The organism is Flavobacterium amniphilum (assembly GCF_023634845.1).
GTDB classification, from domain to species: Bacteria; Bacteroidota; Bacteroidia; order Flavobacteriales; family Flavobacteriaceae; genus Flavobacterium; species Flavobacterium amniphilum.
Genome location: NZ_JAMLJL010000023.1, coordinates 1 through 47,980, shown reverse-complemented (window position 1 = coordinate 47,980; position 47,980 = coordinate 1). Strand labels below are relative to the sequence as shown.

Below are 47,980 nucleotides of genomic sequence, written 5' to 3'. Positions count from 1 at the left end.
TCTCCCTCTTCGAACTCTCGTAATGGTTTTTCCAAAAAGAAAATAAAAACCTCTTTTGGAGAATCAGAAATTCAGATTCCAAGAGACAGAGAAGCTTCTTTCAATCCCATGATAATCCCCAAAAGGCAAAGTATGGCTGATGGATTGGAAAATGTCATCATATCGCTTTATGCCAAAGGGATGAGTGTTAGCGATATTGAAGAACAGATAAGAGAAGTCTATAATTTTGATGTATCTACCTCTACTATATCCAGGATTACAGAATCAGTATCCAATGACATTGTTGCTTGGCAAAACCGTCCACTGGAACCTGTTTACTTAATCGTTTGGATGGATGGTATCGTGTTTAAAGTCCGTGAAAGCTCTAAGGTCATCAATAAGACCATTTATCTGGCTGTAGGCCTAAACAGAGACGGTAAAAAGGAAGTTCTTGGGATGTGGCTGGGCAAGAATGAAAGTGCCAGCTTCTGGTTGGGCGTATTGACGGATTTAAAAGCCAGAGGTGTGGAAGATATTCTCATTACTGCTACCGACAACTTAAATGGTTTTACCCAAACCATTAAAAACGTCTTCCCCGAATCGCAGACACAAATCTGTGTGGTACATCAAATCCGTAACTCAGCCCGTTATGTAGTTTGGAAAGATAAAAAGGAATTCTCTAAAGACATGAAGCAGATTTATGATGCGCCAACCAAACAAGCTGCAAAAGGAGCTTTGGAAGATTTTGCCAACAAATGGAATCATAAATACCCTTATGCCGTAAAATCCTGGGAAGAAAACTGGGAGGAACTTACCGTCTTTTTTGACTTCCCCATTGAAATCAGAAAAATCATTTATACGACAAATTTAATTGAAAACCTTAATGGAAAAATCCGAAAATACACCAAAAACAAATTGTCTTTCCCTACCGATGAAGCCGTTTTAAAATCCGTATATTTGGCTTTAAGGGAAGCAACCAAAAAATGGTCGATGCCAATCCGAAATTGGGGATTAATCCTCAATCAGTTCTTAACTATATTTGAAAAAAGGGTTCAACTTTAAGTAAAAAGTCAAACCCCGTTATTTTTAAACTTACACACTTTTTGGGATAGTGTCGTGTTTAATGAAATGCTTAACAGATTAAGGCTTTATTTGTCTATTTTCACCTTTAACTATCCTTTATTTATTAGTCTTTTGTCACATATTTGTTACAATAAAAATCAAACAATTTTACAGCATGAATAAATACAATGCTTAACAACTTTTCATTATATTCTATATTGTAAATAGATTATCCGATTGTTCGATTGTTAGACTTCTTGAAATTATAGTATTAACCCTGTTAGAGTTTAAAGCTTTGACAGGGTTTGTTGTTTGAAAAATACATAGAACTCAAAGGAACTTAAATTAATACGAATTATAATATATTTGAGAAACTTACCCCGTATTTACATACATACCATAATTTTTATTACAGATAAGCATTACAAAATCATAGATATTTACAGGTTGGCAGCAATATAAACGCACTCGACTACCTTCACTACAGAAAGAATTAATTAACTCATAATAAATCACTTAAAACCAATGACGGGTAAATGACGGGTAAAATACATACTGATTTATCTAAAAAAAATAACATATTAACTTAATATTGTCCAAAGATTTTAAAATAACAATGAAACAGCCGGAATTAGGAAGAAAAATTTTCGATTTAAGAACTGAAAAAGGATTAACACAAGAAGAACTCGTCGAAAAGTGTAATATAAGTGTCAGAACAATTCAACGTATAGAGAACGGTGAAGTTAGTCCGAGAAGCTACACTATTAAATCAATTTTAGTGGCTTTGGATTATGACTTAAACAAGTTAACTAATGAAGAACCGAGTTCTATTGATTCATTAGTTTCCTGGTTTAAACATTTTATGCTAATTGATATAGATGCCGAAAAGCCATCCGATTTCCTTGTTAAACAACTCAACATTGCCTGGATGTTTGGTCTATTATATTTCAGCACCGGAATTTTTGAAAGTGCCTCTGAATATTTTCTTTTCACGGAAGATAAACTAATATTCAGTAAAGGAGTTTTTATCGCCATTAAAGTTGTGGCACTAATTTCATTTGTTTTTTTTCAACGTGGTTTTATTTTGATAGGCGGATTATTTAGAAATTATTTACTGAAAATCATTTCATCTATAATGATTGTTGCTCTAATACCGCTGTATGTATATGATATTATTTTACTGTTTAATGATTCCACTGATCGAGTATTTATTGCTGCAGCTACTTCACTAACTTTTGGATTTACCGGAATTATTTTTGGGATTTCATTGATAAAATTAAAAGGTTCAGTAGGCGAAATTTCAAAATACGCCGGGTTTTCAGAAATAATTGGTGGTTGCTTTTTATTAACAATAGTTTTGGCTTTTGTTGGACTTATCCTATATATTCCAGCAGAACTTTTAGAGATAATACTAATTTTCAAGGTCATTGAAATTATAAAAAACAAGCAAACAGAACATATCACTACATACTAATAAAAATCGCAATTTCCTCAATCAAGTACTTTAAAATCGTAATTATGAAAAGAATCTTCAAATACCTCTTTGCATTTGTTTTACTATCCGTTTTTTGGTGTGTTATTGTGTTTTTTGGAACATTAAATGGTTGGTGGCACAAGCCATTCATAAAAAGTAACGACCCGGAATTATTCAAAGTTGCAGTTAACCGGAAAATTGAAAACGAATTTGTAGGGAACTTTGCAATGTCCATTATTAAAGGTGGAGTTGTTCAAAAAAAGTTGTTTTATTCTAAAAACAAGAAAGTGGATCAAAACACCATTTTTCAAGTATCTTCTCTTTCAAAATTTGTATCGGCAGTTGGTGTAATGAAATTAGTTGAAATGGGTAAAATTAACTTGGACACACCCGTAAGCCACTATCTGAAAAGATGGAAACTGCCACCAAGTGCATTTGATAACGAACTGGTAACAGTAAGGAGATTATTAAGCCATACGGCAGGTTTAACAGACGGACTTGGTTATAGTGGCTTTGAAAACCGGGATTCCATCCAAACAATTGAATCCTCACTTAACAAGGCAAAGGATGCAGATACCGGAATAAGTGGAGAGGTAAAAGTGGGAATTGAGCCCAATTCTGAATGGAAATACTCAGGTGGAGGTTTTACCTTGTTACAATTGTTAGTTGAGGAAACAAGCGGTCAGTCTTTCAATGATTTTATGGTAACGAATGTGTTTAAACCATTGAAAATGAACAGCAGTACATACATTTTAAATGATTCATTAAACAATAGACTTTGTGAATTTTACGATTCCGATAATACCTCGGCACCGCATCTTTATTACACTTCTTTAGCAGCCACTTCATTATATACTTCATTGTCCGATTTGGAGCTGTTTTTTCAACTTTTTCTAAAAGGCAAAAACGGAGAACCTATCGGAAGAGGTCAAATAAGTCCTGAATCTTTACGATTAATGCGAAATCCACATGGAGAAGTGATGGGCGAAAATATTTATGGATTAGGTGCAATGCTTTACATCGATGTTGAAAACAATGAACATATTTTTGGACACGACGGAAAAAGTAATCCACCAATTAATACGGCAATAAGAATAAATCCAAACACAGGCGACGGAATAATTATTTTAGAAACAGGCAGTCCTAATTTAGCTACAAGGTTAGCAAGTGATTGGGTGTTTTTAGAGACAGGAAAAACAGATACATTGCTTTTCCCTATGCTTCTTGGAAAAATGACCAAAATTATACTAATTGGATTACTTGTAATTAGCATTTTAATTATCGGAATAGGAATATGCCGTAAGAAAAGAAAAACTGCTGCTAATAGCGGTTCCATGAAATTGGGGTTATAGTCAAACTTTAAACCCAATTTTCTATATTTGGTTCCAATCCAGACAGAATCAAATTAACATCTTTAATGAAAACCAAAGTAAAGAACAGAATCTTAGCAATATCACCCGAAACGGGATTGGAAAACGATGAAATTTTTTTAATCAGGGTTGAATTTGATTTTGATCGATTTGGTTCAAGCGAATCAACAAAAATAGTCGTTTATAAAAACTTCGAATTTGTGTCCCGTGTAGAATTTGGAAGCCTTTCCGTTTATTATTCCGGAACACTTTCTTTAAACCTGATAAAATACCTGAAGGATATCCAAGCTGATCCTGATTTCTTTGAAGGAATAAGCAGTACCGAATTTCAAAGGCCCGGATATTACGGTGGCCTATTTGATTTGCAGTTTCAATATCCGGACAGCAACTATTATCCTTATATCAATTTTGGTCATCTTTCAAAGTCACTCCTACAACCAAAATTGAAAGCATCAAAGGTTGGTGATGCCAATTTTGACATTTGGCTTAAGGAATTTTATAGTTGTTTATGGGAATGGTTAGAATCAATCAAAGAAAGCCATCGGGGTTTATTTCAAAAAGGACTCAATGGTATAGAAATAGAATATCCAGGGTAAGCCACCCCGATCGAAACGATTTGCTACGTTCGGTTGGAATTGTGTTATCAGGTATATCTTTGCGAATTTTTGGATTGGGAAGTAACTTCATTATCGAAAACAACTACATCTTCGCATAAAATGCAGATTTACTGTGGGATTCAATGGTAGTTTTATGTCGCTTTGCATTCCTTTGTGGAAGATTTTTACATATTATTCGTGAAACGAATATCTCAATTTGATATAAACCCTTGTTTCTTTTAATTTATATAGAATAAGATGTAGTTTCTTTCGTATTTAAAAACTAAATTTGAGTTATTAAACATATACAAATTAGTAATAATGTCCGAAGACGAGAAAAAAGACTTTGTAAAATATGCTTTACAAAAAGTCCATTTTTATATTGAATCCAATTTTTGGTCTAAACTCGATAATGACTCTCTAAATAAATGGTTAAACAATTTTAAAACTGATAATGAAAAATATTGTGCTGCAAAATTACTTGACAGATTTGTTTATTACTCCGAAAGTGATATATTGAGATTACTTGAGTATGGTTTTAATGAACTTATCTTTAAAAGATATGCCTCTAAAGCTGAAATAGATTCAAATTTTACAATACAAAATAATGATATTATCAAACTAAAGGATGATTTTCTATCTAAATGCGCAATTTTGCCATTAGCAACTATGAATAATCCCAGTGAAAGTTCATTTGCGATAACTCGGTATATGACAAATGATTTAGGTTTTTCAGAAACTAAAATATTAAATTTAAACAATTTAAACAGTCAATACTTACAGAGTATAGAAAACTTAGTAATTATTGATGATTTTATTGGGACAGGTAATCAAATTTTAGATTTTTGGAATTATGGTCAAGTAAATGTGGATGGTAAGCCTATGTATGTTAATAGATTGAAAGATAACTTTCAAAATCTTGAAATTGAATATTTGTGCTTGGTATGTACAGAAGAGGGATATAATAATTTTCATGCTGAAAATATCATGGCTGGGTTACGAATTACGTACTGTGAAAAATTAACTACTAAATTTAAAGTGTTTGGCAGTTCATCAATTTATTTTGAAAAACATGAAGTAGATTTATGCAAAGAAACTTTAGAGAAGCTTTGTGCTAAAAATAACATTGATTTTTTAGGTTACCAAGGATTTGATTATGCTATTGCATTCCATCATTCAATACCAGATACTTCATTACCATTATTTTTCAAACAAGAAGCAAATTGGCACCCACTTTTTAAAAATAAAAAAACAGTAGACAATGTCATCATTTAATAATCCCTTTTCTATAGATAGAGCCGAACAACTTGGCGATAATCTTTTCGAATTCTATGCTAATCATAAGAATTTTGAAGGATTACTAAAAAGTAAATCATTAATTATTCAGGGAGGAAGAGGATCTGGAAAAACTATGTATTTTCTCTATCATTCCTATTTCAATAAAAAGAAAGAATCTATAAGTAAAGGAATTAAATTTATTGATTTTTTAAATGAGGAAAAAGTTATAGGATTATATTTTAGGGCGGATTCAAATTTTGTTCCTGCATTTCAACATAAGGGAATAAATGAAGAAGAATGGATTCAATTATTTGGGCACTATCTCAATATAACCCTTACTAAAAGATTAATCGAAATAATCATTGATATTGAGAAATCATATAACTTAGAATCACTTTCAGTAAATTTTGACATTCCAGAAGAATTACATTTTTTTTTCCCTGATAAAGATTATTCTAATTACTGTGATTTATTAAAGATTATAGCTCATGAAGAAATTCATTTAATAAGTTATATTAACAATCTTCAATCCATTACTAGACCAAACGTTATAGCAAATGGTTTTCTGTTAAACTCAATTGCTAATAGTATATTAAAAACTTTAGAATTGAAAGATAAAGCCATCCATGTATTCATTGATGAATATGAAAACATGCTTGAGTATCAACAAAAAATTGTAAATACTTTGGTAAAACATCCTAGTCCCGTAATTTTTAATATTGGGATGAGAAACAAAGGTTTAAAAACATCCTCAACTCTTGCTGAGAGTGAAATTATTAGTTCTCCTCATGATTTTAATCATTTTAACTTCGAAGAATTTAATGAACAAGAATATGAAGAATTTATAGTTGATATTTGTAAAAAAAGACTACAGAAAGTTGAAGAATTGAAGGGGGCTGATGAAAAATTTTTTGATATCAAATATTATCTGGGCGTATATGATATTAATTATGAACTCTCTAATATAAATGGTAATATCACAAATGTTATACAATCTAAATTAAAAGCACGAATTGGAGCTAGTGACGAAGCCCAAATTTTACTTGACAGTAATGATCCACTTCTACTAAGATTACATATTGTCCTTCTAGATAGAAATAATAACATCGAGATTCTTGTCGATGAATATAAAAAATATTTAAAAGGACAAAAGTCAAAATACAAAGACTGGATTCACAACAATAGAAATGGCCTAATTTATTTAATAGCTAAAGAATCCAGCAAAGACAAATTATATTATGGTTTCACTACATACAAATTGTTATCCTCAGGAATAATAAGATTTTTTATTGAGCTCTGTGAATCTGCTTTTAAGCAAGCTTCACGAAATGGTTTTACATTTAGTAATCCTCGAAAACTTACTGCAGAAGAACAAACTCAGGCTGCCGACCATGTTAGTCATTACAAAGTTAATGACATAGAAACCTATACTCCATATAGTAATTTTTTAAAGAGATTTGTAATATTATTAGGTAATGTATTTGAAAGATTTCATAGGGACAAAAAATTAAGTGAGCCAGAAAAAAATCATTTCAGTACAGATTACGATAAACTTACTTTAGAAAGTCAAAGCTTTTTAAAAAACGCAGAACTATATTCAGTACTACAAGTTAGAGATGAAACAAAAGATAAAAGTCATTCAATAGATAGTAATAATATTGAATATCATCTTAATCACATCTATGCACCATATTTTCAAATTTCTCCAAGGAAAATTAGGAGCCTAAAAATTGATGCAAATAACCTTGACACACTTATTAATGGTGAAAGTCAAAAAGCAAATGAGATTGCAAATGCTTTGGTTAAAAATGCTGATGATAATAATGGTCAATTTAAAATTAGTCTTTTTTAATGTTATATAGTAGATATTATAACCTCGAAACTGAACGTAGTTTTTTGGCATCTTTAAAAGAAACAGATTTGTTCTTTGTTGGCAACAGTAATGAAATAAGAGCGCAGAAAGTTTATTCACTTTTAAATACCTTTTATAAAGGTCCTATTTATTCTCTTAACTATGATATTGAATTTGAAAAATATACAATTGAACAGTCTTCTGGTAAATTTGTACACCGGAAAGAAAATATTGGCTTAATAGGGAAAGATTTAATGCAAGATTTCAAAAATGATTTGGATAAAATTGGATTAGAGGATAAAAATATTTTAATTGATATTACCTCAATCAAACATCCCATCCTTTTTTATTTTTTAGCATTATTACGAAAAGATTATAAGCCAAAATCATTAGTATTAACATATACTGAACCTGAAGAATATATCCAACAAAAAGTTGAAAATGTAACGAAAAAATTTGATTTAACTGAGAAATTCTGTTCCGTTAAGCCTTTACCTGGATTTTTGAGGGTAAATGATTATAACAAGGAAAGACTTCTTGTTGCATTAATGGGGTTTGAAGGAAACAGGTTTAGTAAAGCATTCGAAGATGTGAACCCTGCGACACGCAAAACCTATGCTGTTGTTGGGTTTCCTTCATTTCAGCCTGGCTGGCAATATTATGTTTATTCTGAAAATCAGTATGCCCTAGAACAATCTCGGGCATACGCATTAATAAAAAGAGCTACAGCAAATGAACCTTTTGGTGCTTATAATATTTTAAATGATATAAAAATAAATAATCCAGATTATGAGATTACAATTGCGCCAATTGGTACTAAACCACATTCATTAGGTGCTTGTATGTTTGCTATTGATAATGAAGATGTTCAATTGTATTATGATTTCCCATCATTTGGTGATAAAAAGCGTACTATTGGAGTTGGTAATACTTTTTTATATAATTTAACAGACTTTATTAATAAATCAATCTAATTCTTAATACTAGGTAATATTCTATAATTAACACAGAAACATGGATTTTGAACAAAAACAACTGGAGGAAAGAAGTGATTACCTTGAAAACAACTTGGTAGAAGAGTGGTATGTAGATAACGAATATTTTCAAAATATTCAGAAAAAGCTTAAAGGAACTGGGGCAAAACTTTTAGTGGGTCCAAGAGGTACTGGAAAAACTCACCAGATGTTGATAGCTCATATGTCTTGCCTTAAAAATAATGAAAAGCCAGTGTCATTGTATGTGAGTTTTAATAGATATTATCACTTGGAACCTTTGATTTCAAGAGCTCCAAATGCAATACGAATATTTCACACATGGGTTCTAGCTAAAATAGTACTTGCAATCCATGATTTTGGTTTCTCATCTAATACTAATATAGATAGCATCTTAGACAAAAATTGGTTATCTAAAGAAAGTCTCGAGACTTTTATTGGCCAAGCTGAAAAAGGAATCTTTAGGTTTCAAGATGAAAAATTGCTTCATGAGTTAAATGTTTCCTATGTTAAAACCCTTATAGAAGAATTAATCTTACTTACTGGCAGACCACGAGCAATATTATTATTAGATGACGCTGCACTTACACTTACACCTGAGTATTTAATCGAGTTTTTTGAAATTTTTATAAGTTTGAAATCTTCAAATATTTCACCTAAAGCTTCGGTTTATCCGGGAACAACAGAATATGGCACAAAATTTCATCTTGGACATGATGCAGAAAAGGTAGAATGCTGGATCAACGTAAGTGATGATATGAAGTCTTATAGCGAATTTATGGATCAGCTAATAAATAAACGATTATCATTTATTAAGAGCAATATGGATTCTGATATCATAGAGATACTAAAATATGCTTCTTTCGGTATTCCACGTGCATTTATATTTTTGGTTAGATCATACATTCAATCAACAAAACAAACTAAGCAATCAAAATTTAATGAAGTCATTGATCAACATTCTGACCTTATTAAAGCTGAATATCTTTCTTTAAAGAAAAAAGTTCCTCAATTCTCGAATATAATAGAAATTGGTTATAATTTTTTTCAGAGTATTGTTGACGAACTGACTGAATCAACGAAAAATAATGAAGAAACAAAAAATATAATCGTTGGCATAGAAACTCATTCAAATAATATGGTGGAACGTATGATTCAGTTTTTGAATGAAGCTGGTTTATTATACAAGTATAGTAGTACAGTAAGTCACGGGCATGACAGAGAATATAGTAGATATACTCCACACATAATGTTTCTTATTAGATCTAAAGCTTTTACAGCAGGTCGTGGTTTTGATACTCAAAAAATACTCGAAAAATTGCTTTCAAACGAAAAGAAGCAGCCTTTAAGAAGAAAATTTGATAGATTATTAAGTTCAGAAGATATCACAAATCTAAAGCTAGATTTACCGCCTTGTCCTAGCTGTGGGGCAATAAGAATACAGGAAAATCAGCGTTTTTGCCATGTTTGTGGCTCAGAACTGGTAATCCCTTCTGCGTTTGAAAGTTGTATGGAACTTGATGTTTCTATTATTCCATTAACTACATTGCAATCAAATGCGGTTAAACAAGCAAATTTTAAAAAAATCAAAGACTTTTATTCTGTACAAAACCCTGCATCAGAGCTCATAAAAGTAAAGAAGATTGGTGGAGTGCGTTCACAAGAAATTCTAAACCGAGTTTTTTCAATTGTTGATGAATTTTTAGCATAAATAGATATGAGTGCAAATGCAAATATTACTATCGATGCTAATAATACTTCAGGATACACTCCTCTAGATACAAGTATAATGTTTGATTTAAACTTTCAAGAAAATAACGAATCTCCTATTGATACATATTTAAACAAAATTAGATCTCTTATAGTATTAATTAATCCGGTTAATTTTAATGAGATAAATGCTAATCTTGTTATTTTAGGAAGTGTTTCAGCATTTGAAAGTTATATGAGAGAAGTTATAAGAAGAACTATTTTAATAGATAAAGCTAGCTTAAAAAATTGTGAGTCTATGCCTCTATCTTATGGTGCAGCAATTAGTCATGGTGCTAATTTATTACCAGAAGCAATTTTAGAGGATATATCTTTCGCTGGGAAAACAAATGTTAAAGAATCGATTAAAACCTTTATTGGATTAAAAGGTCACCTGCCTAATTCTTTGATATCTGCACTTGAAGAATTTAATAAAGTTTGTGAAATTAGACATTGTTTAGTACATCGCTTTGGAAAACTAGGCACCAAAAATGCCATTAAGTTAGGATTATCTGAACATTCAATTTGCATCGAAAAACCATTACTTTTAAATTATCAATTTTTACAGGAACTACAACTAGCATGCAATGTTGTTGTTAAAGAAGTTAATAATTATATATTCAACGGATTACTTCAACGACTGATTACTGATGAAAATGGGAGAAAACTCGGCTCCACAATTTGGAAATGGAATTATAATTCAGATCGTGCCGAATTTATAAAATATTATAAGACATTTGCATCAACAATTGAAGCGCCTCCTTTACATTCTAATGCAAAAGATGCTTATGATTTATATAGAAATTTTTATAATAGCTTAAGAAGATAATGATAAACTGGTCTAACTTTTATACTCCTATAGAGATTGCAAGTGAAATAGTTAATTTAATACCGAGTGACTATACACCAAATTGTATTATTGACATATGTTCAGGAAGCGGTAATTTCTTAGATGCTGCTAAAATGCGTTGGAACAGTATCCCTTCAATAGGTGTTGATATTGAGTCTAAATCAACTAAAACAGATAAAGACACTGATACCTCACTTACTTTCATAAAAGCCAATGCCTTAGATTACAGTAATTTAGATATTTTACCAATTACTAATCCTAAACTTATTTTAGCTAATCCTCCTTTTGGAAAGACGGACTATATCCCAACTCAAGTCTGTCAAAAGCATACTTTATTGCATTATGAAGCAATTAAATCTAAAAGGATTGAAACATTAATGATTGTTTCTAATATGTATCTTTTAAAAGATGATGAAATATTTGCTGCAATTTTGCCAGAAAATATTTTTTCTTCAAAAAAGTTAGAAAATTTTAAAAGTATTTTTTTATCATATTTTGACGTAAAATACTTAGGTGAACCGAAAAAATACTTTCTAGGTAGTGAAGTTAAAACTAGAATTTTTATTGGTAGATATTTAAACATATCTTCTAATAATATTACTTTGGATAAGAGAGATAATATATCATCAAATATTATAGCATATAGAGGTATTGATAATTCGAAGCTTTTAAAATCACAAGTAGGTTATGAAAAAAAAGAACTTACACAAGTTATTCATTTCAGCAACAAAGATGGAGATTTGAAACTAACTAGATATATACAAAAAGACTTATTTTCTTCCGATAGAACTGTTCAAAAAAATGACTTATTAATAGCACGAGTTGGAAGAAGTTCAGGAAGAGTATTTAAAGTTAAAAAAGATTATATTGGTAAATATGCTTCAGATTATTTCTATGTTGTAAAAAATATTTTATTGGACATAAATGAAGAGGATATTTTAAAACTAGAAGAACAATTACTCTCATTAAAAAAAGGTCTCACCGCAAAGTATTTGTGCAAAGAAGATATTCTTAAACAAATTAGTTTTTTTATAAGGTAGTATCTCACTAACTGTGTAAGTAAAAAACACCTTTTACACTCAACATCCACCCTTTTACACTCAACATCCACCCTTTTACACTCAACATCCACTCTTTTACACTCAACATCCACCCTTTTTGCCTCGACATCCACCCTTTTTACTTCGACATCCACCCTTTTTACTTCGACATCCACCCTTTTTACTTCGACATCCACCCTTTTTGCCTCAACGTCCAGCCTTTTTGCCTGGAATTCCAGCCTTTTAGATTCAAATGGATAACTTAATAGTGATTACCTCTGTTACAAATGAAGAAAACGATGGACAGGAGTTGGGACCAAAAAAAAGACCCCATTACCGGAGTCTTTTCAAGATGTAAATTACTACTACACTATTTAGTTACTGCTTCTTCTGCGGCTGGTCCTCATAAACCGCTGACTTAAATCCTCATAAATAGGTTTTGCCGTTACAATACCTTTGCTGTGTGCTTCTTTTACCTGTCCGTAGTACAATAACGAGGCCTGTAAGGCTTCACTACCGGCTAACATGATGGTATCATTCACATCAGTAGACAATTGCGTACTTAAATTGGCTATCGGACTTAAAAGACTTACGACTGCTTCGTCTTTTAAAAATTCTGTTTTGTCCATATACGCCGGTACGAACTCGGGATTGGTATCGACATACGATTTTGTTTTTTGGACTGTTGCTACTGTTTTGTTCCCCATTTTAAAAATCGTTGAGCGTTCTTCTGCGGTTAAACCTTGTAAGTAAGGCGCTAATGCTGTTTTACACTCTTGCAATTTTTCTCTTACCGTATCTACCACCTCCTGTGGAATTTCGATACTAATTTGGTTTTTTGTCCCCATGTTTTAAAGTTTTAGGTTTAAATAATTTTTTACCTACAAACAATTTGCGTACCAAAAAACACAATTTTCAAAAAAATTTATAATAAAATTCTTATAATTTTAAAAAACCAGCCTATTCATTAGACATGAGAACTAAAATAATCAATAAGCTTTTTTACTTCTTTCCCCCTCTTCTACTGCGGATTCCACTTCTAATTATTACTTAAACTTATAATTAACAAAAATTATTAATTTGATTTATAATCCATAACCAACCTAAATTTGTCTCATCAAATCACAATAACGATTTGAATAACAAATAGATAAACTAAATACATAAAGATTATGAAAACAATTAAAATTTTACCATTAGTAGTTGCATTGGTTGTAACAATGGTTGGCGGAGTACACGCACAAAGTCCGAAAGCAGAAAACGATCCGAACATCGACCCGCAAATCAGAGGGTTCTTGAAAGCATTAAATACCGGCGGCGGAAAACCCGTTGAATCGTTAAGTCCTGAAGAGGCGCGCTTGGTGCTGGTTGGCGCCCAAAAATCGGTTGAAGTGGATTACTCCGGAATTGTGGAAACCGAAAAAACCATCGTTCAGGATGGCACTTCCATCAAAATCCACATTGTAAAACCCAAAGGAGCCAAAGCCAATCTTCCGGTGTTCCTATACTTTCATGGTGGAGGCTGGGTTTTGGGCGACTACCCTACCCACCGCAGATTAGTTAGGGATTTAGTCGTAAACAGTGGTGTGGCTGCTGTATTCCCGGACTATACCCCATCACCGGATGCCCATTATCCGGTAGCCGTGAACCAAGGGTATGCTGCCACAAAATGGGTTGCAGAACATGGAAGTGAAATTGGGGTAAACGGAAAAAATTTAGCCGTAGTGGGAAATAGTGTTGGAGGCAATATGGCAGCCGTTGTAGCGCTGATGGCAAAAGATAAAAAAGGCCCTGAAATCAAATTACAGGTATTGTTATGGCCGGTTACCGATGCTGATTTTAGCAGACCATCTTATCAAGAATTCGGGGAAGGCCGGTTCTTAACCACCAACCTTATGAAATGGATGTGGGATAATTACACCACCGATGTAAACCAACGCAAAGAAAAATATGCCACACCAATCAATGCGACATTGGAAGAATTAAAAGGATTGCCACCGGCTTTGGTACAGACTGCAGAGCATGATATTTTAAGAGATGAAGGAGAAGCCTATGCCAGAAAAATGGCGGAAGCCGGAGTTCCGGTAACCCTTACACGCCACCAGGGAATGATACATGATTATGGTTTATTAAACCCGATCGCCAATGTTCCCGCAGTACAGTCGGCTTTGATACAAGCGGCTTCGGTTATCAAAAACACGCTTAAATACTAAATTCCAAAATACTAAATTCCAAGATTGAACATCGGTCATGATAGTAACCCAATAACTTTTTGAACAATTACTATTCTTATGAATAAAAAAAACGGGCTCAACACCCGTTTTTTGATTTATCCCTTAATAAACTTTTTGATTATTTCCCCGTCATCCGTTTTTATCTTGAGGAAATAAAAACCATTTGACAGCTGGGTCACATCAATTTGTTTACGATTCGTATCCCCTGCAATTTCATTCTTCATCAATTCTTTTCCGGATTGATCAAGTATACAGTAATCAGTAATAGTTAAGCCATTCACTATTTCCAATTGAAGTATGGCATTCGCCGGGTTGGGATAAATCTTCACCAAATTATCTTTCAGAACAGGATCATCAATACCTAAATTACAATCTTCTTTTTCCACAACACGGATGGGAAGACCTTGGTTATTGTCTGTCGCATTGGGACAAAAATCCGGGGCAGCTTCAACATAATAAACTCCTGAAGAAGTGATTATGTATTCGGGACTGTTTGCCCCGGGAATGGCAACTCCATCTTTGTACCATTGTATGCTGGCATTGTAAGGCATATTCAATTCTACAGGGAAGCTTCCTCCACTGCACAATAAGAACGATTCTGTATCAGGATCAAACGATACACTATCGGTAAAAGTAGTCCGTATGGTTAACGATGCCCAGGCATAGGAATCTACCTGGATGACATTCGATTCATACGTTTGTCCGTTTATTGTAGCCACAACTTTTAACAAAGACTGATCATAGGTATACCAGTCATACGTAAAGGTTGATTGGGTTGCACCGTCAATGGCTACATATTCATCTTCGGTAAACCAATACTTGGAATACCATTGATACGTATCATAAGTCGGGTTTGCTACTGTTGCTGTTCCATCTGTCCAGGGACAAAGCATAAGATCTCCTGAAATTTGCGGATTCTGACCAAAGCAGTTGCTCAATCCACTAAAGAAGAGCACAAAAAATAAGATTCTTTTCATAAGGTATGTGTATTTATTTATTTGTCAAAACTAGAAACCCAAAGCCTGATTTTACTTGTTTTATGCGTGACAAAGTGCGACAAAACGTGTGACAAAGTGTGACAAATGCACTTTTTCACATCAAAAACAGTGAGCTCAGGTTAAATACTCAGGAGGTACGCATTTAAAGGTATTTTTTCGGTCAGATCCAGGCGTTTTTCTATGCGTTCTTTCCTTTTTCTGCAGGCCACGGGAGTGATGTTAAGCATAGATGCAATTTCTTTGGTGTCCAGATTCATGTACACATACGAAATATATCGGATATCGGTAATGGTCAAATCAGGATGTCTTTCCATCAGTTTCTTGATAAAGCCCTGGTTGACGTCATCAAAATGCCTTACATAACCCTCCCAGTTTTCATCGTTTTTGATATGTTGCTTCAACGCTTCCATATAATTGGCAACCTCTTTATTTTCCTTAATCGCGGGAATTGAGGAAACCGACTTCAGCATATCTTTCAGCAAAAGGTTTCTTCCGAATTGGTTGGTTTGTTTCGATAAAATTTTCTGATTCTTTAATGCAATCTCGTTTTTCAGCCGTTCCTGTTCCAAAGCAGCAATTTTTCCTCTTTCTTCCAGCAGTGAATTATTGGCGATTTCCTTTTCAAGATTGAATTCGGTTATTCTTTGCTCACTTAAAGTAATAAGCTGCTTCCGGCGGTTTTCAATCAGCCGGTTTCTGAAAACTAAAAATATGATGACAACCCCGAAAACAATTACAATCAATATGGAATAGAAAATTTTCCGTTCATTAATAATTTTGGATTCTTTCTCTAAAACTTTCTCTTTATAATCCTGAAGCTGAAACTTGACACTGTTGCTTTCAAAAAGCTTGCTCTTTTTTACCTCATTGATCTCATTTTTTACCGCTATGACAGAGTCTTTATACCGAAAGGCCAAATCGTATGACTTCAACTTAAAGTAAATATCAGACAGCAGTTCCATCAGTTCTGCCTTGGTTTCTAAATTTGGTTTCTCATGTAAAGCGTTTAGGGTCCATTTTAATGCCTGAGGCAGATTGCTTTCCTTTAAATAGGATTTGGCAACAATCGTTTTAAGCGATATGCGGTTATCGGTGTTCTCCGGATTATTGTTTATTTTCAATAACAGGTTGTTTGCTGCTAAACGCGATTCCGCTATTTTCCCGGAAAGAAAATCATTTTGGCACAAACCAATTTTAAGGGGAATTTCCAGTTCTTTATTTTGTGTATACCGCATTGATTCATCAAAATACTGGCGTGCTTTTTCGGTTTTATTTTCATCATTTGCGACATTCCCGAGATTTAGGGCATACATCCCGATCTTCAAAGAATCTTTATTTTTTTTTGCCATGGTATAGGCTTTGTAAAAATATTCGTTTGCCTTAGTATACTTTGCTTCTTTACTGTACATAATGGCAATATTGTTGAGCACAATCATGGAATACTTATCCTCTAAATACTTTTTGGAGATTTGATAACTCTCCAGATATTGTTTTAATGCCTCGCCATAATCCAACATCAGGTAATAATTAATCGCTATATTATTTTGGGCCAGGAATAGTTGCTGGTACCAATTGTTTTTCCCGGCAATAGCTTTGGCTTCGGAGAGTAATTCGATGGACTGCAAATGTTTTTTGGCCAACATTAAATCCACTCCGTTTTTAATGATGGAATCACAATGTTTAGTTGTACTCTCCCCGGCATTAGCCAATTGGGACAAACTGAGAAAGATGAATAAATAAAAAAAGGTAATCGGAAAAAGAGTACGTTTCTTTTTGAAAACTACTCGGGTAAAAAGTGAATTAGTTTGATAATTGTGCATTTCTGTTGTGTTCGGTTTGTAGGTTTAAATGATCCAAAATCGGTTTGGCTTTTTAATAGGGATTCGTGTTTCCGGTAAAAGTTGCTTTCTCTCTATCTGTTTTTTAACAGAAAAATAGCTCTGTAATAATTTCCGCACTTACTTATATACTTTTTAAATAGTGTAAATCAGGTATTTATACGTTAGTTTAAAATTATTTTTTTAAGGAAATTTCCTATAAAATTTTTTAACCTAATTAATAAACTATTACTATGGACTTCAAACAAAAACTGAAAAAAATCGGTGATAAACCGGATTTGATTCTTATCATCACTGATGAACAAAGGGCTACACAGCATTTTCCACCAAAATGGGAAGAGCAAAATCTTAAAACCCTGACTTTTCTAAAGAAAAACGGATTTAGTTTTGACAGGGCATTTTGCAACACCTGTATGTGTTCCCCAAGCCGGACTACTTTATTCACCGGGATATATCCTGCGAAGCACGGTGTGAGCCAAACCCTTACGGAAGGTGGTTTGTTATCCCCTCAGGAACCTACACTCAGTACTTCTTTGCCCAATATCATGAATACGCTTTGGGCAGACGGATATGATGTTCAGTATAGAGGTAAATGGCATATGAGCAAGGGTGTGGCTCCCAATGGTACAAAAACCAATTATGAAAACCTTACAGCGGCTGATATTTCACTATTTGGTGCTATGGGCTGGATCGCTCCTGATGCGGGAGAAGATGTGAACCCGCTTAATTTTGGAGGTGGTTTTGCCAATCATGATGCCAGATATACTGCCGAAGCAATTGCCTATTTAAAACAAGTGAAGAAAAGAAGGGAAAACGGAGACCATCAACCTTATTTATTAGTATTGTCTCTTGTAAATCCACATGATGTTTTAGCTTATCCGAATACAGCCGGAACTTCAGGCTACTATCCTGAAAGCTGGGAAAAAAGAGAGGTTGGATTGCCTGATACGGTGGATGAAAATTTACTCCGCAACAAAAAACCAATGGTACAGGAGCAGATTTTATTGAATATGGCTGTGAGTTTAGGTGAGATTAAATCAACAGAAAATAAATTAAATTACATCAATTTTTATGCATCGCTTTTAACCAAAGTAGATCAGGAAATTGGTCATTTTATTGACGAGTTATATGCAAAAGATGCAGAAGGAAAAAGATTGGCTGATACCGCAATTGTAACCTTCACATCCGATCATGGCGAAATGGGACTGGCCCATGGAGGATTGCGTCAAAAAACGTTTGTAGCGTACGAAGAAGCATTGCGCGTACCGCTTGTTGTTTCAAACCCAATTTTATTTGATGGTGACGAGGCACAAAATTCAATGAACTTAGCGACACTGGCTGATATCATGCCGACTTTCATGGAGCTGGCCAATGTTTCCAATCCGCCTGACGGACTTGCGGGTACAAGCTTGCTTCCGGTTATTGAAGAAGGAATACCGGTACAGGACAGTATATTATTTACGTATGATGATATCAAAGCGGGATCCAACAGCAATTGGAACATTGTAAAAGCGGCCAACCGCATTCGTTGCATCAGAACTGAAAAATGGAAATATGCGTATTACTTCGATGCTTTTAATGCTTACTATCAGCAATATGAATTGTATGATTTAGTGAATGATCCATCCGAATATACGAATCTTGCTTATGATGCTGCTTATGATGAGATTAAACATGAATTAGCAAGACAATTGCACCAACTCGAAATTGAAAAATTGAGAGTCAATACACCTGTATTAAAAACGGTAGAGAGTAATTAATTTTTTATAACGCAAATAGTATAAGCTATAAAGGTATTTTGAAGATTTCAGCAATGGGGGAATTGAAATTGGAAAAAACTGCTTTACTATTTACAATAAAAAGCGTGCTTAAGGCACGCTTTTTACTTATCACTCAATTTGATTCTGTGTTAACTGTCCAGGTTCGGATAAGTAAAGTTTCAATTCTTTCATTCCGGTAAGTTACGCTGATTGGCATAAATCAAAACATTTGAATATATTTGATTCAATTCTGATAGAATCATTAGAAATAAACCCCAAATAGTAATACTTATACGCCAATTTACATGAAGCAAAAAAAACTGGTTTTCACAACATTATTTGTATTTATAATGCTCAACACCCAATATTTTTGGGAGAGTACAGTTGGTGTTTCGGCTTTCGTAGTTGAACTCTTTTTACTGTTTGTCTTTCTAATTCTGGGTATATTACTGATTAGGCAAATCATTCTCGCCATCATGGAAAAAGGCAGTGATTTGAAACGGATCATTTCCATTGTTATTTGCAGTATGCTGTTCACATTGTTTTTTCTTTATCCAAGAGGAATCATAAACTTTCGGAAATTTGCAAGCAAAGACCTATTGGTTGCCATGAACGAAGGTGCAGGAAATTGCGCGGTTATCCTTAAACTGAAAGAAAACAATGAATTTGTGGAACGGACTGTATGTTTTGGCGTCAATGAAATTAAAGGAGGATACATTTTAAGAAATGATACGATAGTATTTGAAAATACTGATTCAAATGATTATTATCAATTTGCCCTGATCAAAAATTCAGAACTTCTTTTATATAACAATTCGAAAGACACCATCCCACATAGTATCACAATAACCAAAAACGAGTTGACAAAATAATTTGACTTCAAAAAATGAAAAATAAACTCTTTATACTTTTCTTCTTTGTTTTTTCCGTTTCGTTTTCACAGAATATAACTTTTGTGAAGGTTCTAAACTTAAAGAATAAAAGCCTTTCAGAAGTAAAGAAATACCTGAAGGATGAAAATTGGGAAATTATGCACTACCACTTTTCAAAAGAACATAAGTTTGGGGATATCAGGTTTTCCTTTGACAACAAAAATCCCGACCGGCAAATCCCTCTGTTCATCACTTTTTACTATGAAGGTCAGGATTTAATGAAAAACAGGATCGAGTTTGAAATTTCAAAAAAAGAAATCTTTGATGAATACTTAGCACAATTTAAAACGTTGGATTTTAAACTGACTGGTTCTAAAACGGATAGAAACCAAACCGTAGAAACGTATAAAAATGATACAACAACGATTAATGTTAAAACAATTCCGGTTGCCAACTACTATGGAAAACAACAAACGTTTTATAAATTTTACATAACAGACAATACCTATAAGCCAACTGAATATTATAAGTTCTGAAAAATAGTATGAAGCCAGATTTGATTCATTTATTGAAAATAATTACTGTTAAAATAGCCTATTTCTACTGCTATAAAATCAATTATCCCTTGTTTTCAATGATTGCTTTTGGAGAAGGCGCAAGCAGTTTTATGTATTCGGATGCAAATGCTGTTTTTTATGCCTGTGTATTGCTTGTTCCGCCAACAATTCTTAACCTAATCAAAATCAAAACCTACCGGAATACTAATAAACCGAAATGCATCAATTACCTGATAGCCGAAGTTTTACTAATTGTTCTGACGGTACATTTTGTACAGTACAATTACTAAATCCGAACATTTAAAAACACGTATAAATACGCTTGTCTCCTATTCCTTTTTTTGCAATTATTTGTAGTTACAATATTAACTATAAACCATAGCAACATGACAACATTCAGACCTGCGGTAAAAGAAGATGACGGCTACGTCCAAAAAGTAATTAAGTATATTCCTGCTGAAATCGTAACCGGTTATACAGCTCTGGTGGGTTATCTGACCGTGGGTACCAATACTGATATTCCCGATGGTTACAAGACCTATTACATCATCCTGTTGTGCATATTAGCAGTTGCCACACCCGTTTGGACGTACTATGGTGTACTGGACAATAACGATTCGGGCAGCAATGTACCCATTAACAAAAGAGCCTTATTCCAATCTGTGATTGCTACATTTTCCTTTGCGATATGGGTGTATACTGTAGGGAATCCTATTTTAAAAAGTATTTTATGTGATTGTATCAACACCGGTTGTGCCGATTGTGATTTGTACAGTCCGGTTTTAGGTTCCATCATTTTGGTATTGTTCACGATCATGACTCCATTAATTGAAAGAATCGTCCTTGGGACTAAATTACCAACAGAATAGCGTGAGCTGACTTCAGTTTGTTTGATTTATTAATTCGCTTCTGTCTTTTTGTATTGTTTTGCAAATGGGCAGAAGCTTTTTGTTGATGGTTTTATTGTCTAATAATAAAGACAATACTGTTTTATTTTTAAGTTATTTCCTACATATTTTTTATATTTGCTGACATAAAAAGCTAGAACACTGATCCTATAAATCAGTCGGAAGCATCTAAACCAGACAGAACAAACAGCAACATCATAATGAAAAAATATTTGATCTTCGCCATAGGAATTTTAACCTACATACCCTGTTCATCCCAATTAAATAAAGACGTACTGCTCACGAAAAAATTAGACAGTGTGTTTGCGGCGGTTTTTTCAGAAAATGAACCCGGAGGAAGTGTATTCATACAACAAGGCAATAAAACTTTATATGACAAATCTTTCGGTCTGGCTGATTTAAAAACAAAAGCAAAATTTACAGACAAAACGGTATCCAATCTCGGTTCTATAAGTAAGACATTTGTAGCATATGGCATACTGATCCTGCAAAACCAAGGTAAACTTTCCGTGGAAGACAGTATAACAAAATTTTTCCCTGAATTCAAAAACAAAGAACTGGCCGGGAAAATAAAAATTAAGCATTTGTTGACACATACTTCCGGGCTTCCCGATAGCAGAAAGGTCGAAAACGACAGCATCTATTATTTAACGGCTAAGGATTATGAAAATTTCAAACCACTTTTCCAGACTGATACTTTAGAATTTGAACAAGGTTCACAATGGAACTATTCCAACCCTGCCTATAATGGATTGGCCATGATCATTGAAAAAGTCAGTAACATGAAATGGCAGGATTTTATCAAAGAACATATTTTTAATCCGTCCGGGATGAAAAACAGTAAAATCACCGACGGAGACTTTCCGCAGAAAGATGTCGCTCATGGTTACAGAAAAGTGGCGGGTAAATTTGAAGAGTATGATTACGGTGAATGTCCTACTTTTTGCGCTGCAGGCAATGGTGGCGTATGGAGTTCTGTTTCGGAATTGAAAAAATATGTATCCGCAATTAACAAATGTACATTCACTGATTGCTCAACCATTGAACTTTCCAGGAAAACCTTTAAACCGGACAATTGGAAATCGGCAATTGAACCTATACATTCTTCTGTTTGGTTTGTACATCCTGACTTTTCAATAAGACATGAAAATCAAATACTTAAATTTAAAACCATAGAACATTCCGGAAGTCAGGGAGGCTACAGAGCCCATTTGATTTTAATTCCGGAAAAGGAAATGACGATTATCTGGCTCTCAAACAATGACACATTTATTACTCCAAAAATAAGAACAACTCTTTTGGAATTGGGGTATTTGTAGGTAATATGTTTTCTGGAACTTTTGATACTTTCTTCTCTTCTCGAGTTCCTTTCTTTCACAAATCATTAAACCCTGAATTCATAAATTCAGGGTTTAATTTTATCAATTATTTCTTACAATTTTCTTTTTTTAATATGTTTGCAGACGATTTGCAAAAATGTACCTCATGAGTTCCAGAATTTTCATTTTACTATTATTAAACTTAACTTTTTCGATGGGTTTTGCTCAAAAAGAAGTTGAGAAAAAGAGTTATGATGAGTTGGAAAAGCAAATAGATAATCCTAATATCTCTTCATCAAAAAGACAATCTTATGCTAATTTTTACTATAAAAAGGCAAAAAAAGAAAATGATAATATAAAAATGGCCAATGCGATGTACCTAATCGCAACAGTCTCTGAAGTTAAATCAAACACTTTAAAATATGCAGATTCTATTATTGCGTTAACTAAAAGCAGTAATGATTTTCAGTATCCTGCTAAAGGATATATATTAAAAGGCAATTTTTATTTAACAAACACCTTTTTAAATGAAGCATTACAAAACATATTAATAGCAGAAAAGTATTCAATAAAAACAGGGAATATAGAACAAAATTTATTGGTTAAAAGATATATTGGTCTGATAAAAATTGAATTAGGAAAACCTGAAGAAGCTTTACCATTATATTTGGAAAACTACAATTTTTTTAAATCCAGAGATAACAGTTCTTTAGATTTTATATTTATCAAATGGGTTTTGTCCGATATTTATATTCGATTAAATAAAATAGATTCAGCTCTATTTTATATAGATACTTCATTAAAAGAAATAGAAAAGAGTAACCCATACTACATGTATTTTGAAATGTATAAGGGAATTTGTTATCATCTAAAAAAGGATTTTTTAAAAAGTAATCAATTAATCGATAGCTCCATAAAATCAATAAAATTCACTAATGATCCTTTGAATTTAGCAGTTTGTTATTATTTTAAAGGAGAAAATATTTTACAAGCTGAAAAAAATGATGCTAAAGCAAAAAAATATTTCGAAAAAGTAGATTCAATTTTACTCAAATCGAAAAAAAACTCACGTGATTTAAGAGATAATTATATAAGATTAATAGAGATTACAAAAAAACAAAGAGACATTAAAAATCAATTATACTATTTAAACCGATTAATCGAAATAGACAGCTTCCTTCATAAAAATAATACTGTATTATCAACTAGTATTAATAAAAATTATGACACTCCTCATTTATTGGCTGAAAAGGAAAAGATAATTACAAACATGAATCAAAATGAATATATATATATTGGATTAGGGTTACTATTAATGTTTGGATTGGGGTTTTCTAGTTATAAATGGTTAAAGTTCAAAAAAGAAAAACAACTTTATGAAGAGCGTTTTAATCAATTAATGAAAACACCAAAAATTGAAGATATTCAAATAGATGAGGATAATACAATTATTGAATCTAAAGCAAATGAGGTAAAAACTTTTGAAGTACCTAAACAAGTAGCCGAAGATATTCTAAAAAAACTTGCTCGCTTTGAAAAAAGCAATGGTTATTTAGATCCAAACATAAAACAAATTGATTTTGCTAAGACACTTGACACTAATAGTAGTTACTTATCTAAAACCATCAACCATTATAAAGGAAAAAATTTCAGCCAATATCTCAATGATTTAAGAATTAACTATACTGTAAAGAAATTGAAAGAAAGCAAAAAATTTAGAAAATACACTATAAAAGCAATTGCTGAAGAAGTAGGTTTTAATAATGCTGATTCTTTTTCTAAAGCTTTTTATAACAAAACAGGTCTTCAACCATCATATTTTATCAAAAAAATAGATGAAATCAAGGAAATACAAAATTTTTAATGTCTTAAAAATAAAAAAGTTAGCTTTTATAATAGGCTAAATTTATAAATACCGACGAAGTCTATTTTTCCAAAAAAAAGAAGCATCATAAATTAGCTCAAATTTTAAATCATAAACAAACTCATGAAAAGAAAAGTTAAAACAACGGAAAAAAAACTGACATTTGAGAAATTTACAGTAGTAGAATTGCAGAACCCAATAATGATTGTTGGTGGTGGAAATAATGATGGAACTGGCGGTGATAATAATACAGTTACTGTAACATCACCAACTGGACGTAAAGATTAATTAGTTCCTAAAACTAAAGTTACACTAAATGAATAAAATTCCTGTATTAAAATTGATAATTGTTTGGACTTTTACAATTTCATTATCAGCTCAAAATAAACTGTTAATGGAAAAACCGCTATCTGAAACATTTTTTGGAAGAACCATCAACGATAATTATCGTTATGTTGAAAATCCTAACGATACTTTGGTTCAACAATGGTTTAAACAAAGTAATGTTGAAGCAAGAGAAATATTAGATAACATTTCAGGGAGAAAAGAATTAGTTGAACAATTCATTGAATTTGAGAAAAGAAAAACATTTAGTGTAACTTTATTGACTATTACAGAAAATGATTTTTACTTCTATGTAAAAAAAACAGAAAAAGATAAATCGGGTAAGTTGTTTTATAAAAAAACAGAAAATGGAGAAGAAATTTTACTTTTTGATCCTGTTAATTATAAAAAGGAATTAGGTTATGGGTATTCCATTTCTTATCTAAAGCCTTCTTGGGATAATAAAACCATTGCTGTAAGCTTTTCTAAAAACGGTGAAGAAATTGGCGAAATTGCTTTTCTTGACATAAGTACTAAAACCTTATTACCGGAAATTATAACACATTGCTGGCCTGCTGAGTTGGGTGGGATAAGCTGGTTACCTGATAATTCGGGAATTATCTATATCCATATTCCAGAAATTGACAACAAAAAAGCAAATTATATTCTAAACACTGAATCTGTTATTTATAAATTAGGTGATAATCAAAACAATCATAAAATAATTTTATCTCAGAAAAATAACCCTGAAATAAAAATTGAACCTGCTGATTTTCCTGTTATTGACAGGTTCAGCTTAAATGACGATTATCTTCTTGGAACATTAAGCGGAGCAACAGTTTATATCGATTATTATTATGCAAAAATTGAAGAATTAAATAATGAAAAAATCAACTGGAAGCTACTTTTCAAAAAAGACGAAGGCATAATTAACCCAATAATAATTAACAATGACCTATATTGTTTGTCTTCCAAAAATGCTTCAAATTTTAAAATCATTAAAACATCTATGACTAATCCTGATTTTCAGAATGCTGAAATCTTGGTAAGAGAAGACCAAAAAGAATCCATAGATGATTATCTAGTAACTAAAGACGGGTTGTTTTACACTACAACTAAAAATGGGGTTGAAGCTAAATTATATTTTGTAAGGGATAATACTGAAAAAAGACAGATTGACTTACCAATCAAGGCCGGAAACATAAAAATTTCAACGAATGATAAATATGGTAAAAGTCTATGGATAACCATAAGTGGATGGCTAAATTCTAAAAGACGATTTAATTATAATGTACAGAAAAACCAATTTACAGAAGATAATATTTCACCAAAAGTAACCTATCCTGAATTTAATGATTTCATGGTTGAAGAGATTGAAGTGCCTTCACATGATGGAGTTTTGATTCCTGTCTCTATCATACATAAAAAAGGGATTAAAAAAAATAAGGAAAATTATATCCTAATGAGTGGGTATGGCTCCTATGGTGCATCCATGAGTCCTCGATTTCAACCTACTATTTTGTCTTGGGTAATGAATGATGGTATATATGTCGTTCCACATGTAAGAGGAGGCGGTGAAAAAGGTGACAGATGGCATAATGATGGTTTCAAAGATAAAAAACATAATACATGGAAAGATTTTATAGCTGTCGCGGAATATCTCATCAAAGAAAAAATAACAACAAATAAAAAAATTGCTACTTTAAGTGGAAGTGCCGGTGCAATTTTAGTCGGCAGAGCAATCACAGAACGTCCGGATCTTTTTAAAGTAATGTTGTGCTATGATGGTATGCTTAATCCTTTAAGAATCAATCAAGCCCCAAACGGACCAAACAACATTAAAGAACTGGGCAATCCAGACATAAAGGAGGAATTTAACATGCTTTGTGATATTGATTCATACCATCATATTAAAAAAGGCGTAAAATACCCTGCTTGTCTTATCTCAGTGGGCATGAATGATGCACGAGTTGCTCCATGGATGTCGGGTAAATTTGTCGTAAAATTAAAATCAGTAACAGTTTCAAAAAACCCAATTCTCTTTGCAGTAAATTATGATACAGGACATGGCATAGATAATTCTAATCTGCAACTTTATAATGACTATGCAGATGAATTTGCTTTTGCATTTTGGCAAATGGGACATCCTAAATTTAAACTATTGAAAAAGTAATTTCTATATTCTATTTCAACACAAAATCAAAAATCAAACAGAAGGATATGAACTCTATTAAATACATAATTCTACTATTCATAATAAACTTTAGTTTGTATTCACAAAAAACTACTGAAGAAAAAACAACTCTGAAAGACTGGTACAAAAAAGACTTGGAACAGGATAAGGTTTTAGGCATTTCGTTGAATAAATTTCACAGCTTAAAAAAAGGAAAAACACCTAAAACTAAAAAAGTCATTGTAGCTGTATTGGATACACAAATTGAGTTGAGTCATGAAGATTTAAAACCTGCAATTTGGATCAATAAAAAAGAAATTCCTAATAATCGAATCGATGATGATAAAAACGGTTACATAGATGATGTAAACGGTTGGGACTTTCTTGGAACTCAAAAAGGCGGCTATATGGTTTACGAGAATTATGAGTATGTGCGTATTATCAGGGAACAAGGCAGTAAATTTCAAAATATAAAAAGAAAAGATGTACAAAGTTCTGATCTTGAAAATTATGATGAATACCAAAGAGCTTTAAAATCATATGAAGAGAAAAATAAATTTTATAAAAACTGGAGAAAATCATTGGTGTTTGACATTAGTGTTTATAAAAAAGTAAAAGATACTTGGTGATGAGCACGATAAGGATATTGCAGCAGCAATCCGTTATGCGGTGGACAACGGAGCAAAAGTAATCAACATGTCATTTGGCAAAAACTTTTCACTTCATAAAGACTGGATTAAAGAAGCATTCAACTATGCTGAAAGCCACAATGTACTTTTGGTTCACGCAGTGGGTAATGATGGAATTAGTATTGATGAATCCCCTTTCTACCCGAATGATTATAACTATGACAACAAAGGAGAAGTATGTGGTAATTTTATCAATGTAGGTTCTATCAATAGCAACTATGGAGAAAAAATGGTTTCTTATTTTTCAAATTTTGGTAAAAAGAATGTTGATTTATTTGCACCGGGAGAAAATATTTATACGACTATTCCAGAAAACAAATACGACTTCGATTCGGGAACTTCATTAGCCGCACCAATGGTTTCAGGAGCGGCCGCATTGATTTGGTCTTATTATCCAAACCTGACCGTTCAACAGGTAAAACAAATCATATTGGAATCCGGAACGAAGATTGATTTTGACGTTATTGAACCTCAATCCATAAATAAAAAAGTTCCATTTTCAGAACTATCAAAAACAGGAAGGGTTTTAAATGTGTTTAATGCGATGAAACTTGCTGAGAAATGGAGTAAAGAAAAAAATAATTTAAAATTATAAAAAGTTTCAATAATAACGATTCATAACTTTTATCAATGGCTCTCTTTACGGGAGCCTTTTACCTTAAATATTACCATGAACAACTCTTTCAATAAATATTCCTTTCTATTATTTAGTGTTTTATTATTTAGTATAAATGCTTTGGGGCAACAAAAAAATCAACTAATTAAACAGCCGAAAGTCATTTTTAAAAATGCTCTTCCTGTTGAAGTACGGGATTGTTGGCATAATTTAGACATTGAAAAAGACACATTAGCAGGAACAAGTTTGATTAGAGCTTACAAAGAGATAATCAAAAATAAGAAAGGGAAAGAAGTTATCGTAGCAGTAATAGATACTGATATTGATATTAATCATGAAGATTTAAAATCTGCCATTTGGGTTAATAAACGTGAAATCCCAAACAATGGAATCGATGATGATAAAAACGGTTATGTTGATGATGTTAACGGATGGAACTTCCTGGGTAATAAAAACGGGGAAAGTATTTCTTATGCCAATACTGAACCAATAAGGATAATAAACAGAATGAAAAAGAAATACAATTCTTTCAACAATTTCAACGGAAATAAAAAAGACTCCCTCCTTAACATAAAAGCAAAAAGACTATATAAAGAAGATTCTTTACAACTAGAAACACAAAAAAAATATTCAAGTCTTTACATTGATGAATATAAAAGAAGTGTAAAAAAACTAGAACTATTTTTTGGCAAACGTAATTACAGTTTTCCTGAAATAGACAGTTTATATCATAAAAACAAAAAGGGAAACCCGGAATTGGTTGAAAATATATTAATACTGCGCAAATATATACGCTTAGGTATGAACGAAGCTACGTTAAAAAAAGATAGTTTAAAAGTTATTAAAAAACAAATAACTTCTTTTAATTTGAATTATAATGACCGTCATATTATCGGTGATAACGATTTAGATTTAAGTGATAGATTTTATGGAAACAATGATGTTTTTAAAAACGTAAAATTAACATATCACGGTACAATAGTAAGTGGCATACTAGGTGCAAATAGAGCAAACAAAAAAGGTATTCAAGGGTTTAGTGATAATATTAAAATTATGCCAATTTTAGCAATTCCAACAGGGGGATACGAAAATGATAAAGATGTTGCATTAGCTATAAAATATGCTGTTGACAATGGAGCAAGAATAATCAATATGAGTTTTGGCAAAACTTTCAGTGCGAATCCTGAATGGGTAAAAGAAGCATTAGAATATGCTGAAAAACATGATGTTTTAGTTATAGCTGCGGCAGGAAATGATAGTAGCAATAGTGACTTGAAACCTTTTTACCCTATCGATTATAATGAAAAAACAATGGCTGATTATTGTGATAATTTTATAAAAGTAGGAGGAATAACATATACTGGAGACTCAGACTTCCTAGCTTCTTTTACAAATTATGGAAAAAAAACAGTTGATGTTTTTGCCCCTGCATACTTTTTAAAAACAACAGATGCTAATGTAGGCTACGCCTACCGGGACGGCACTTCAATGTCAAGCCCAATTGTTTCTGGGGTTGCAGCCATAGTCCGTTCACATTATCCTAAATTATCTGCAAAAGAAGTAAAAGAAATCTTGTTGGAATCCAGCGTAAAATATGATTTAGAGGTTCAGGTTCCCGGTGAAGCAAAAGGAACCTTAAAACCATTTAAAGAACTCTCAAAAACAGGTGGCGTTATTAATGCATACAATGCTTTGTTAATAGCAAAAGAATGGAAGAAATCAAAAAAATAATTAGTGTTAATAAAATCATCCAACTTAATACTAAAAGCAACATATTTTATCGAACAAATCATCACAACCAAAAAATTCCCACACCCCTAATTTAATGACTTATATCAAATTTTAAGACTGATGAGAGTTGCACTTTTGCACTGTTATTAATTTTAAACCATTTGATTAATGAAAAAGAAACATTTTAAATACATCAACACCTTGTTTGTTGTAATCCCCATGACCTTGATTATGGCTTTTGTTGGATTGATGCGGAATTACGGTTTTGGGGAAGACTGGTTCCTGAAATTCCTGAAAGCCTGGAGTGTCATGCTTCCGGTTGCCTATGCCGCAGCTTTCATTATTATTCCCAATGCAAGAAAGCTTGCTGAAAAAGTAACAGTTGAAAGATGATAGCAAAACAATCAAATCTTCTCAGTGTATTTGGCAATAACAGCAAAGAGCGTGTTGAAAATGCCATCAGACAGCTTCAAAACGGAAAAGGAATTATATTGACAGATAACGAAGACAGGGAAAATGAAGGTGATCTTATTTTTCCGGCGCAAAGTATGACGGTTGCCGATATGGCTTTCATGATACGGGAATGCAGTGGAATAGTATGTCTTTGTCTGACTAACGATAAAGCCGATTCATTAGATTTACCCTATATGGTGAAAGAAAATACGAGCAAATACCAAACGCCATTCACCGTTTCCATAGAAGCGAAATTTGGTGTTACAACAGGAGTTTCGGCATCCGACAGAATACAAACGATAAAAACCGCCTGCAGGGAAAATGCTAAACCTACGGATTTATCCAAACCGGGACATATTTTCCCGTTACGGGCGAAAGACAACGGAGTTCTGGAACGAAACGGTCACACTGAAGGAAGTATCGACCTTATGAAACTGGCCGATTTATCCCCTCAGGCTGTTTTGTGCGAATTAATGAATATAGACGGTACTATGGCCAGACTTCCTGAAATAGTTGATTTTGCCAGACAACACGACTTAACCGTCCTGTCAATTGAAGATATTATTTATTACCGTAAATTTGTCCGGGACTACACATTGCTTTATGATAGAGAAACAGCTTTCTGGCTATATTAAAAAGATTATTGACGTTACAGATGACGAATTAGCCATTATTCTTTCCTATTTCAAACCTCTGAAACAAAAGAAAAATGATATTTTACTATCGGAAGGACAAACCAGCCAGCGGACATACTTCGTTGGCAAAGGTTGTTTGCGGATATATTTTGTGAATGAAGAAGGAAAGGATTCGACAAGATATATTGCTTTTGAAAATCAGTTCGCCACTGCATTGGTCAGCTTTATAACCGGACAACCTTCAAAGGAATTCATACAAGCCATTGAACCTTCCGATCTTTTGTATATTCGGCATAATGATTTTAAACATTTAATGAAAATTGTTCCGAAATGGAGCCAGTTTTACTGCAATTATCTTGAAAAAGCCTATGTGAACAATACCAACAGGCTGATGTCATTTACTACCGAGGATGCATTGGAAAGATACAATCGATTGCTTAAGATAAACCCAGCAGTCGTAAGCCGTTTACCCAACAAAATAGTGGCTTCGTATATCAATGTGTCACAGGAAACACTGAGTCGTTTAAAATCAAAAGTTTAATAGGTTTCCTATCCATGCATTGTCTGGTTTACCCTAATCATTATGATAAATTACATATCTTTACATAAACCATTTCCTTACTGAATAGTAACGTTTTGTGATACATTGTAAATGGTCTTAAAGAAAAGGTATTCATCATGAAGTTTGACAAATACTCCCCGATTGAGAGGTTAAAACCCTACATAAAATACCTTGCAGTATCTGAAAATGAATTGGAAGGTGAGTATAAAATTTTTCCTTCTTCCGGTTTGGTGATCGGATTTCAATACAAGGGCCAATTGTCAATTGTAAAGGATGATAGTGTACACAAACTTGATTCATCGGGAATAACCGGTATTTCAGACAGCTATAAAATCTTCAGTAATTCGGCAGATATCGGAACCATATTAGTTTTCTTTACCGAAATCGGGTTTATCCATTTCTCTTCAAATCCCACAAACGAATTGTTTAACCTCAGCCTTTCCCTTGATGATATTTTTGATAAAACCAGTGTGACTGAAGTCGAGGAAAAACTATCCATTGCCAATACAGATAAACATCGTGTAAAAATCGTTGAACAGTTTTTGATTTCGCAACTTAAAGATATTCAAACCGACAAACTGATAGTGGAAGCAATAAAGTTGATTTATCAAAGCAATGGTAATGTCCGTATAAAAGAATTAAATGACCAATTATGCATCAGCCAGCGTCCTTTTGAAAAGCGTTTTAAAAAAGTGGTTGGGGTAACGCCTAAAAAATTTGCTTCCATCATCCGCTTCAATTCAGTTTTGGAAAATCTGTCCGAAACTAAAACACTAATCGAAATATGCTACGAAAATAACTTTTTTGACCAGGCTCATTTCATAAAAGATTTCAAACAGTTTACGGGAGAAACACCGGAACATTTCAAGCGGCTTTCATAAAGACGGTTTTTTACAATCACAGGGGTTTTAGGTGTTGCAACTTTGCATTGTAATCGTAATGAAAAAGCAATGGAAAATGTAATCTTAAAATCAGCCTTCATCTTGTTCGGTATAAACATTATGATTTCGTGCAATCCAACAAACTGTTTAATTAAAAATCAAAAGAAAATGTTTACAACAGCTCAAATCAATGAAAAACTTTCACAAGTAAGAACCGGTGCCGATTTTCCCGCTTTGGCAGAAAACCTTAAAAACTTGGGTGTGACTTATTATGAAACTAAAATGGAAGACGGAAGCAGTATCTTCCATGGAGAAAATAATTATGAACTCCGTACCGGATCAAACTATTCTGCAATTACAGTTGCCGACATGGTAAACTTAGAACAATTGAAAATTGACATCATTAACCATCAGCAGGGAAAATCAGATTATTTACAGATCAGCCGTCAATCTGCAGACAATGGAATTGAAAAATGGGCAGTTTGCCTGATCAATATGACTTGTACCTATATCGATAAAGCCGGAAACAAGGTCTGGGTGGAACATATTCCTTCCCTATCTGCACAAAAATCATCATTCACGGCCGAACAAATCAAAACTGCTCACAGAAAAGTAAAATCAGGTGCCGATTTTCCTTCCTATATCAAAGAAATTAAGGCTTTAGGCGTAACCCATTATGAAACATATGTTTATGATGGACATATTGACTACCACGGTGCGGATAATTATACTGTAAAAATACCAGCAAAGTATGAACCATTAACGATGGCTGACATTGTTGAAAGTGAAAAGTTTAAAAAAGAATTGCTTGATCACCAACAGGGAAAAACCGACTTCCTTACTTTCATCAAAATGTGTGCAACGTATGGAATTGAAAAATGGGAAATCTGTATGGAACAAATGACCTGTACTTATTTTAACAAAGCAGGGAATCAAATTCTGGTAGAAAAAATCCCCCAATAAAAAACTCACTGAGGATTTATTCTATTTTTTAAGTGATAAATGCTAAAAAAAGCCCCAGATTTGGGGCTTTTTTATAATTACTCTTTATGGTATGGACATCCTGAAGCACCTTTTTTATTGGAACTTGGGAATTGCTCTTCAATTAATTGACGTTGATCCGCAGGAACATCTTCTATTTTACGAAGGGTATTTACCTGAATATGTGGCCAACTCGTAGTTCCTCCGTCATCCCCGAAATGGAATTCGAAGAATATGATTTGTTCGTATTGTAACTGCAGTATTTCCTTTCCGTCTTCAACTACTGTTTCAATCCACATTTTCATGTTCATTTCGACTGTAGGCACAAAGCGGTTTACAAAAGGTACATTCAATATTCCTCCCTGTGCTCCTGTTTTGTTTTTGGAAGACATCTGGATCAATACGTGATTCTTTACTTTATCTTCTGCCAGGGAGTCGCGTAAACGCAAATCAGGACGTACCGAATACGGATACAGTTCATGGGCCAATATTCTTTGGGTATAGATTTTATTCTCTCCCGGATCATTCTGGTCGTTCAGCGTTTCAAATACCCATGCCGGTGGCGCCTGATCTAAATTGATCGGGTTGGTTTCACTGGCTCCTGCCCCACCCATCGTTCTTGAGATGGCCAAATGGTCGTACTTCCAGGCAGCATCCCCATGCGGGAATTGCGGAGAGCCCGAAACTAAATAACCCGAACTACCCTGAACCAAATCCCCTAATAATGTTATGGTACTTCCGTGCGGGATTACACCGCTTCGGGAGATCGAATAATCAGGAATAAAGTAAGGTCCGGTTTGCCCTGCTCCTTTTCTAAGTTCTTTGGCAGCGATGATTTCAGTATAATGTCTGCCGTTCAGGTTATCCTGCGTAACATATTCCTGTTTCCCTTGTTCGTTTACAATCAGGAAAAGCGTTTCATCCTGGTAGCCACTTTTGTATAAATCTTTATTCGGGTTATCCGGTGAAATGGCATGAATACCGCGGTCTTCTTTAATGGATTGTTCTGTAGCCGCATGATTGAAGACATCACTCAACCACAAATACATACCGTTTTCCTCGTGAATTGGCGTGTATTGCAGTTGGCCGTTCACATTGTTCACACTTTTAATACTTTGGTCGTACTTAACCGCTCCACAGAATTGTTCGTTTCCTCCACCACGGTTACGTACTCCGCCCGGAACTAAATCGAACGTTAATTTTTCGATGTATTCTTCACATGCAAAACTGTATTTACCCGGAATATTGCCTGAATTTGTACCCGGTGAAGGCATGATAGTAGTGTGCACACCCGTTCCGTTCATTTTTCTCTGGCTTTGGTCACTATTGTTATAACTCACCCATGTGCCTTCCAATGCCTGTAAAATACCGTAATCCACATCGTTTACCACTTGTTGGAGGTCATCCACATAAAAAGGTCTTACCGGATCTTCAATCAGCATTTTTGAATACCCCGACATTAAGTTTTCCAATACACCCTGGTTGTCATCCTGCGTACCTTTCAATAAGGCTTTGTCTGCAGATTGCCCGTGAGCAGTGCTTTTACGTCTTAACATAGTATTATTTTTTTTAGATTAGTTTGTTGTTATAATCAAAAGATTGACCTGCATTATATCGGGATTCATTTACTTCATCCTTTGAAAATTTATTCTTACAATAGTAGTATAAAATGTAAAAACGGAATCAGGTAGATTTACGTGATTTATAGCTTTTTTTATAGATTTAAAGATTGAAGGATTTAACGATTGGGAAGAAAGTAATCAAGGTTAAGGTCTGGAATTTAGAATTTTCGGGGTTAGTCTTCTAAAGTCTAATGTTCTATTTTATCTGTACGGAATCATCAATGGTTTTGAAATTTCGAAATCCTGCAACCCGAAATCATACGTTTTTATAGCGTTTGTTTTAAATACTGAACCCACATCCAATGGAAGATTCGGATAGTATGAAAATGACAGCTGGAACGCATGAAATACCAAAAAATCATTACTTATAATAACACCTACACCAAATTGTGAATAGATTTTACTCCTTCTAAACCCTGTATTTTCCTGTCCCAAAATTCCCATGGTAACACTAAAATAGGGATTTAACCGGAATCCTAAAATCCGCCAGGGTGAATATCCCTGCGTTTGAAGTGTTAACAGCAGTTTTTTGGTTCCAAAAACCGTTGCCTGATCAAAACCTTGTAACCCTGAATTTTCATTCAACGTCAATTTATCTAAATTGGAATCCAAACGATTGCTGCCAATGATAACCTGAGGTTTAATAAATTGCCTGAATTTCCAATTCCCGGTCTCATATAAATTAGTAAAATAAACAGCGCTGCAATTAATGGCACTTTGTGTTGTTTTAGAATCCTTAAAAAAGGTTCCATACTCTATATTACCGCTCAAATAACCAAAATCATAATACTTCCCTAAAGCAAACCGGGCGCCAAAATACAATTTATATTCATCATTTTTCTTCTGATAGCCACTGGTTATATTATAGATAATTCCTGATGCAATATCTTCCACGATATCATAATTGAATATGTATTTGTCCTGAGTGAATTTACGGGAAGAAATTCCTACCCCTATTAAATATAAATTTTCACTGGAAAAAATACCTAAACTGTCCTCCAGTATTTCAGGTTTTTCGATGTAATTTTTAGTATAATACCTGACACTCGTTATTAAGTTTGTTACACGCTCATCTTCCGAATTTCCGTTAGAAATACGCAATGCACACCCTGCCCAATAATCTTGTGAATTGAATTTGAAATTTTGTGTTTCTACAACCTGATCCGCATCTACCCTTTTTACTTTTATATATTGTTTATCCATATAAACTCCGGCTCCCCAACGTGCATAAGGAGAAAAAAAAGGCCGCTCGACTTTAATGTACTTTAAATAATAATCATCCAGATCCACTCTATAGCCAATTGTTGTCCTGATAAAAGTATTCAGAATAGCCGGAATGGTATAACTCATATTATAACCATTCCTACTGCTGTTTAAGCTAGTTGTATAAATATTTGAAAACTCGTGCCCTGTTCCTAAAAAATTTCTTTCAGTCACATCAAAAGTAGTTTTTGAAGTAGATGTGGAAAAATTGGGAATTAAACTCCAGGAATCTATGGCACGTACATAAACATCTACAGAATCCGAATTTTCAGCCACTAACTCGGCCGTAATCCTTACGCCTCTAATGTAACGCTGACTCCTTATTAACCGCCCTGATTCTTTAGTCAATAATGAATCTAAGGGTGTATTCCTCTTGATTAAAAGTAAATTCCCTATTGCTAAATCATGCGTCTTAAGATGTAATGCGTTTCCCATCTTAGTAATACGCTGTTTTGGCTTAATGGTACTGTCCATTTCAGAATATCCAAAAGGATCAAGCGTAGTGATAGTAATATTTCTGATTATTTTTCCCTCACATTGGGCATAATTCTGTCTTTTAATTTTATGAAATGAATTCTTCCTGATTTTTTGCTTGGCGACCGGTTCAAAAACTAATTTGTGCAGAAACTTGGTGAATTTTCCTTTTTTGGAGTATTTCTCTATATCACGATACATTTTAGCAGTATCTTTTGCTTTAGTATCTTGAGCAAATGTGATCTGATAAATGAAGAGTATCAAAAAAAGCAATATGAGTTTAGAATTTAAAAACATTGCCGTTTTATTATCTAAATTACAACATAAACAGCTAATAAGCTAAAAACATGTGAATTATGAAAATCAAATACCGAATTCTGAATATTGGAAAGATTTAAGGTTTTTAGAACTTATGCTATAGAAAAAATAAACTTTTATAAAAACAACTAAAATCTCTTTCTTATTAGGACAATTGACATTCTAAACAAAGTAAATTGACTTTTTGAACAAAACTGCCCGCTTCCTGTAAACCTAATTTTGTCTTATAACTTTTAAATAAAAAGAAAATGAGACTTAACAATTATCAGGGAGCGTTACAGCAGCCAATCGGTTCAGGATTTAACGCAACTTCCACAGCAGCAGACGTAATCAAAGGAATTGACCTTAGCGGAAAGATCGCAATTGTCACCGGCGGTAACACAGGTATCGGACTTGAAAATGTTAAAACACTTGCCCATGCAGGCGCAACCGTGATCGTACCCGCACGTGACATTGAAAAAGCCAAACACAATCTGGAAGGTATTAAAAACGTGGAAATCGAATCCATGGATGCCATAAATCCAGCTTCCATTGATGCTTTTGCAGAAAGATTTCTGGAATCAGAACGCCCTTTACACCTATTGATCAACAACGCCGGAATTATGTGGGTACCGCTTCGCCGGGACAGTTGGGGCACCGAATCCCAGTTGGCTACAAACTACTTAGCCCAATTCCATTTAACAGCCCGTTTATTTCCCGCGCTGAAAAAAGCAAACGGCGCGAGAGTAATTAATGTTTCTTCGCTGGGACATCAGATGGCTAATTTCAACTTTGAAGACCCCAATTTCAACCACAGGGAATATGAAACCTTACAAGCGTATGGCCAATCCAAAACCGCCAGTAATTTATTTGCATTGGAACTTGATAACCGGGCAAAGGAATTCGGTGTAAGAGCCTACTCGTTGCATCCGGGATCCATAGGCGGAACCGAACTCGCAAGAGAAGCATCACTGGAATTATTCCAGAAAATGGGTTATTTGGATGCAAACGGAAACCTGCTTCCGGAAGTAGCTTCCAGACTGAAGACAATTCCACAGGGAGCAGCCACTACCGTATGGTGTGCAACCAGTAAACAACTTGACACTATTGGCGGAGTGTATTGTGAAGATGTCGATATCGCCTCATTGGCTACAGAAGAAAGCTTCGGTGAAAAAGGAGTCGAATTGTATTCCTTAGACAAAGAAAATGCCCGAAAATTATGGACCGTAAGCGAAGAAATGACCGGAATCACATTCAACATATAATTAATAGCCTGCCTTAGCTTTTAGGCAGGCTTTCAAAATTCATTGCGAAATGACATTTTAAACAAAGTAAAAACACTGAAATCAACTTATCTTTGTATAAAGCGTGTCATTATCCCAACAATTAATGCAACTGTAAACAATGGAATATCAGGCTAAATACATTACTCCCGACATCAAACTCTCGTGTTATGAAGACAAATTCTTTAAGTCGGATATCACTTTTGATGATCATATGCTGGTTTGGTTCATCTCGGGTGAAACCAGAATTGTTCAATATGACACAACATTCACTTTTAAGAAAGGGGATATTTTTTTAATTCCGAGGAACCAATTGGCAACTGTCCTCAATTACCCTTCAAACGGAGAACCACACAAAACTGTAGTTATGCATCTTTCGGTGGAGCGGCTGAAGAAATTCTACCAAAATATAGAATTGAAAAACAAACCAATACCCCAACACAAAATTTACAGCTTTAACAACCATCCTTTATTGGAAAGCTGCATGGCTTCACTAATCCCTTATTTTGATTTAAAAGACGGTGTCCCGGAAGATCTGGCTTCCTTAAAAATAACCGAAGCCATAAGTATCTTGAGGGAAATTGATAAAAATATCGATAATGTACTGGCCCATTTTGATGAACCCGGCAAAATAGACCTGATTCATTTTATGGAACGCAATTTCATGTTTAACATGCCACTGGAAAAATTAGGATACCTAACCGGACGCAGCCTGTCGACTTTTAACCGTGATTTCAAGAAGTTATTCAACACAACCCCTCAAAAATGGCTGACCCGGAAAAGACTCGAACTCGCTTACTACCAACTCACCGAAAAGAAGAAGAAACCGATAGAGGTATATCTGGAAGTAGGTTTTGAAGATTTGTCCCATTTTTCATATGCTTTTAAAAATCAGTATGGTGTGGCTCCTACAAAGCTGCTTTCTGTTTAAATTCACAGAATCAATTTTCATTACATTTATAATATCATGGATGCCAAAGAAATCTTAAGAGAACATATCACAAAAGTAGTAACGGTTACCGATGAGGAGTTTGATTATTTCTTTTCACACTTCAAACCCATGTCGTTTAAAAAAGGGCAGGCTATTATTACAGCGGGTGAACGTATAGATTCAGAATACTTTGTTGTGGATGGTTTTCTTAAATCTTTTTACATTAACGATAACCTGAAAATGTACATTCTCCAGTTTGCCATGCCCAATTGGTGGACCTCTGATTACGATGCCTTATACAGCGGTTCAAAAGCCACCATCAATGTTGATTGCATTACCGATGCAGAGGTGCTTTGTATTTCCAATGATGACAGGGAGAAACTATGCCGGGAAATCCATCAGATCGAATATTTCTTCCGCTGGCGCACCAATAAAGGCTATGTGGCAGCACAAAAAAGATTATTATCATTCATGAATAACGATGCCAGACACCGTTATGAATATTTAATGAAACAATATCCTGCTCTGTACAATAACGTACCTAAGCATTTGATAGCAGCGTATTTAGGTGTTTCAAGGGAAACACTGAGCCGTTTATACAATTCCTGAAATCTGACCTTAACACATAAACAGAAATGCTAAAGCTATTGTAACTTACGGCATAACAAAGCTGCAAAATAATTGATAAATTTGTGAAAGTCGAATTACATCCCGGTTATTAAATTCATTCAGGACTTCAATAAATCAGGGAAGCTGATAGCTGCAATCTGTCACGCTCCTGTTGTACTGGCTTCTGCCGATATTTTAATTGGCTGCTTAAAAAATAAACGGCTCTTTTTAATTTCCAATACCTAATCTGATAGTGGTAGCTCTACTTCTTCCACTATCAGATTTAATTAATTAAATTTATCCATTAAACAGTTTGATATGAAAGCACTTATTATAGGAGCATCCGGAGCAACAGGTAAAGATCTGGCAGAGGTTTTACTGCAGGATCCCGATTATACTGAAGTCGTAACATTTGTACGCCGTAAAAGCGGTTCAAATCACCCAAAACTAACAGAAATCGTAATTGATTTTGACTATCCGGAAACGGTATCACAATTCATTACCGGGGATGTCCTGTTTTCATGCCTGGGAACTACCCTGAAAATAGCAGGCACAAAGGAAAAACAAACCGAAATCGATTACGGAATACCACTACGTTTTGCCTCAATTGCTAAAAACAACAACGTCAAATCATTGGTACTGTTGTCTGCTTATGGTGCTTCACCCTCAAGTACTGTTTTTTATTCAAGAATAAAGGGCGAACTGGAACGGGACATAGAAACTCTTGGTTTTTCAGACTATACTATTTTCAGACCGGGTTTATTATTGCGTAAAGATTCAGACCGTTTTGGTGAAAAAATAAGTGCTGCTGCATTGCATTTTATGAATAAACTGGGTATTCTGAAGAGTTTCAAACCAATGCCCACACAAACACTTGCTGAAAAATTAGCACTGGCTCCCAAAACCAACGCTAATAGAATACAAATTATCGAATTGGATAAAATTTTCTCTTTTAATGGTTAAACTCCCAAAATGTGACACACATCACATAATGCTGCCGCTGCTTTTGAATGTGACACAGATCACGTAACCATCTTGTGGTTTCCGGCCAACTTTGTACTGTAATTTTAATACAACAAAGAAATGGAAACAAAATTTAAATTGATCAATGACCAGACTACAATCAACTGGATTGGCAGAAAAGTAACCGGTGCCCACAACGGTACTATCAATACAAAAGAAGGGGAATTTACCTGGCAAAACGGTAGCTTAACCGGAGGTAAAGTAATCATAGACGCAACATCCATTAAAATACTGGATATCAAAGATCCTGAAACAAATGCGCAATTCGCAGGCCACCTTGCTTCGGATGATTTTTTCAGCTCATCACAATACCCTGAAGCTTCTTTTGTAATCACTTCGGTAATACCAAATAATAATACTGCGACAATCGAAGGGAATCTGACTATTAAAGATATCACCCATCCCATAACCTTTGAAGCTGATATCAATAATTCAGATGATACACTTACACTGTCCGGCGCCATCAAAATAGACCGGACCAAATACGGTATGAAGTTCCGCTCCGGAAATTTCTTCACCAATCTTGGCGATACACTTATCTACAACGATTTTGATTTAAACATCAACGTAACGGCTAAAAATTAATCTCAAAACAATAACATCATGCCATATGTAAAAATAGAATTGACACGGGAGGGAGTTTCCCGTGAGCAAAAACAAATCCTGATCAAAGGAATTACTGACCTGTTATCAAACACACTCAATAAAGATCCACATCTTACCCACATCGTCATTCAGGAAGTCGAACTGGACAATTGGGGCTACGCCGGGGAACAAGTATCAGTATTAAGGGAAAAAGGCATCACAGCCGATAAAAAATAAGTTATTATGAAAGCAAAAACAGTAATCGTAACCGGAGCAGCCTCCGGAATAGGAAAAGGTATTGCAAAATACTTTTTAGACAAAGGAGATAATGTGGTCATCAATTCGGTAACCAAAACAGCATTGGACAAGGCATTCAATGAACTGGGGGCCGGTGACAACCTCGCCATGGTCGTAGGCGATGTAAGTCTTAAGGAAACCGGCGAATTATTGGTAGCCAAAGCCATGGAGAAATTCGGTTCTGCCGATATCCTGATCAATAACGCGGGTATTTTTGAAAGCAAACCGTTTCTGGAAGTCGATGAAGAATACCTCGACCGCTTCCTGAAAACCAACTTAAAAGGCACGTATTTCACCACGCAGGCGTTCATCCCGCAAATGCTCAAACAAAAAGATGGTGTCGTGATTAATATCGGTACACCACTGGTAAACCATGGTCTGGGAGGATGGCCTGCTTCAGCTCCCATAGCAAGTAAGGGTGCCATTCATGCCTTAACAATCCAACTGGCAGCCGAGTTCGGAAAGCAAAACATCAGGGTCAATACCGTTGCTCCGGGCGTTATCCGCACTCCCATGCATGGCAACAATGCCGATGCCACTGCCGGATTGCACTTACTCAACCGTGTGGGTGAAATCAATGATGTAGCCGAAATGGTCTATACCGTAGCCAAAAGCAATTTCATCACCGGATCCATCATCAATGTCGACGGCGGTAAAGGTGCCGGTCACAACTTAAATTAAAATGAAAACCTATTTCTTAACCGCTTTTATGCTCTGCTTCATCCAGGGCATAAAAGCACAAAATAACAACACAATGAGAACAAATGAACAGGATATAGTGGCGATCACGGTAGTAATCGAAAATTATTACCTGAAAGGGATTTATGAAGGAGATATAAGTCTTTTGAAAGAATCTTTTAATGAAGGAACCTTACTGTTTGGGGATGTCAAAGGTGTTCCCTATGCCAAAACGCTGGACCAATACCTTGACGGGGTTCAAAACCGCCAAAGTCCGAAAGACTCGGGAAAACCGTTCAAAGGCAAAATTATTGCAATTAAAGTCGTAAATTCGATAGCAATAGCTGACATCACAGTTGAAATGTACGATTTCCATTATCAGGATTTACTTTCTTTCCATAAAATAAACGGGAAATGGGTCATCGTAAATAAAATGCTTACCGATATAAAACCTTAAAAACAATAGTATGTGGTACGATACAAGGGTAAAGAAGATTCTCGGGATTGATTACCCTATTTTACAGGGACCCTTCGGCGGAAAGCTTTCCACAGTCAAACTATTGTCCAAAGTATCCAACATGGGTGGTCTGGGTGGTTATGGTGCCTATACCCTCACCCCGCAGGAAATTCACGAGTTGGACAAAGAGATCAAAACAGCTACCGATAAGCCATACAATATCAATTTATGGGTTTCTGATACCGATGCTCCCGAAAGTGGCATTACGGATGAACATTTCGGGAAAACAAAACAGTTGCTGAAACCGTATTTTGATGAAGCAGCTATCCCTTTTCCCTATAAACCGTCCGCTTTCAAATCGCGCTTTGAAAATCAGGTTGAGGTAGTATTGGAGGCCAGGCCAAAAGTATTCAGCTTTGTCTTTGGTGTGCCTTCACAAACCATACTGGAAGACTGCCGCAAAAAAGGCATTAAGACTGTCGGTGCCGCCACTACCCTGGATGAGGCTATATTCCTTGAAAATGCAGGTGTGGATATGATTATCGCATCGGGTTTTGAATCGGGCGGACACCGTCCTTCTTTCTTAAATACTCCCGAAGCATCAACCGTGGGGACTTTTGTTCTTATCCAGTTGATCAGGGAGAAAGTCAAAATCCCTATCATCGCGGCCGGTGGTATTGCCGATGGCCGTGGTGTGGCTGCTGCTTTACTTCTTGGAGCGGAAGCAGCACAAATTGGTACAGCTTTCTTAGCCTGTGATGAATCAGGCGCTCTGCCAATCCACCGGGAAATGCTGTTTTCCGAAGCTTCCCGGAATACCATGCTGTCCCGCGCTTTTACAGGCCGTCTGGGAAGAGGCATCGCTACACGTCTGGCAAAAGAAATCACCGGAAAGGAAAACCAACTCCTGCCTTTCCCGCTGCAAACCACGCTCATGTCTTCCTTGAGAACGGCAGCCCTGGACCAACAAAAATGGGACATGATCCTATTCTGGAGCGGACAGATTGCTCCCATACTCAAACACAAAAAAGCGGAAGTATTGATGAAATCAATTATTGAGGAAGTCCCAAAGTACTGGAAGGATATTTAAAGAATATAGAATACAATCCCAATCATAGTGACTGGGATTGTATCTTGTTTTTTTTAGGTTAAACGAAAGCTTTATTGTCTTTTTGGTGTTCGTCTCCACAAATAAATAAGGATAATCATACATGATTTATAGTTCTATATCCGGATTAACGACGGGATTGCACAGCGAGGGTTTTTATCTCGTTTTATATGCTAAAAAAACGCTACACTATCTTTTTTGGTACTCGTCTCAACTTGTGGCAAAAAAAAATAGTTTTTGAAAAATTGCCACAAAAAGTGTGGCAATTTTTTCAGTTTTAAAAATTTTGCCACGCTAAAAGTTGTGGCAAAATTTTTACGTTTGATTTTTTTGCCACAACTCTTTATAGTATGAAATCCTACGGTGGTGTGAGTGTCTCGCTCGTGCCCACAATCCACTTCAAAACAAATCTAATACAATCCCAATCATAGTGACTGGGATTTTATCTTCCTTTTTATGCTAAAGAAATAGTTTCGCTTCGCCCGTATCCTGCTTACGCCTTTATCTCTCTACAAAAAAATACTTGTCAATTTTTCGGTTGTATGGCCACAGAGCCTAAGAATATCTTTGTACAAACAAATAAAGAAATGACAACATATTTAAAATTTAAAGAATTACATAATCAGACACAACCTTTGATTATTGGAAATGTCTGGAATGTACAGAGTGCAAAAATCTATGAGAAGTTAAACTTTCAGGCAATTGGAACTTCAAGTGCTGCGATTGCCCATTCATTAGGGTATGAAGATGGAGAGCAAATGCCGTTTTCAGATGTATTATTTATTGTTGAAAGAATTAAAAAAAGTGTCACACTTCCGCTATCTGTGGACATTGAATTTGGTTATGGAAAAACGGCAACAGAAATTACCGACAACATCATTACATTAGAAAAATTAGGTATTGCAGGAATAAATATTGAAGATAGTTTTATTGAAAACAACGAACGGAAACTTAAAGACTGTGTTCCATTTTCCCGGCTTTTAAAAGAAGTAAAAACCATTTTAACACAACAAGGAATTTCAATTTTCATCAATGTAAGATGTGATAGTTTTCTTTTGAATGTCCCGAATACGCTACAAGTTACAAATGAAAGATTAAAAATGTATGAACAGGCTGGTTCTGACGGAATATTTTTACCTTGCATTACAAAAGAAAGTGATATTGCCACAATTGTTTTGCAAACTAAATTACCGCTAAATGTAATGTGTATGCCGGAATTACCCAATTTTGAAACCCTTCAAAAAATTGGAGTAAAAAGAATAAGTATGGGTAATTTTTTAAACAGTTATGCTTATACAGCATTGGAAAATATGACAACAAAAAATTTGACTGAACAATCTTTTAAGGCTTTGTTTTAATAATGGAATTGACAGACGAAATAATGTACAAAGCAATAGTTGAAAAAGACACTTCATTTGAAGGTGTCTTTTTTACGGCTGTTAAAACCACTGGCATTTTTTGCAGACCGCCTTGCACGGCACGAAAACCGAAATTGGTAAATGTTGAATTTTTGAAGACTTCAGAAGAATGCATTCTCAAAGGTTACAGGGCTTGTAAAATTTGTAATCCTTTAAAAACGTTAAACCATACTCCAATAGAATTTCAGAAAATTATTAATGAACTTTCAGAAAATCCAACTTTAAAATTCAAAGACCACGACCTTAAACAAAAAGGGATTGAACCAAGCCAGATAAGACGGTGGTTTTTAAAAAATCACGGCATTACCTTTCAGGCATATCAAAGAATGTTCAGAATAAACTCGGCATTTAAAAAAATACAAAATGGTGAAAGTGTAACACATACTGCTTTTGACATAGGTTTTGAATCGTTAAGTGGTTTTGGAGACACATTTAAAAATATAGTTGGCGTTTCACCAAAACAAGGCAAACAGCAAAATATAATTGACTTAAAAAGAATAGAGACGCCATTAGGGCCAATGCTTGTTTGTGCTACCAATCAAGGAATTTGCCTGTTAGAATTTACGGATAGAAAAATGTTGGAAACAGAATTAAAGTCGATTGCAAAACTTTTAAATGCAATAATTATTCAAGGAAACAACAAACATTTTGACACATTGGAAATCGAATTGCAAGAATATTTTAACGGCAGAAGAAAAGAATTTTCTGTTCCGTTACATACACCGGGAACCAACTTTCAAAATAAAATTTGGACTGCATTGCAACTCATCCCTTACGGACAAACAAAAGCTTATAAAGAACAGGCAATAGCAATTGGAAGTCCTGAAAGTGTAAGAGCGGTTGCAAATGCAAATGGAATGAACAGAATTTCTATTATAATTCCGTGCCATAGGGTTATTGGCTCAAACGGACAATTGACAGGTTATGGCGGCGGACTTTGGCGAAAAAGGTACCTGTTGGAACTTGAAGAAAAAACGGTAGGAAAAATGGAATTGGTATGATTATAAGTTTGGTTTTTATCATAAATTTCAACCGCTTCGCAATCCCGATAGCTATCGGGTTATTTTTTTCAGGAGCTTTTTCCTGCTTTCGCCTTTATCTGTCCCGATAGCGCGGATTTGCAATCCGTGCTCACAATCTACTTCAAAACAAATCTAACAAAAAATCCCAATCATACCGACTGGGATTTTTATCTTGTTTTTGTATGCTAAACGAATAGCTTTGGGAGTATCTTTTTCATCTTCGTCACCATATTCATAATCAGGGTTATCCACCAGCTTTGCTAATATGATTCCTATGTTTCCACCATATTTAATTCCTGAAAAAACACTATCTCTATTTTTCATATTAACAGCTTTTTCAATTTCTTCAATTCTATCATACTTTTCAAAAAAAGGTAAAGCTATTTCTTTAAACAATTTAAGAATTTCAGTATAACAAAATGCTAAATCCTTATTTGAATTTAAACAGAAACGATGATTTTTACCATCATTGATATAGTTTTCAATTGTTGTTCCTATTGTTGGGGTGATTTTATGATATTTTGGTTCGTAATAAGAAGCTTTGTGATAAATATTTTCAACCAAATCTTTTCTTATTAGCATTCCCAAGTTTATTTCCCAACCTTCATCTCTTATTAGAAATATTAATTGAAGTTTTTTCCAACCCTCTTTACTTTTACTTGTAAACTCACCAAGTTTTTTATTCAATTTAAAATTATATTGGATTAATTCTTTATCCAAGTAATCTAATAAAATATCTTTTAAAACATTATCTGCCATATTATTTAACTATTAGGGTCTTTTAATATCAACTTTCGTAGGAGGAATTTTTGTTCCAGCTGGATAACCTTGCGCAGTTCCTTTGTTCCCAACAACAGTTCCACCTTTTTTTTCTAAAGCTGGAAACCCACTTTTTTGATTTTTAGTTAATCGAGCTGTTGCTGATGATTTACCTTCGGTTAATGCAATTTTACCATTATTAGTACTAACGTTATCCATTCTAACTTTACCTTTTACTCCATTGGGTTTTATTGTTACTTGTTCAGCAATATTTTTATGAACCCGATAGCGCGGATTTGCAATCCGTGCTCACAATCTACTTCAAAACAAATCTAACAAAAAATCCCAATCATACCGACTGGGATTTTTCTCAATTTTATTCTCTTTGCGGGCACGGATTGCAAATCCGCCTTTACTTTGTCTTAGATAAAAAATGATTATCTTTTTCAAAGGAAAGCAGAGGTGAACTATCAAATCCGCCAAGCTCGTTACTTATATAGCGCAATAGTCCTCTGCC

General features: G+C 34.3%; 47 protein-coding genes. 40 read left to right on the top strand and 7 right to left on the bottom strand.

The window, feature by feature from the left end; translation table 11 throughout:
• From NAT51_RS18185 to NAT51_RS18140, 10 genes are all read left to right on the top strand, one after another.
• The coding region (locus NAT51_RS18185; RefSeq protein ID WP_250601256.1) for an IS256 family transposase at positions 1 to 1,041 on the top strand (1,041 nt) is incomplete at its 5' end.
• Positions 1,042 to 1,633: 592 nt separating this feature from the next.
• A complete protein-coding gene (locus NAT51_RS18180) occupies positions 1,634 to 2,515 on the top strand; it encodes a helix-turn-helix domain-containing protein (protein ID WP_250601254.1) in 882 nt (293 codons plus the stop codon).
• Positions 2,516 to 2,559: 44 nt separating this feature from the next.
• Positions 2,560 to 3,867, top strand: coding sequence for a serine hydrolase domain-containing protein (locus NAT51_RS18175; RefSeq protein WP_250601252.1), 1,308 nt, complete (start codon positions 2,560 to 2,562; stop codon positions 3,865 to 3,867).
• Between the two features lie 65 nt (positions 3,868 to 3,932).
• On the top strand, positions 3,933 to 4,481 hold the full coding sequence (locus NAT51_RS18170) for a hypothetical protein (RefSeq protein WP_250601250.1): 549 nt from the start codon (positions 3,933 to 3,935) through the stop codon (positions 4,479 to 4,481).
• A 321-nt stretch (positions 4,482 to 4,802) separates the two neighbouring features.
• A complete protein-coding gene (locus tag NAT51_RS18165) occupies positions 4,803 to 5,756 on the top strand; it encodes a phosphoribosyltransferase-like protein (protein ID WP_250601248.1) in 954 nt (317 codons plus the stop codon).
• Positions 5,743 to 7,611, top strand: coding sequence for an ORC-CDC6 family AAA ATPase (locus NAT51_RS18160; RefSeq protein ID WP_250601246.1), 1,869 nt, complete (start codon positions 5,743 to 5,745; stop codon positions 7,609 to 7,611). The genes NAT51_RS18165 and NAT51_RS18160 overlap by 14 nt, the downstream gene beginning before the upstream one ends.
• 44 nt (positions 7,612 to 7,655) lie before the next feature.
• Entirely contained in the window at positions 7,656 to 8,585 is a 930-nt protein-coding gene (locus NAT51_RS18155) for a hypothetical protein (RefSeq protein ID WP_250601244.1), read from the top strand.
• A gap of 40 nt (positions 8,586 to 8,625) precedes the next feature.
• The gene (locus NAT51_RS18150) at positions 8,626 to 10,314 is read left to right on the top strand and encodes a zinc ribbon domain-containing protein (RefSeq protein WP_250601242.1); all 1,689 of its coding nucleotides are present in this window, start codon (positions 8,626 to 8,628) and stop codon (positions 10,312 to 10,314) included.
• 6 nt (positions 10,315 to 10,320) lie between these two features.
• Positions 10,321 to 11,181, top strand: a complete 861-nt coding sequence (locus NAT51_RS18145; protein ID WP_250601240.1) for a hypothetical protein — start codon at positions 10,321 to 10,323, stop codon at positions 11,179 to 11,181.
• Complete coding sequence (locus NAT51_RS18140) at positions 11,181 to 12,242, top strand: N-6 DNA methylase (RefSeq protein WP_250601238.1); 1,062 nt, start codon at positions 11,181 to 11,183, stop codon at positions 12,240 to 12,242. Before NAT51_RS18145 ends, NAT51_RS18140 begins: the two co-directional genes overlap by 1 nt.
• A gap of 374 nt (positions 12,243 to 12,616) precedes the next feature.
• Here NAT51_RS18140 and NAT51_RS18135 read toward each other — a convergent pair whose 3' ends face one another.
• A complete protein-coding gene (locus tag NAT51_RS18135; RefSeq protein ID WP_250601236.1) occupies positions 12,617 to 13,090 on the bottom strand; it encodes a hypothetical protein in 474 nt (157 codons plus the stop codon).
• Positions 13,091 to 13,462: 372 nt separating this feature from the next.
• Here NAT51_RS18135 and NAT51_RS18130 point away from each other — a divergent pair, with 372 nt between their 5' ends.
• Positions 13,463 to 14,455 carry an alpha/beta hydrolase gene (locus tag NAT51_RS18130; RefSeq protein ID WP_250601260.1) on the top strand — a complete coding sequence of 331 codons (993 nt, stop codon included), beginning with the start codon at positions 13,463 to 13,465 and terminating at the stop codon, positions 14,453 to 14,455.
• Positions 14,456 to 14,571: 116 nt separating this feature from the next.
• Here the strand turns inward: NAT51_RS18130 and NAT51_RS18125 are convergent, their stop codons facing one another.
• Together NAT51_RS18125 and NAT51_RS18120 are read right to left on the bottom strand one after the other, a co-directional pair.
• Positions 14,572 to 15,453, bottom strand: coding sequence for a T9SS type A sorting domain-containing protein (locus NAT51_RS18125; RefSeq protein WP_250601234.1), 882 nt, complete (start codon positions 15,451 to 15,453; stop codon positions 14,572 to 14,574).
• 140 nt (positions 15,454 to 15,593) lie between these two features.
• Positions 15,594 to 17,294, bottom strand: coding sequence for a transcriptional regulator (locus tag NAT51_RS18120; RefSeq protein ID WP_250601232.1), 1,701 nt, complete (start codon positions 17,292 to 17,294; stop codon positions 15,594 to 15,596).
• A gap of 251 nt (positions 17,295 to 17,545) precedes the next feature.
• On the opposite strand from NAT51_RS18120, the gene NAT51_RS18115 reads away from it, so the two are divergent.
• From NAT51_RS18115 to NAT51_RS18035, 17 genes are all read left to right on the top strand, one after another.
• Positions 17,546 to 19,072 (top strand): sulfatase-like hydrolase/transferase, encoded by a 1,527-nt coding sequence (locus NAT51_RS18115; RefSeq protein WP_250601230.1) that lies wholly within the window; start codon positions 17,546 to 17,548, stop codon positions 19,070 to 19,072.
• A gap of 305 nt (positions 19,073 to 19,377) precedes the next feature.
• Positions 19,378 to 19,944, top strand: coding sequence for a hypothetical protein (locus NAT51_RS18110; protein WP_250601228.1), 567 nt, complete (start codon positions 19,378 to 19,380; stop codon positions 19,942 to 19,944).
• A 14-nt stretch (positions 19,945 to 19,958) separates the two neighbouring features.
• Positions 19,959 to 20,480 carry a hypothetical protein gene (locus tag NAT51_RS18105; protein ID WP_250601226.1) on the top strand — a complete coding sequence of 174 codons (522 nt, stop codon included), beginning with the start codon at positions 19,959 to 19,961 and terminating at the stop codon, positions 20,478 to 20,480.
• An 8-nt stretch (positions 20,481 to 20,488) separates the two neighbouring features.
• A complete protein-coding gene (locus tag NAT51_RS18100; protein WP_250601224.1) occupies positions 20,489 to 20,791 on the top strand; it encodes a hypothetical protein in 303 nt (100 codons plus the stop codon).
• Positions 20,792 to 20,887: 96 nt separating this feature from the next.
• The gene (locus NAT51_RS18095; RefSeq protein ID WP_250601222.1) at positions 20,888 to 21,370 is read left to right on the top strand and encodes a hypothetical protein; all 483 of its coding nucleotides are present in this window, start codon (positions 20,888 to 20,890) and stop codon (positions 21,368 to 21,370) included.
• Positions 21,371 to 21,609: 239 nt separating this feature from the next.
• Positions 21,610 to 22,728, top strand: a complete 1,119-nt coding sequence (locus NAT51_RS18090; protein ID WP_250601220.1) for a serine hydrolase domain-containing protein — start codon at positions 21,610 to 21,612, stop codon at positions 22,726 to 22,728.
• 166 nt (positions 22,729 to 22,894) lie between these two features.
• Entirely contained in the window at positions 22,895 to 24,592 is a 1,698-nt protein-coding gene (locus NAT51_RS18085) for a helix-turn-helix domain-containing protein (RefSeq protein WP_250601218.1), read from the top strand.
• Between the two features lie 123 nt (positions 24,593 to 24,715).
• On the top strand, positions 24,716 to 24,880 hold the full coding sequence (locus NAT51_RS18080) for a hypothetical protein (protein ID WP_250601216.1): 165 nt from the start codon (positions 24,716 to 24,718) through the stop codon (positions 24,878 to 24,880).
• Between the two features lie 106 nt (positions 24,881 to 24,986).
• Positions 24,987 to 27,089, top strand: coding sequence for a prolyl oligopeptidase family serine peptidase (locus NAT51_RS18075; RefSeq protein WP_250601214.1), 2,103 nt, complete (start codon positions 24,987 to 24,989; stop codon positions 27,087 to 27,089).
• Between the two features lie 95 nt (positions 27,090 to 27,184).
• A complete protein-coding gene (locus tag NAT51_RS18070; protein ID WP_250601212.1) occupies positions 27,185 to 27,718 on the top strand; it encodes a S8/S53 family peptidase in 534 nt (177 codons plus the stop codon).
• Positions 27,708 to 28,373 carry a S8 family serine peptidase gene (locus NAT51_RS18065; protein WP_317245742.1) on the top strand — a complete coding sequence of 222 codons (666 nt, stop codon included), beginning with the start codon at positions 27,708 to 27,710 and terminating at the stop codon, positions 28,371 to 28,373. Before NAT51_RS18070 ends, NAT51_RS18065 begins: the two co-directional genes overlap by 11 nt.
• Positions 28,374 to 28,448: 75 nt before the next feature.
• Positions 28,449 to 30,125: a S8 family serine peptidase gene (locus NAT51_RS18060; RefSeq protein WP_250601209.1), complete on the top strand. Its 1,677-nt coding sequence runs from the start codon at positions 28,449 to 28,451 to the stop codon at positions 30,123 to 30,125.
• Positions 30,126 to 30,293: 168 nt separating this feature from the next.
• Positions 30,294 to 30,518: a DUF2798 domain-containing protein gene (locus NAT51_RS18055; protein WP_250601207.1), complete on the top strand. Its 225-nt coding sequence runs from the start codon at positions 30,294 to 30,296 to the stop codon at positions 30,516 to 30,518.
• The gene (gene ribB, locus NAT51_RS18050) at positions 30,515 to 31,213 is read left to right on the top strand and encodes a 3,4-dihydroxy-2-butanone-4-phosphate synthase (RefSeq protein ID WP_250601205.1); all 699 of its coding nucleotides are present in this window, start codon (positions 30,515 to 30,517) and stop codon (positions 31,211 to 31,213) included. Before NAT51_RS18055 ends, ribB begins: the two co-directional genes overlap by 4 nt.
• Positions 31,182 to 31,754, top strand: coding sequence for a Crp/Fnr family transcriptional regulator (locus tag NAT51_RS18045; protein WP_250601203.1), 573 nt, complete (start codon positions 31,182 to 31,184; stop codon positions 31,752 to 31,754). The genes ribB and NAT51_RS18045 overlap by 32 nt, the downstream gene beginning before the upstream one ends.
• A gap of 137 nt (positions 31,755 to 31,891) precedes the next feature.
• On the top strand, positions 31,892 to 32,656 hold the full coding sequence (locus NAT51_RS18040; RefSeq protein WP_250601201.1) for a helix-turn-helix domain-containing protein: 765 nt from the start codon (positions 31,892 to 31,894) through the stop codon (positions 32,654 to 32,656).
• Positions 32,657 to 32,824: 168 nt separating this feature from the next.
• On the top strand, positions 32,825 to 33,619 hold the full coding sequence (locus NAT51_RS18035) for a DUF1398 domain-containing protein (protein WP_250601199.1): 795 nt from the start codon (positions 32,825 to 32,827) through the stop codon (positions 33,617 to 33,619).
• Positions 33,620 to 33,696: 77 nt separating this feature from the next.
• Here the strand turns inward: NAT51_RS18035 and NAT51_RS18030 are convergent, their stop codons facing one another.
• Positions 33,697 to 35,193 (bottom strand): peroxidase, FMP-type, encoded by a 1,497-nt coding sequence (locus tag NAT51_RS18030; RefSeq protein ID WP_250601197.1) that lies wholly within the window; start codon positions 35,191 to 35,193, stop codon positions 33,697 to 33,699.
• A gap of 267 nt (positions 35,194 to 35,460) precedes the next feature.
• Positions 35,461 to 37,260, bottom strand: coding sequence for a hypothetical protein (locus tag NAT51_RS18025; protein ID WP_250601195.1), 1,800 nt, complete (start codon positions 37,258 to 37,260; stop codon positions 35,461 to 35,463).
• A 302-nt stretch (positions 37,261 to 37,562) separates the two neighbouring features.
• On the opposite strand from NAT51_RS18025, the gene NAT51_RS18020 reads away from it, so the two are divergent.
• From NAT51_RS18020 to NAT51_RS19760, 12 genes are all read left to right on the top strand, one after another.
• Positions 37,563 to 38,558, top strand: a complete 996-nt coding sequence (locus NAT51_RS18020) for an SDR family NAD(P)-dependent oxidoreductase (RefSeq protein WP_250601193.1) — start codon at positions 37,563 to 37,565, stop codon at positions 38,556 to 38,558.
• Positions 38,559 to 38,697: 139 nt separating this feature from the next.
• Positions 38,698 to 39,507, top strand: a complete 810-nt coding sequence (locus tag NAT51_RS18015; protein WP_250601191.1) for a helix-turn-helix domain-containing protein — start codon at positions 38,698 to 38,700, stop codon at positions 39,505 to 39,507.
• A gap of 36 nt (positions 39,508 to 39,543) precedes the next feature.
• Entirely contained in the window at positions 39,544 to 40,116 is a 573-nt protein-coding gene (locus NAT51_RS18010; protein ID WP_250601189.1) for a Crp/Fnr family transcriptional regulator, read from the top strand.
• Between the two features lie 99 nt (positions 40,117 to 40,215).
• Positions 40,216 to 40,362 carry a DJ-1/PfpI family protein gene (locus NAT51_RS19835; protein WP_394799711.1) on the top strand — a complete coding sequence of 49 codons (147 nt, stop codon included), beginning with the start codon at positions 40,216 to 40,218 and terminating at the stop codon, positions 40,360 to 40,362.
• A gap of 72 nt (positions 40,363 to 40,434) precedes the next feature.
• Positions 40,435 to 41,079, top strand: coding sequence for an NAD(P)H-binding protein (locus tag NAT51_RS18005; protein ID WP_250601187.1), 645 nt, complete (start codon positions 40,435 to 40,437; stop codon positions 41,077 to 41,079).
• 120 nt (positions 41,080 to 41,199) lie between these two features.
• Positions 41,200 to 41,724 (top strand): YceI family protein, encoded by a 525-nt coding sequence (locus NAT51_RS18000; protein ID WP_250601185.1) that lies wholly within the window; start codon positions 41,200 to 41,202, stop codon positions 41,722 to 41,724.
• Positions 41,725 to 41,742: 18 nt separating this feature from the next.
• Positions 41,743 to 41,961: a tautomerase family protein gene (locus NAT51_RS17995; protein ID WP_250601183.1), complete on the top strand. Its 219-nt coding sequence runs from the start codon at positions 41,743 to 41,745 to the stop codon at positions 41,959 to 41,961.
• Positions 41,962 to 41,967: 6 nt separating this feature from the next.
• A complete protein-coding gene (locus tag NAT51_RS17990) occupies positions 41,968 to 42,702 on the top strand; it encodes an SDR family NAD(P)-dependent oxidoreductase (protein ID WP_250601181.1) in 735 nt (244 codons plus the stop codon).
• 1 nt (position 42,703) lies between these two features.
• The gene (locus NAT51_RS17985; protein WP_250601179.1) at positions 42,704 to 43,156 is read left to right on the top strand and encodes a nuclear transport factor 2 family protein; all 453 of its coding nucleotides are present in this window, start codon (positions 42,704 to 42,706) and stop codon (positions 43,154 to 43,156) included.
• 10 nt (positions 43,157 to 43,166) lie between these two features.
• Entirely contained in the window at positions 43,167 to 44,246 is a 1,080-nt protein-coding gene (locus NAT51_RS17980) for an NAD(P)H-dependent flavin oxidoreductase (RefSeq protein WP_250601177.1), read from the top strand.
• Positions 44,247 to 44,851: 605 nt separating this feature from the next.
• Positions 44,852 to 45,622, top strand: a complete 771-nt coding sequence (locus NAT51_RS17975) for an isocitrate lyase/PEP mutase family protein (RefSeq protein WP_250601175.1) — start codon at positions 44,852 to 44,854, stop codon at positions 45,620 to 45,622.
• 2 nt (positions 45,623 to 45,624) lie between these two features.
• Positions 45,625 to 46,683 (top strand): bifunctional transcriptional activator/DNA repair enzyme AdaA, encoded by a 1,059-nt coding sequence (locus NAT51_RS19760; protein ID WP_317245726.1) that lies wholly within the window; start codon positions 45,625 to 45,627, stop codon positions 46,681 to 46,683.
• 153 nt (positions 46,684 to 46,836) lie between these two features.
• Here NAT51_RS19760 and NAT51_RS17960 read toward each other — a convergent pair whose 3' ends face one another.
• On the bottom strand, positions 46,837 to 47,463 hold the full coding sequence (locus NAT51_RS17960) for a hypothetical protein (RefSeq protein ID WP_250601173.1): 627 nt from the start codon (positions 47,461 to 47,463) through the stop codon (positions 46,837 to 46,839).
• Positions 47,464 to 47,475: 12 nt separating this feature from the next.
• Positions 47,476 to 47,682, bottom strand: a complete 207-nt coding sequence (locus NAT51_RS17955; protein ID WP_250601171.1) for a hypothetical protein — start codon at positions 47,680 to 47,682, stop codon at positions 47,476 to 47,478.
• Positions 47,683 to 47,980: the final 298 nt, after the last annotated feature.

Bases quoted from the DNA above. Each gene is read 5' to 3' on its own strand.
- NAT51_RS18125 (WP_250601234.1), bottom strand. From the start codon at position 15,453: ATGAAAAGAATCTTATTTTTTGTGCTCTTCTTTAGTGGATTGAGCAAC.
- NAT51_RS17990 (WP_250601181.1), top strand. From the start codon at position 41,968: ATGAAAGCAAAAACAGTAATCGTAACCGGAGCAGCCTCCGGAATAGGA.
- NAT51_RS18140 (WP_250601238.1), top strand. From the start codon at position 11,181: ATGATAAACTGGTCTAACTTTTATACTCCTATAGAGATTGCAAGTGAA.
- NAT51_RS18055 (WP_250601207.1), top strand. From the start codon at position 30,294: ATGAAAAAGAAACATTTTAAATACATCAACACCTTGTTTGTTGTAATC.
- NAT51_RS18020 (WP_250601193.1), top strand. From the start codon at position 37,563: ATGAGACTTAACAATTATCAGGGAGCGTTACAGCAGCCAATCGGTTCA.
- NAT51_RS18120 (WP_250601232.1), bottom strand. From the start codon at position 17,294: ATGCACAATTATCAAACTAATTCACTTTTTACCCGAGTAGTTTTCAAA.
- NAT51_RS17980 (WP_250601177.1), top strand. From the start codon at position 43,167: ATGTGGTACGATACAAGGGTAAAGAAGATTCTCGGGATTGATTACCCT.
- NAT51_RS18150 (WP_250601242.1), top strand. From the start codon at position 8,626: ATGGATTTTGAACAAAAACAACTGGAGGAAAGAAGTGATTACCTTGAA.
- NAT51_RS18010 (WP_250601189.1), top strand. From the start codon at position 39,544: ATGGATGCCAAAGAAATCTTAAGAGAACATATCACAAAAGTAGTAACG.
- NAT51_RS18175 (WP_250601252.1), top strand. From the start codon at position 2,560: ATGAAAAGAATCTTCAAATACCTCTTTGCATTTGTTTTACTATCCGTT.
- NAT51_RS18165 (WP_250601248.1), top strand. From the start codon at position 4,803: ATGTCCGAAGACGAGAAAAAAGACTTTGTAAAATATGCTTTACAAAAA.
- NAT51_RS17985 (WP_250601179.1), top strand. From the start codon at position 42,704: ATGAAAACCTATTTCTTAACCGCTTTTATGCTCTGCTTCATCCAGGGC.
- NAT51_RS18105 (WP_250601226.1), top strand. From the start codon at position 19,959: ATGAAAAATAAACTCTTTATACTTTTCTTCTTTGTTTTTTCCGTTTCG.
- NAT51_RS18110 (WP_250601228.1), top strand. From the start codon at position 19,378: ATGAAGCAAAAAAAACTGGTTTTCACAACATTATTTGTATTTATAATG.
- NAT51_RS18040 (WP_250601201.1), top strand. From the start codon at position 31,892: ATGAAGTTTGACAAATACTCCCCGATTGAGAGGTTAAAACCCTACATA.
- NAT51_RS18045 (WP_250601203.1), top strand. From the start codon at position 31,182: ATGATAGAGAAACAGCTTTCTGGCTATATTAAAAAGATTATTGACGTT.
- NAT51_RS18030 (WP_250601197.1), bottom strand. From the start codon at position 35,193: ATGTTAAGACGTAAAAGCACTGCTCACGGGCAATCTGCAGACAAAGCC.
- NAT51_RS18160 (WP_250601246.1), top strand. From the start codon at position 5,743: ATGTCATCATTTAATAATCCCTTTTCTATAGATAGAGCCGAACAACTT.
- NAT51_RS18100 (WP_250601224.1), top strand. From the start codon at position 20,489: ATGAAGCCAGATTTGATTCATTTATTGAAAATAATTACTGTTAAAATA.
- NAT51_RS18000 (WP_250601185.1), top strand. From the start codon at position 41,200: ATGGAAACAAAATTTAAATTGATCAATGACCAGACTACAATCAACTGG.
- NAT51_RS18035 (WP_250601199.1), top strand. From the start codon at position 32,825: ATGTTTACAACAGCTCAAATCAATGAAAAACTTTCACAAGTAAGAACC.
- NAT51_RS18085 (WP_250601218.1), top strand. From the start codon at position 22,895: ATGAGTTCCAGAATTTTCATTTTACTATTATTAAACTTAACTTTTTCG.
- NAT51_RS18135 (WP_250601236.1), bottom strand. From the start codon at position 13,090: ATGGGGACAAAAAACCAAATTAGTATCGAAATTCCACAGGAGGTGGTA.
- NAT51_RS18170 (WP_250601250.1), top strand. From the start codon at position 3,933: ATGAAAACCAAAGTAAAGAACAGAATCTTAGCAATATCACCCGAAACG.
- NAT51_RS18115 (WP_250601230.1), top strand. From the start codon at position 17,546: ATGGACTTCAAACAAAAACTGAAAAAAATCGGTGATAAACCGGATTTG.
- NAT51_RS17995 (WP_250601183.1), top strand. From the start codon at position 41,743: ATGCCATATGTAAAAATAGAATTGACACGGGAGGGAGTTTCCCGTGAG.
- NAT51_RS17955 (WP_250601171.1), bottom strand. From the start codon at position 47,682: ATGGATAACGTTAGTACTAATAATGGTAAAATTGCATTAACCGAAGGT.
- NAT51_RS18145 (WP_250601240.1), top strand. From the start codon at position 10,321: ATGAGTGCAAATGCAAATATTACTATCGATGCTAATAATACTTCAGGA.
- NAT51_RS18060 (WP_250601209.1), top strand. From the start codon at position 28,449: ATGAACAACTCTTTCAATAAATATTCCTTTCTATTATTTAGTGTTTTA.
- NAT51_RS18080 (WP_250601216.1), top strand. From the start codon at position 24,716: ATGAAAAGAAAAGTTAAAACAACGGAAAAAAAACTGACATTTGAGAAA.
- NAT51_RS18130 (WP_250601260.1), top strand. From the start codon at position 13,463: ATGGTTGGCGGAGTACACGCACAAAGTCCGAAAGCAGAAAACGATCCG.
- NAT51_RS18015 (WP_250601191.1), top strand. From the start codon at position 38,698: ATGGAATATCAGGCTAAATACATTACTCCCGACATCAAACTCTCGTGT.
- NAT51_RS18095 (WP_250601222.1), top strand. From the start codon at position 20,888: ATGACAACATTCAGACCTGCGGTAAAAGAAGATGACGGCTACGTCCAA.
- NAT51_RS18090 (WP_250601220.1), top strand. From the start codon at position 21,610: ATGAAAAAATATTTGATCTTCGCCATAGGAATTTTAACCTACATACCC.
- NAT51_RS19760 (WP_317245726.1), top strand. From the start codon at position 45,625: ATGGAATTGACAGACGAAATAATGTACAAAGCAATAGTTGAAAAAGAC.
- NAT51_RS17975 (WP_250601175.1), top strand. From the start codon at position 44,852: ATGACAACATATTTAAAATTTAAAGAATTACATAATCAGACACAACCT.
- ribB (WP_250601205.1), top strand. From the start codon at position 30,515: ATGATAGCAAAACAATCAAATCTTCTCAGTGTATTTGGCAATAACAGC.
- NAT51_RS17960 (WP_250601173.1), bottom strand. From the start codon at position 47,463: ATGGCAGATAATGTTTTAAAAGATATTTTATTAGATTACTTGGATAAA.
- NAT51_RS18075 (WP_250601214.1), top strand. From the start codon at position 24,987: ATGGAAAAACCGCTATCTGAAACATTTTTTGGAAGAACCATCAACGAT.
- NAT51_RS18005 (WP_250601187.1), top strand. From the start codon at position 40,435: ATGAAAGCACTTATTATAGGAGCATCCGGAGCAACAGGTAAAGATCTG.